Origin of the sequence: Duganella sp. S19_KUP01_CR8 (assembly GCF_036688705.1) — a bacterium.
GTDB lineage: Bacteria > Pseudomonadota > Gammaproteobacteria > Burkholderiales > Burkholderiaceae_D > Rugamonas.
The window spans coordinates 57,230-108,108 of sequence record NZ_JAQQPR010000024.1 but is presented as its reverse complement, the minus strand read 5'-3'; the positions used below and the strand labels follow the sequence as shown (position 1 = coordinate 108,108).

Annotated in this window: 42 protein-coding genes (1 of these 42 cut by a window edge); 16 read left to right on the top strand and 26 right to left on the bottom strand. The window is 64.9% G+C overall.

Translation table 11 applies throughout. The annotated features are described in order from the left end of the window. The 6 genes from V6M89_RS22470 to V6M89_RS22445 all read right to left on the bottom strand — a co-directional run. Window positions 1-1,105 (bottom strand): FkbM family methyltransferase (locus V6M89_RS22470; RefSeq protein WP_332855266.1); only part of this gene is annotated, 1,105 nt, incomplete at its 3' end. Further along, window positions 1,102-2,325, bottom strand: coding sequence for an ABC transporter ATP-binding protein (locus V6M89_RS22465; RefSeq protein WP_332855265.1), 1,224 nt, complete (start codon window positions 2,323-2,325; stop codon window positions 1,102-1,104). The genes V6M89_RS22465 and V6M89_RS22470, both read right to left, overlap by 4 nt. Next, the gene (locus V6M89_RS22460) at window positions 2,325-3,125 is read right to left on the bottom strand and encodes an ABC transporter permease (protein WP_332855264.1); all 801 of its coding nucleotides are present in this window, start codon (window positions 3,123-3,125) and stop codon (window positions 2,325-2,327) included. Before V6M89_RS22460 ends, V6M89_RS22465 begins: the two co-directional genes overlap by 1 nt. A gap of 226 nt (window positions 3,126-3,351) precedes the next feature. Then, window positions 3,352-4,149, bottom strand: a complete 798-nt coding sequence (locus V6M89_RS22455) for a PIG-L deacetylase family protein (RefSeq protein WP_332855263.1) — start codon at window positions 4,147-4,149, stop codon at window positions 3,352-3,354. Further along, window positions 4,139-5,011, bottom strand: coding sequence for a GNAT family N-acetyltransferase (locus V6M89_RS22450; protein ID WP_332855262.1), 873 nt, complete (start codon window positions 5,009-5,011; stop codon window positions 4,139-4,141). Before V6M89_RS22450 ends, V6M89_RS22455 begins: the two co-directional genes overlap by 11 nt. Continuing rightward, window positions 5,008-5,385, bottom strand: a complete 378-nt coding sequence (locus V6M89_RS22445; RefSeq protein ID WP_332855261.1) for a GtrA family protein — start codon at window positions 5,383-5,385, stop codon at window positions 5,008-5,010. The genes V6M89_RS22450 and V6M89_RS22445 overlap by 4 nt, the downstream gene beginning before the upstream one ends. A 432-nt stretch (window positions 5,386-5,817) precedes the next feature. Here V6M89_RS22445 and V6M89_RS22440 point away from each other — a divergent pair, with 432 nt between their 5' ends. Beyond that, a complete protein-coding gene (locus V6M89_RS22440) occupies window positions 5,818-6,114 on the top strand; it encodes a GIY-YIG nuclease family protein (protein ID WP_332855260.1) in 297 nt (98 codons plus the stop codon). Window positions 6,115-6,234: 120 nt separating this feature from the next. On the opposite strand, the gene V6M89_RS22435 is transcribed toward V6M89_RS22440, so the two are convergent. The 3 genes from V6M89_RS22435 to V6M89_RS22425 form a co-directional block, all read right to left on the bottom strand. Beyond that, entirely contained in the window at window positions 6,235-6,969 is a 735-nt protein-coding gene (locus V6M89_RS22435) for a Crp/Fnr family transcriptional regulator (RefSeq protein ID WP_332855259.1), read from the bottom strand. Between the two features lie 109 nt (window positions 6,970-7,078). Continuing rightward, entirely contained in the window at window positions 7,079-8,308 is a 1,230-nt protein-coding gene (locus tag V6M89_RS22430) for a tetratricopeptide repeat protein (RefSeq protein ID WP_332855258.1), read from the bottom strand. Next, on the bottom strand, window positions 8,305-10,242 hold the full coding sequence (locus V6M89_RS22425; protein WP_332855272.1) for a CHASE2 domain-containing protein: 1,938 nt from the start codon (window positions 10,240-10,242) through the stop codon (window positions 8,305-8,307). Before V6M89_RS22425 ends, V6M89_RS22430 begins: the two co-directional genes overlap by 4 nt. Before the next feature lie 209 nt (window positions 10,243-10,451). Between V6M89_RS22425 and V6M89_RS22420 the strand changes: the two genes are divergently transcribed. Continuing rightward, the gene (locus tag V6M89_RS22420; RefSeq protein ID WP_332855257.1) at window positions 10,452-11,834 is read left to right on the top strand and encodes a FecR family protein; all 1,383 of its coding nucleotides are present in this window, start codon (window positions 10,452-10,454) and stop codon (window positions 11,832-11,834) included. A gap of 323 nt (window positions 11,835-12,157) precedes the next feature. Here the strand turns inward: V6M89_RS22420 and V6M89_RS22415 are convergent, their stop codons facing one another. Next, window positions 12,158-12,619 carry a hypothetical protein gene (locus tag V6M89_RS22415; RefSeq protein ID WP_332855256.1) on the bottom strand — a complete coding sequence of 154 codons (462 nt, stop codon included), beginning with the start codon at window positions 12,617-12,619 and terminating at the stop codon, window positions 12,158-12,160. 60 nt (window positions 12,620-12,679) lie between these two features. Here V6M89_RS22415 and V6M89_RS22410 point away from each other — a divergent pair, with 60 nt between their 5' ends. The 5 genes from V6M89_RS22410 (at window position 12,680) to V6M89_RS22390 (ending at window position 20,773) form a co-directional block, all read left to right on the top strand. Beyond that, the gene (locus V6M89_RS22410) at window positions 12,680-15,700 is read left to right on the top strand and encodes a beta strand repeat-containing protein (protein ID WP_332855255.1); all 3,021 of its coding nucleotides are present in this window, start codon (window positions 12,680-12,682) and stop codon (window positions 15,698-15,700) included. A 347-nt stretch (window positions 15,701-16,047) separates the two neighbouring features. Next, window positions 16,048-17,853 (top strand): type I secretion system permease/ATPase, encoded by a 1,806-nt coding sequence (locus V6M89_RS22405; protein ID WP_332855254.1) that lies wholly within the window; start codon window positions 16,048-16,050, stop codon window positions 17,851-17,853. 13 nt (window positions 17,854-17,866) lie between these two features. Beyond that, window positions 17,867-19,216, top strand: a complete 1,350-nt coding sequence (locus V6M89_RS22400) for an HlyD family type I secretion periplasmic adaptor subunit (protein WP_332855253.1) — start codon at window positions 17,867-17,869, stop codon at window positions 19,214-19,216. Window positions 19,217-19,265: 49 nt separating this feature from the next. Next, window positions 19,266-20,561: a TolC family outer membrane protein gene (locus tag V6M89_RS22395; protein ID WP_332855252.1), complete on the top strand. Its 1,296-nt coding sequence runs from the start codon at window positions 19,266-19,268 to the stop codon at window positions 20,559-20,561. 5 nt (window positions 20,562-20,566) lie between these two features. Beyond that, window positions 20,567-20,773, top strand: a complete 207-nt coding sequence (locus V6M89_RS22390; RefSeq protein WP_332855251.1) for a hypothetical protein — start codon at window positions 20,567-20,569, stop codon at window positions 20,771-20,773. Between the two features lie 82 nt (window positions 20,774-20,855). On the opposite strand, the gene V6M89_RS22385 is transcribed toward V6M89_RS22390, so the two are convergent. Further along, complete coding sequence (locus V6M89_RS22385; RefSeq protein WP_332855250.1) at window positions 20,856-21,755, bottom strand: sulfurtransferase; 900 nt, start codon at window positions 21,753-21,755, stop codon at window positions 20,856-20,858. 137 nt (window positions 21,756-21,892) lie between these two features. Here V6M89_RS22385 and dnaE point away from each other — a divergent pair, with 137 nt between their 5' ends. After that, the gene (gene dnaE / locus V6M89_RS22380; protein ID WP_332855249.1) at window positions 21,893-25,438 is read left to right on the top strand and encodes a DNA polymerase III subunit alpha; all 3,546 of its coding nucleotides are present in this window, start codon (window positions 21,893-21,895) and stop codon (window positions 25,436-25,438) included. A gap of 100 nt (window positions 25,439-25,538) precedes the next feature. On the opposite strand, the gene V6M89_RS22375 is transcribed toward dnaE, so the two are convergent. Continuing rightward, on the bottom strand, window positions 25,539-25,772 hold the full coding sequence (locus tag V6M89_RS22375) for a DUF6139 family protein (RefSeq protein WP_332855248.1): 234 nt from the start codon (window positions 25,770-25,772) through the stop codon (window positions 25,539-25,541). A gap of 125 nt (window positions 25,773-25,897) precedes the next feature. Between V6M89_RS22375 and V6M89_RS22370 the strand changes: the two genes are divergently transcribed. Further along, on the top strand, window positions 25,898-26,728 hold the full coding sequence (locus V6M89_RS22370; protein ID WP_332855247.1) for a sterol desaturase family protein: 831 nt from the start codon (window positions 25,898-25,900) through the stop codon (window positions 26,726-26,728). Between the two features lie 4 nt (window positions 26,729-26,732). Here the strand turns inward: V6M89_RS22370 and V6M89_RS22365 are convergent, their stop codons facing one another. Further along, entirely contained in the window at window positions 26,733-27,707 is a 975-nt protein-coding gene (locus V6M89_RS22365; protein WP_332855246.1) for a VirK/YbjX family protein, read from the bottom strand. 338 nt (window positions 27,708-28,045) lie between these two features. Between V6M89_RS22365 and V6M89_RS22360 the strand changes: the two genes are divergently transcribed. Beyond that, a complete protein-coding gene (locus V6M89_RS22360) occupies window positions 28,046-29,686 on the top strand; it encodes a sensor histidine kinase (protein ID WP_332855245.1) in 1,641 nt (546 codons plus the stop codon). Then, a complete protein-coding gene (locus V6M89_RS22355; RefSeq protein ID WP_332855244.1) occupies window positions 29,676-30,278 on the top strand; it encodes a response regulator transcription factor in 603 nt (200 codons plus the stop codon). The genes V6M89_RS22360 and V6M89_RS22355 overlap by 11 nt, the downstream gene beginning before the upstream one ends. A gap of 86 nt (window positions 30,279-30,364) precedes the next feature. On the opposite strand, the gene V6M89_RS22350 is transcribed toward V6M89_RS22355, so the two are convergent. Next, entirely contained in the window at window positions 30,365-32,044 is a 1,680-nt protein-coding gene (locus V6M89_RS22350; protein WP_332855271.1) for a glycosyltransferase family 9 protein, read from the bottom strand. Window positions 32,045-32,849: 805 nt separating this feature from the next. Here V6M89_RS22350 and waaF point away from each other — a divergent pair. After that, window positions 32,850-33,848 carry a lipopolysaccharide heptosyltransferase II gene (gene waaF, locus V6M89_RS22345; RefSeq protein WP_442881993.1) on the top strand — a complete coding sequence of 333 codons (999 nt, stop codon included), beginning with the start codon at window positions 32,850-32,852 and terminating at the stop codon, window positions 33,846-33,848. 13 nt (window positions 33,849-33,861) lie between these two features. After that, window positions 33,862-35,373 carry a GGDEF domain-containing protein gene (locus V6M89_RS22340; protein ID WP_332855242.1) on the top strand — a complete coding sequence of 504 codons (1,512 nt, stop codon included), beginning with the start codon at window positions 33,862-33,864 and terminating at the stop codon, window positions 35,371-35,373. Here the strand turns inward: V6M89_RS22340 and V6M89_RS22335 are convergent. Both V6M89_RS22335 and V6M89_RS22330 read right to left on the bottom strand, forming a co-directional pair. Next, entirely contained in the window at window positions 35,370-36,080 is a 711-nt protein-coding gene (locus V6M89_RS22335; RefSeq protein ID WP_332855241.1) for a thioesterase, read from the bottom strand. The genes V6M89_RS22340 and V6M89_RS22335 overlap by 4 nt on opposite strands. A 16-nt stretch (window positions 36,081-36,096) precedes the next feature. Next, complete coding sequence (locus V6M89_RS22330; protein WP_332855240.1) at window positions 36,097-36,759, bottom strand: hypothetical protein; 663 nt, start codon at window positions 36,757-36,759, stop codon at window positions 36,097-36,099. A gap of 63 nt (window positions 36,760-36,822) precedes the next feature. Between V6M89_RS22330 and V6M89_RS22325 the strand changes: the two genes are divergently transcribed. Then, on the top strand, window positions 36,823-37,308 hold the full coding sequence (locus V6M89_RS22325; RefSeq protein ID WP_332855239.1) for a hypothetical protein: 486 nt from the start codon (window positions 36,823-36,825) through the stop codon (window positions 37,306-37,308). Window positions 37,309-37,319: 11 nt separating this feature from the next. On the opposite strand, the gene V6M89_RS22320 is transcribed toward V6M89_RS22325, so the two are convergent. The 10 genes from V6M89_RS22320 to V6M89_RS22275 all read right to left on the bottom strand — a co-directional run bounded on the left by V6M89_RS22320 (window position 37,320) and on the right by V6M89_RS22275 (window position 47,586). Continuing rightward, complete coding sequence (locus V6M89_RS22320) at window positions 37,320-39,281, bottom strand: S9 family peptidase (protein WP_332855238.1); 1,962 nt, start codon at window positions 39,279-39,281, stop codon at window positions 37,320-37,322. A gap of 47 nt (window positions 39,282-39,328) precedes the next feature. Next, complete coding sequence (gene rng / locus V6M89_RS22315; RefSeq protein WP_332855237.1) at window positions 39,329-40,795, bottom strand: ribonuclease G; 1,467 nt, start codon at window positions 40,793-40,795, stop codon at window positions 39,329-39,331. 130 nt (window positions 40,796-40,925) lie between these two features. Beyond that, window positions 40,926-41,546 (bottom strand): Maf family protein, encoded by a 621-nt coding sequence (locus V6M89_RS22310; RefSeq protein WP_332855236.1) that lies wholly within the window; start codon window positions 41,544-41,546, stop codon window positions 40,926-40,928. 114 nt (window positions 41,547-41,660) lie between these two features. Next, complete coding sequence (gene rlmH, locus V6M89_RS22305; RefSeq protein ID WP_008451768.1) at window positions 41,661-42,131, bottom strand: 23S rRNA (pseudouridine(1915)-N(3))-methyltransferase RlmH; 471 nt, start codon at window positions 42,129-42,131, stop codon at window positions 41,661-41,663. A gap of 20 nt (window positions 42,132-42,151) precedes the next feature. Continuing rightward, window positions 42,152-42,841 (bottom strand): ribosome silencing factor, encoded by a 690-nt coding sequence (gene rsfS / locus V6M89_RS22300; protein ID WP_116991463.1) that lies wholly within the window; start codon window positions 42,839-42,841, stop codon window positions 42,152-42,154. Then, a complete protein-coding gene (locus V6M89_RS22295) occupies window positions 42,842-43,501 on the bottom strand; it encodes a nicotinate-nucleotide adenylyltransferase (protein ID WP_332855270.1) in 660 nt (219 codons plus the stop codon). 2 nt (window positions 43,502-43,503) lie between these two features. Next, window positions 43,504-44,418, bottom strand: a complete 915-nt coding sequence (gene hemF / locus V6M89_RS22290; protein ID WP_332855235.1) for an oxygen-dependent coproporphyrinogen oxidase — start codon at window positions 44,416-44,418, stop codon at window positions 43,504-43,506. 6 nt (window positions 44,419-44,424) lie between these two features. Continuing rightward, window positions 44,425-45,693, bottom strand: coding sequence for a phosphoribosylamine--glycine ligase (gene purD / locus V6M89_RS22285; protein ID WP_332855234.1), 1,269 nt, complete (start codon window positions 45,691-45,693; stop codon window positions 44,425-44,427). Window positions 45,694-45,699: 6 nt separating this feature from the next. Beyond that, a complete protein-coding gene (locus tag V6M89_RS22280; RefSeq protein ID WP_332855233.1) occupies window positions 45,700-46,425 on the bottom strand; it encodes a YebC/PmpR family DNA-binding transcriptional regulator in 726 nt (241 codons plus the stop codon). A 51-nt stretch (window positions 46,426-46,476) separates the two neighbouring features. Beyond that, the gene (locus tag V6M89_RS22275; protein WP_332855232.1) at window positions 46,477-47,586 is read right to left on the bottom strand and encodes a glycosyltransferase family 9 protein; all 1,110 of its coding nucleotides are present in this window, start codon (window positions 47,584-47,586) and stop codon (window positions 46,477-46,479) included. 172 nt (window positions 47,587-47,758) lie between these two features. Here V6M89_RS22275 and V6M89_RS22270 point away from each other — a divergent pair, with 172 nt between their 5' ends. Then, complete coding sequence (locus tag V6M89_RS22270; RefSeq protein ID WP_332855231.1) at window positions 47,759-50,299, top strand: alkaline phosphatase D family protein; 2,541 nt, start codon at window positions 47,759-47,761, stop codon at window positions 50,297-50,299. Window positions 50,300-50,434: 135 nt separating this feature from the next. Continuing rightward, window positions 50,435-50,879, top strand: partial view of a DMT family transporter gene (locus V6M89_RS22265; protein WP_332855230.1) — the beginning only. 464 nt of this gene lie beyond the right edge of the window; only the first 445 of its 909 coding nucleotides appear in the window; the start codon lies at window positions 50,435-50,437; the stop codon falls past the right edge of the window.

The window sequence follows — 50,879 nt, the reverse complement described above, 5'->3', positions numbered from 1 at the left end:
CGGCCAGGCGCGGCAGGCTGTTGTCGCCGCGCCGCAGCACGGCGCGCAGCGGCGCGGTGAGGCGCCACGAGCTGCTGGCGTACACCGCGGTCAGGCGCTGCTCCAGCTGCTGGCCCCATTCGGCGTTCTGGTGCAGCGTGGTCTCGAGCTGGCGCGCGGCCGCTTCGGCCTGGCGCAGCTCGGCCTGCAGCTGCAGCACCTGGTCCTGGCGTTGCTGCAACTGGTGCGACAGCTGGCGCGCGCGTTCGGCGCCGCTGCGCTCGGTCTCGGCCAGCGTCTGCTGCAGTTCGGCGCCGCGCTGGACCGCGCGCTCCACGTCCTGCTCCAGCGCGCTGCTGCGGGCGTCGGCCTGGCGCGCCAGTTCCCAGGTGCGCTCGACCTGGCGGTCCAGGTCCTTGCCGCGGGCCCAGGCCTTGTCCAGGTGGTGGGTGATGAAATCGTCGAAGACGTTGGGCTGCAGGTGCAGGCGTTCGGCCAGCTCGGCGTGCTCGTCGGCGACGTAGTAGCGGTTCAGGCCGTCGAACCAGGCGTACTGGTAGCCGTGGCCGGTGACCAGCGCTTCCCAGGCTTCGTGGTTGCTGTCGCGGCTGTTGGGCATGATGGCTTCGACCACCACGATCCACGGCCGGCACAGCGTGAAGTCCATGCCGCGCAGCACGTCGCCCTCGAAGCCTTCGACGTCGATCTTGAGGAAGTGCACCTCGCCGTGCACATGCTCGCGGCAGATCTCGGCCAGGGTCAGCAGCGGCACGGTGTGCTCGACCACCTGGTGGCCGTGGGCGCGGTGGGCGGCGGCGACCTCGCTGTCGGTCGAGGCCCAGCCGTTGACGGCGGGGATGTCGAACAGCGTGATGCTGCCGCTGGCGGCGCCGGCCGCCACGTTCAGGTTGATGTCGCGCGGGCGCTGCGCGCGGAAGGCCGGGCCGTAGGACGGCATCGGCTCGACGTTGATGCCGGACCAGCCCTGGTCGTAGAAGGCCTTGGTGACCGAGTGCAGCTCGGGATCGTTGGCGCCGACGTCGATGTAGAAGCCGGCCGCCACGTCCTGCAGCGCGCGCCGCAGCAGCACGTCCTCGTAGTTCTGGGCGTAGGAAATAAAGCTCATGCGTGGGTGATCTCGATGGCGGGGTCCAGCCAGGCCGACCCTTCAAAATGGGGGCGCTGCATGTTCACCACGGTGAACACCAGCGCCAGGTCGCGCCACTCGTAGTTGTTGACCAGGTGGGTGGCGGTGCTGACGATGGCGGTGGCCACCGAGTAGCTGCCGGCGCCCAGGTTGGCGGCGAAGCTGAAGCTGTAGGTGACGCGCTGGCCGGCCTGCATGTCTTCCAGCGGCAGTTCCTTCAGGTGGGTGTTGGTGCCGTACATGGCCTGGCCGAGCCGGTCCTTGATCATATAGCCCAGCACCATGCGCGGGATGGCTTGATGCACCGCCACCGTGATGCGCAAGGTCACCTGCTGGCCGACGTCGACCACTTCGACCGCCTCGCCGGCGTCGTTCAGCAGCACGATCTCGGCCACGGTGGCCTCGCCGGTGCCGGAGGTCACCTGCAGCTTGCCGTCGTCGCGCTGGTTCAGGCGCAGCGTGCTGTTTTCGCGTTCGGCGATCATGGCGTTGTAGTAGTCCATGATTTCCTCCGGCTTGCCTTCGCGCGCCAGGCGGCCGGCGTCGAGCAGGATGGCGCGGTCGCACACCGACTGGATCGCCTGCTTGTCGTGCGACACCAGCAGCAGCGTGGTGCCGGCGCGGCGGTACTGGCGGATCCGCTCGAAGCTCTTGTGCTGGAAATAGGTGTCGCCCACCGACAGCGCCTCGTCGACGATCAGGATGTCCGGGCGGCGCGCGGTGGCGACCGCGAACGCCACGCGCATCTGCATGCCGCTCGAATACACGCGCACCGGCTGGTCGAGGTAGTCGCCGATCTCGGCGAAGGCTTCGATGTCGGGCATCAGCGTGGTGATCTCGTCGACCGTCAGGCCGATCAGCTGGCCGGCCATGTAGACGTTCTGGCGGCCGGTGAAGTCGGGGTGGAAGCCCATGCCCAGCTCCAGCAGCGCGGCCACGCTGCCCTGCATCGTGACGCTGCCGGTGCTGGGCTGGGTGGTGCCGGTGATCAGCTTGAGCAGGGTGCTCTTGCCGGCGCCGTTGATGCCGATCAGTCCGACCGCTTCGCCCGGCGCCACCTGGAAGCTGACGTCCTGCAGGATCCACTTGAGCTGGTGGCGCGGGCCGTTGAACGGCAGCATCCATTCGCCCAGCCGCGACCAGCGGTTGGGATAGAGTTTGTAGGCCTTGCCCAGGTTGCTAACAGTAATCGAGCCCATCAGAGTTCATCCACCATTTCGCCCGCGCGTTTGCGGAACAGTTGCAGGCCCAGCACGCACGCCAGCAGCGCCAGCACGGCGGCCGGCAGCAGCTCCATCCACTGCGGCGCCTGGCCGCTGACCAGGATGGTCTGGTAGGACTGGATCACGGCCGCCATCGGGTTCCACACCAGCAGGCCGCGCACTTCGGGCGGCAGGATGGTGGCGGGGTAGACGATGGGCGTGAACCAGAACCAGAACTGGATGAAGATCTGGAAGAACTGGCCGACGTCGCGGAAGAAGACGTTGAGCACGCCGAGCACCATGCCGACCCCGATCGCCAGCGCGACCTGGATCAGCAGCACCGGCAGCAGCGCCAGGAAGACCCAGCCCGGGAACTGGCCGGACGCCAGCAGGAACACGGTGAACAGGCCGAAGATGATGCCGAAGTTGACCAGCGCGTTGAGCACCACGATCAGCGGCAGGCAGATGCGCGGGAAGCTGATTTTCTTGAGCAGGTTGGCCTGTTCCAGGAACATGTTTTGCGCGCGCGAGGTGATCTCGGCGAACATGCCCCAGGTCAGCACGCCGGCGCACAGGTAGATGCTGTAGCCGTACTCGCTGGCGTTGCCCGGCAGGCGGTTCTTCATCACCTGGGAAAAGATCAGCGTGTACACCAGGATCATGGCCAGCGGACTGAGCACGGTCCAGGCGGCGCCCAGCATGGTGTTGCGGTATTTGGACTGGAATTCGCGCTTGACGCTGCCGAGCACGAAGCCGCGGTAGCGCCACAGCCCGTGGAGCATGGCGAGCGACATCATGCGGCCCGTGCGCGGCGCGGTGAATGAGGGAAGGGACGGCGAACTGGCATCATTTACTGGGGGCGGGCACGGAAATTACGAGACGGCGATTATACCGCACCCCTTGTTACGTAAGTAACATGTTACAGCTTGTCACACTGCGTTCCATCGTTCCCGCGCAAGCGGGAATCCATGCTGCGCTTGCGTTGATGCGGCTTATGGATTCCCGCCTGCGCGGGAATGACGGCTATCCGGCCGGCGGCGCGCTGTTGCGCAGGTAGCCGGCCATGTCGGCCTGCAGCTGTTCCCAGGTGTAGAAACGGCGATTTTCATAGTACAGCGGGCCGGGGTGCGGGCGCTGCGCCAGCCGCGCCGGCGTGGCCGCCTGCAGCGCCTGGCGTCCGTTCAGCAGGGCGTGCGCCAGCACGAACGGGAACAGCCCGATCCAGGTGATCCGCTGCGACGGGTAACACAGGCACAGGCGCAGATGGCGCAGGCGCGCCCTCCACGGCACGGGCGTGCTTTCCAGCGGGCCGTTGGCGGCCAGCGGCGACAGCACGCGGAACAGCGGACCGGGGCAGCGGTAGGCGTTGTACAGCGCGTACTGGCGCAGCAGCCGGCCCAGGCCCAGGCCGGCGGCGGCCTGCACCGCCAGGAAGTGCAGCGCGTCGTGGTCGTGGTGGCCGCCTTCCCAGGCCGGCGCGCACAGCAGGCGCAGCTCGGCGGCCGGGTCGGCCGACCACGTGGCCAGCCATTGCTCGATCCAGGCGCCGGCCGGCTGCAGCTGGCGCGGCAGGCTGGCGTCGACGATGGCCAGCGCGTCGCCGGCGAAGAGCATGTCGTCGTCCTGCACGCCGAGCCTCGCCAGCACCCGGCGCGACTCCTGGTTGCGCCGCTCGGCGCTGCCGTGCGCGCCGTGCGTCAGGTAGGCGCAGACCACCCGCCAGCCTTGGCGGCGGCAGTCTTCGATGGTCTGGAATACGCCGAACTCGTCGTCCTGGTGGGCGAACAGGAACAGCGCGACCGGCTGGCGTTCAGTAGGCATCGAAATCGAGGAAGGTGAAGTGGATGCGGGCCGGATCGAGCGCCGCCACGCGGCCCGACAGCGAGCGGTAGATCAGGTTCAGCGGCGACGGCCGCAGGCGCTGCGGGATGCTCGGATAGAAGGGGAAGCTGCGCTGGCTGTCCGGCAGCAGGCCCAGGTACAGGCGCAGCGGCGAGCGGCTGCCGGCGGCGGCCGACACCGGCTGGGCGGCGCCGCCCACGTCGGCCGGCAAGTCCAGTTCCAGCTCGGCGTAGGCGCGCGCCGGGCCCAGCGCGGCGGCGTCGAAGCGCCAGCGGCGGCGCTGGCGCTGCGCGTGCACCGGGTTGTCCGGGTTGGCGCAGCGCCAGGCCAGGCTGGCGGCGCTCCACAGGCGCTGGAACGACGGCGCCGGATCGCGCGCCGGCGCCGGCTGGCCGACCGGACCGAGGCCGACCCGCGCCTCCAGCGGGCGCACCAGCTGGAAGCCCAGCTTGCGGATGAAGCCGGGCGTGCTGTTGGCGTTGGCCACGCCGTAGACGCCGTCGTAGCCGGCGTCGCGGCCGGCGTCGAAGGTCTGCTGCGCCAGCTTGGTGAACAAGCCCTGGCCCTGGTAGGACGGATGGGTGGCGGTGTTGAGCGAGAGCAGCATGCGCGCCTCCACGCCTTCCAGCCGCACGCGCGCCGGCACGCAGACGTAGTGGGCGGCCAGGGTGTCGCCGTCCCAGGCGTCGTAGCCGACCGCCGGACCGTCCGGGTTGTCGGCGTACAGCCATTGCAGATAGGCCGGGGTGAACTTGGTGGCGCCGGGGAAGCAGGCGGCGAACAGGGCGCCGTAGCGCGCCAGGGCCTGCGCATCGGTGCGCAAGGGAGCGAATGTGATCATTTGAAGACCCAGTATTTACTCAAGAGATAACCGTTGACCGCCACCAGCGGCAGCGAGGCCAGCTTGCCCGCCAGCGCCCAGCCCAGCAGCGATTGCGCCAGCGCCACCAGCGCCACCGTGATCAGGTAGTTGGCCGCCACCACGCACAGGTAGCGGGCGACGGTGGTGCTGCTGCTGAGCTGCTTGAAGGTGACCTTGGCGTGGAACGCATAGTTGACCACCAGCCCGGCCACGAAGCCCGCCGAGGCGGCCGCGACCGGCGCGGCGCCGCCGCCGATCAGCAACTGCATCAGGCCGATGTCGATCAGCGCGCACAGCAGGCCGCCGGCGACGAACAGCAGGAACTGCGGTTGCAGCAGCGCCCGCTTAAGCATGGTGGCCCGGCGGCGAGGGCATGACGGCGGCGGAGGTGCGGATCGGCGAGGCTAGCGGCATGGCGGACAAAAGTGAGGGGTTGGCGCGCTGACGAACGGGCGCAGCGGCAGCGCCGGACGGCGATTATACCGCACACTATTGTTACGACAGTAACAGTTACAGCTTGTGACAACCGCGAAATGCTCCGTCGTTCCCGCGAAGGCGGGAATCCATACTGAGCTTCCCTGTGCGGCAGTTTATGGTGGAATGCCGGCATTCTATGAATTCCCGCCTGCGCGGGAATGACGTGCTAGTGGTGATTCCGTCATTCCCGCGAAGGCGGGAATCCATGCATTGCCTGAATTCCCTCCGTGGAACCTCACAACTGAGGTAGATCAGCCCCAGGTCAGCGCGGCTGAGAGACCATTTTTCTCCATGATCGGATGGAGAAAATGATGAGTAAAGAAAGCTATGTCTACATTCTCGCGAGTGCTCGCTACGGCACCTTGTATATCGGCGTGACATCAAATTTGATCCGGCGTGTGTGGCAACACCGCGAGGGTCTCGCAGAAGGCTTCACCAAGGAATATGGTGTTAAACGCCTGGTCTGGTACGAACAACATACCGAGATCCTGGCGGCAATCACACGGGAGAAGCAGATCAAGAAATGGCGCCGTGATTGGAAGATCGAGTTGATACAGAAATCCAACCCGATGTGGCGCGATTTGTTCGAGGATTTCACCGGATGAGCTAAGGACGTGTTCCCGCCATTCCCTCCATACTGAGCTGCCCTCTGAGGCGGGTTATGGTGGAACGCAGACATTCTATGGATTCCCGCCTGCGCGGGAATGACGATGAACTGCTTCTCGTCACTCGCCCTGGACCAGCTTTTGCAGCGCGTCCGGGTCCTTGATGAGCAGGCGGTGCGGCTCTTTCTGGACGATGCCCTGCTGGACCAGGGTCAGCAGCGCGCGGGTGACGGTCTCGCGGCTGGTGTTGATCATGTTGGCGATGTCCTGGTGGGTCGGCAGGTTTTCCACCACGGTGCCGTCCGGATTCTTTTTCTGCATCAGCACGATGTAGGAGTAGATCCGCTTGGCGGTGTTGTTGATGCTGAGCAGGGCGCGGAATTCCGAATCGCGCTGGATCTTCTGCGCCAGGTGGCGCAGCATCTGGCGCGCCACCGACGGCGAATGCGAGAACAGATTCATCGCCACCGGCGCCGGCAGGAAGGCCACCAGCACGTCGCTCATCGCCACCACCGAGGCCGAGCGGGTGGAGCTGTTGATCAGCGCGATCTCGCCGAAGAAGTCGCCCGGCACCAGCATGCGCAGGCCGATCGCGCGGCCGTCCTCGGTGACGTCGATCACCTGGAGCGAGCCCGACAGCAGGAACAGCAGGCCGTCGCCGCTGCCGCCCTTGTGCAACACCACCTCGCGCTTGGCGTACTGGCGGATGCGCATCTCCGGCTTGATGGCCAGCACTTCCTCGTCCGACAGCTCGGCCAGCAGCGGAATCTTGCGCAGATGGATCTGGATCTGGCGTTCTTCAGCTGGCGGCACGGCGGCAGGCGGAATGGCGGGGGGGGCGGTGTTTGACGTCATAGTGCGATTGTAACGTGTTCGGCGGGCTCGGTTGTGCCGTCATTCCCGCGCAAGCGGGAATCCATGCTGAATGGGGTCTATGGATTCCCGCTTTCGCGGGAACGACTGGTTACAGCCCCTGCCATTGCCAGCTCAATTGCAGCTGGCGGTCGTTGTACTGGAAGATAGAGATGTTTTCCTTGTTGCGCACCTGGCGCGCTTCCAGCTGCAGCGACTGGGTGTTGCTGAGCGGGTAGTTCAGCGTCAGCCGCAGCACCTGGGTGGTCTGGTCGCGCACCTGGTCGAGGAAGCCGGGCGAATAGGCCGAGCTGCTGCGCCAGTGCTGGGCGCTGTAGGCCAGCTCGCCGCTGGTCTCGCCGAACAGGCGGCGGCGCCACTGGGCGTTGGCGGCCCAGCCCTCGCGGTTGCCGCCGGGGCGGGCGCTGCCGGCGTGGTCGGCCAGGCGCGCCACGCTGGCGCTGGCGCTGTCGTCGTCGAGCCGGTAGTTGAACTGGCCGCGCAGTTCGGCCGTGTTGGAGTTGAAATTGCTCAGCGTCAGGTACTCGACATGGGTCAGGCCGGTCGTCAGGCTGAACTGCATGCTGCCGGGCAGCGGCAGCGGCGGGCCGAGGCGCGCCTGCACCTGGGTCTGGCGCTGGTAGAGCTGGCTGCCCAGGGTGATCAGGCCCACGGTGGCCGAGCCGTGCAGGGTCCAGCGGCCGAAGCGCCACGGGGTGTCGATGCCGGCAAACAGCGACGACGAGTTGTACAGGCCCAGGCGGTCGTAGCGGCGCGCCTGGAATTGCAGGTAGCCGGTGCTGCCGTTGGGCGTGAGGTCGCTCAGGTAGTCGGCGGTGAGCGCCGTGTATTGGTCGTGCTGGGGCAGGAATTCGGGCGTCAGCGGCAGCTCCACCGGCACCCCGGACGGGTTGGCTGTGTAGCTGCCGACGCTGGAGCCCTGGTTGACGTTCTGGTCGACGCCGCGGCCGAAGCTGAACGCGGTCTGGGCGTGCGGCCGCCAGTGGGCGCAGCCGGCGCTGCGCGCCTCGCTGATCAGCTCGACGATGCCGGGCGGCGGGTTGAAGCGCTGGCGGATGGTGTTGAACAGCCGTTCGGCCTCGTCGGCGTGGCCCAGCGCGCACTGGATCAGCGCCAGGTCCAGCCAGGCGCCGGCGTGCAGCGGCTCCTGCTCGATCACCCGCATCAGGGTTTCGCTGGCGTCGTTCTTGCGGCCTTCGGAGATCGATTGCAGCGCCTGGCGGTACAGCTGCTGGTTTTCCTCGGCGTCGCCCTGGGCCAGCGCGGCCGGCGCCAGCGCCAGCAGCGCGGTCGCGGTCAGCGCGCGCAGCAGCGACTTCAAGAGCGTACCTCGGCAGCCGGTGTGCTGCGCGGTGCGGCGGGGGCGGGAACTGTGACGGTCATGGCTGCTTCAAATGTATAAAGTATCGTGGGCTTTTCCTTGCCCCGTAATAAACGTTCGCCCAGGCGCAGGAACTGGTGGCGGCGCGCCCGCGCCACGGTGCCGGCGCCGATGATCACATCGTAGGGATAGTCGCGCGCCGCCTGCTCCAGGCGCGAGGCGGTGTTGACGCTGTCGCCCACCGCCGTATAGATGCTGCGGAAGGCGGTGCCGAAATCGCCGGCCATCGCCAGGCCGCTGTCGATGCCGATGCGGACCCGCAGCGGCGGCCGTCCCCGGGCCTGTTGCTTTTGGCTAAGTAATTGCACGCGCCGCACAATAGCATGCGCGGCGTCTAATGCCAAATCCGCATGTTGTAAATTTGGTAACGGCGCGCCCCAGAACGCCACCAGGCCGTCGCCGGTGTACTTGTCCAGCGTGCCGTGGGTGGCGATCACCGGACCGGTCAGGCATTCGAGGAAGTCGCGCGTCAGCTTGGCGGCCTCGTCCACCGGCAGCGATTCGACCTGGGTGGTGTAGCCCTCCATGTCGGCGATCAGGGTGGTGACGTCGAGCTGGCGCGGCGCCAGCGGATCCTTCAGGTCGCTGCGCAGCAGCTCGGCCACGACCGCCGGCGCCACGTACTGGCGCAGCGTGTCGAGCAGGTGGCGCGAGCGCTGCTGGGTCAGCTGCCACTGGTAGGGCACGGCGAACGCCAGCAGGAACAGCAGGCTGGCCAGCGGCGCGGTCGGCGAGAAATCGGCGTCGTGCAGGCTGACGCCGAAGGCCACCAGCAGCCACAGGCCGCTGCCGACCGCCAGCAGCGCCACATTGCGGGCGGCCGACAGGCGCGGGAAGGTGTAGCTGGCCAGGCTGGCCATCAGCAGCGCCCAGCCGCAGGCGATCCAGCGGCCCGGCCACGGCGTCGGGGTGTTGCCGTCGCGCCGGTCGAGCAGGGTCGACAGCATGGCCGCCTGCACCCCGAGGCCGGGACGGTTGGCGGCCAGCGGCGTGGTGACGCGGTCGGACAGGGTCAGCGACGAGGAGCCGACCAGCACCAGGCGGCCGCTGGCGCTGGCCGGATCGATGCGGCGTTGCAGGATGTCGGCCGCGCCGACCACGGTGTAGGCGGTCCAGTCGCGGCGGTAGGAGACGCGCGCGCCGGCGGCGTCGGCGCCGGGCGCCAGCGCCGGGCCGCCGCCGCAGCAATTGACCAGCGCCAGGCTCAGCGCCGGGTAGGTCTGGCCGTTGTAGCGGGTCAGCAGCGGCACCCGGCGCAGCGCGCCGTCGTTGTCCGGGATGAAGCCGATGTTGCCCACATGGCGGGCGGCGCGCGCCAGCTGGGCGTGGTTGGCCAGGTAGCCGGTGGCCGCCGCCGCCGGGCTGCCCGACGGCGTGGCGCCGCCCAGCACGCCTTCGTGCAGCAGGTCGGGCCGGGTCTGGCTGTAGTCGAGCGCCTGGGCCAGCACCAGCGGGGCGTTGGCCGCCAGCAGCGCCAGCCGCAGGTCGTCGCCCGCCGCGCCCGGCTTGGGCAGCAGGATGTCGAGCGCGACGCCGCGCGACTGGTAGTCGGTCAGCAGGATTTCCACCAGGTCGGCAATCCGGCCGCTGCCCCAGGGCCAGGGGCCGATCGAGGCCAGGCTGGCTTCGTCGATGTCGACCACCAGCACGCGCGGTTCCTCGGCGTTGGTGGTTTGCAGGCGGATGTAGCGGTCGCGCAGCCATTCGTCGGCCAGGTAGCCGCCGCCGGCGGGGGCCAGCCATTCGGCGCCGGCGGTGATCAGCACCGCCAGCAACGGCAGCAGCCAGCGCAGGTGCCGGGACGAGGGCAGCCGACGGGGCACGAGGCGGGGCAGGGACTGGGACAGGGCGCGCAGGGCCGGGAAAATGGTCATCAAGGGCGTTACGGCGGCCGGGTTCGTCGGAGAGGGCTGGGAGACGGAGGGGTAAGTGTTCAGGGTACAACGCTTTACCGGCAGCGGCAAATGCTTTTGCTACAAAGTGTAACGTTTGGAGCTTGCAACAAGCGTTGCAGTAGAATGTGACGTTCATCACGGAAAGTTCCGTCAGACCAAGGATAATCCGGGTTGTACCGAGGAGAAATATGATGCGCAAACTTTTATTCTTAGCCGGCGCCATGCTGCTGGCCCACGCCGCCCAGGCCGCCCAGGCAGGGAAAATCATATTTGTCGCCGGTGCCGCCAAGATCGCCGCCAACGCGGCAGTACTGGACGCCCCGGTGGGCGAGGGCGAGTTGCTCAGTACCGGCGCCGACGGCTACATCTATATCAAGACCATCGATAATGGCTTGTTCATCCTGCGCCCGAACACCCAGGCGCGCATCGCCAGCTACCATGTGGACGCCGCCAATCCGGTCAACACCCGCATCAAGCTGGAATTGATCAGCGGCGTGGCGCGCAGCCAGTCCGGCCAGGCCGTCAAGCTGGCGCGCCAGAATTTCCGCTTCAACACGCCAGTGGCCGCCATCGGCGTGCGCGGCACCGACTTCACCGTGTTTACCGACGCCGACACCTCGCGCGTGACCGTATTATCTGGTGGCATCACCATGAGCGGCTTTGCCGGCGCCTGCCGGCCGGAAGGCAGCGGACCGTGCGAAGGCAATGCCGCGCGCGAGCTGAGCGCCGCGCAAAAAGGCCAGTTGTTGCAAGTACAACGTGGTCAGGGTGCGCCGCAGTTGCTGCAAGGTAATAACTCGCTGGCGCCGGACGTGGTGGCGCCGCCGCGCATGGATGAGCCGGGCAAGACCGCCAGCGGCGGTTCGGCCTCGACGATCGAGCCCAGCCTGGATCCGAAAAAGGATTTGACGCTGAAGTTGGAAAAAGCCAACCAGGACGCGCAGGCGGCCGCCAACGTGCCGGGCAAGACCACCGACACCGGCGAATTGAAGCCGCCCTATCTGGAAGTGACGCCGACCCCGCCGGTGACCGTGCCGGTGACGCCTGCCGAGCCGGTGGTGACGCTGCCGCCCAAGGAAGTGAGCTGGGGCCGCTGGACCGCGATTGCCGGTTCCGCCGCCACGAGCACGTTGAGCAAGGCCGGCATGGAGCGCATCGGCGCGACGGAAGACTTTGTATTGTTCCGCAGCCGTAGCGGTACGACCTTCGCCACGCCGGCCCAGGGATCGGTGGCGTTTGCCATGGCAGGCAGCGAGGCCTATGTGCGCGACACCTCGACCCAGGAAAAAACCGCGGCGACGCTATCGAATGGCGTATTGTCCTTCGATTTTGGCAAAGCGACGTTTGCCACCAAGTTCGACGTGACCACCGCGGCCTCCGAGACTTTTAAAATGGGATCGAGTGGCAAGGTGCAGGCTGACGGTATATTTTCGAGCACTAATTTAGCCAGTCCCGGAGCCAATATGTCGGTGACCGGCGCAATCGGCAGTATGACCAACGCCACATATATATTCCAGGGCGCGCCCGACGCCAGGCATCTGGTCAATGGCGTTACCAGCTGGAGCCGATAAGCACAGCCGCCACGACCCGCAACCCGCCTTGGACAGGCGGGTTTTTTTTGTGCCGGGTAAGCGTAAAAAACGCATTTGTTAATTAATCTTTTATTAGCAGTGCCAATTCATTTGAGGCGCGGAGTTGGTATGTTTTGCAAACATTTGATTTATCCACACGGTTCTTACATAATGGCCGCGCGAATAAATGAATGTCGCAGAAATGCTAAAAAAGTGGAGGTAATTGAGGTTTGATGTGATGCCCATCACATTCTCCCCCAGCTATCCTCTGCCATGATTCGGTCACGCTGTCTTGCGGTTCGCAGGTTGCGTCGCCGAAGCGCTTAATCTTTTAAACCTAGGAGTTCTAAATGGCTACAAATACCGCCCTGATTCAACAACTGTACGTCGCATACTACAACCGTCCTGCAGATGTTGGTGGTCTGGCATTCTGGGTAGGCAAACTGGATGCTGGCGTTTCCATTGATGCAATCAGCAAAGCCTTCAACACCGCGCCTGAGTACACCAATATGTACGCTGGCAAGAACGCCGACGCAATCGTAGACACCGTCTACATGAACCTGTTCGGCCGTCACGCTGAACAAGGTGGCCTGAACTTCTGGTCGCCAAAAGTCGCCGCTGGTCTGGCAGGCACCCCAGGTGGCATCACCACCGCCGACCTGGTTAAATTCATCGGCGCCGGCGCTATCGACGCAGACGGCAACCCAAATGCTGACGGTATCGCTCTGGCCAACAAAGCCACCGCCGCTGCTGCTTTCACCGACGAACTGAGCCTGCCAGGCCACGAAGCGGAACGTCTGGGCTACGCATCGAACAACCAAGCTGGCCGTGACTACGTCGCGACCGTGACCGACGACGCATCGCTGGCAACCGCTATCGCCGCCGTCGCTACCGCTACCGCAGCTGCTGTACCACCACCAGTAGTGACCAACGTCACCCTGACCACCGGCATCGACAGTGGCGCGACCTTCATCGGTGGTGCGGGCTCCGACATCTTCAACGCTCCAGTCATTACCGGTGCTGACACCCTGTCGTCGCTGGATTCGATCAACGGCGGCGCCGGCAACGACGTGCTGAACGTTGTGACCGTAGGCACCACCCTTGCTGCAGGCGTGACCGTCGCCAACATCGAAACGATCAACCTGAGCACCGCTGGTGCGATCACCGTTGCGAACATCGCTGGCTGGACTGGCGCGACCACCCTGAACGTCGCTGCTGGCGGCAACATCGCTGGTGTAGTTGCTGCTGCAACCACCGACATCAACGTTGCTAACGGCCTGGCTGGCGTTGCAGTGGACGGCGGCAAAAACGTCACCATCACCAACGGCACCGCAGGTAACATCAACGTTGGCGCGACCACCGGCGCTGCTGGCAACGTCGTTGCAACCAACAACTTCGCTAGCGGCACCGTCACCGTTAAAGGTGCAGCTGCTGAAACCGCTACCTCGACCGGCGGCGCAATGACCTTCGTCAACGGTACCTCGATCAGCGCAACCGCTGCTGGCGCCGTGAGCCTGGCTGACCGTACCACCCACTCGGACACCGCTGCTGCCGCTAACGCCGCGAACGTCAAGGCCCTGGCCGATACCGACACCGTTGGTAAAGCTAAAGTTGCCGCTGCTACCAAAGTGACCAACCAAGCCACCCTGGCAACCGCCATCGCCGCAGCAACCAACGTCGCCGCCGATGCAAGCACCGCGCTGTCGATCCAACTGGCAACCACCACCGCGTTCCACGCTGGCGCGATCACCGCTGCTGACAAGATCGCTATCGACGCAGCCTTCGGTGGCTCGCTGGCAACCAGCGTTGCTGCTGCCCGTACCGCCGCTCAAGCTGTGCTGACCCCGCTGCAGACCGCTTCGACCGCTGCCAGCGCTGCAGCTGTTTCGGCCGACGCAACCAACGACGCGCTGGCTGCTGCTGCTAACGCTGCTGCTGCTGCTGTTGTTACCGCCGACGGCACCAAGGCGACTTCGGTTGAAGCCGCTACCGTGAGCGCGATCACCAACACCGCGCTGGCTTCCGTGACGATCAACGGCAACTACGGTACTTCCGGCACCATCACGAACAACACCGTGACCGACGCCTCGACCCTGAGCAACGTGCTGACCACCGTAACCCTGAACAACGCCGCTGGTGCAACCCTGACCGGCGCCGCGCTGACCAAGGTTGTTGTGAACGACGGCGAGAACGATGTCACCATCGTCAACAGCACCGTTGGCCACACCCAGAACGTCACCCTGAACAACGTTATCGCTGGCACCATCACCGATACCGCTGCTACCACCCTGAACCTGGTTACCTCGGGCGCATCGGGTAGCGAAGCCACCGTGACCATGGCTGCTGCCACCACCGTTAATATCTCCGGTACCGGCATGTACTTCGACGGCCAGACCTTCGCTGCTGCTGCAGTGATCACCGCCACCGGCGGCGATGTCACCATCGGCGTTCTGCAAGGCCAGACCTACACCGGCGGCGCCGGCGTAGACACCGTCACCCTGAACAACGGCGCGGCTCAGACCAAAGCTGTTAGCGGTGGCGCTGGTACGGCTGACAAAATCATCCTGAAAAACGCAACCGACTTCGGCACCGCAGCCGCAGCCGCCAAGATCACCAACTTCGAAATTCTGGAGCTGGGTTCGGGCGTAGGCGCTGACGTTACCGTGTTCACCGGTTCGACCTTCACCAGCTTGGTGCTGGACGGCGGCGCGCAGACCCTGACCGGCCTGAACGCTACCCAAGCTGGCCACATCACTGTTGCTGCTACCGGCACCCTGGATCTGGGCGTAACCGGCGCGGCTACCGTTGGTCAACTGGACACCGTTGCCCTGACCATCAGCGATGGCCTGTCGTCGACCAGCACCGTCACCCTGGCCTCGCCAACCCTGGCTGGTGTTGAAACGCTGACCATCGCTGCCACCGACAACATCGTGATCGGCGCACTGACCAACGCTACCGCGCTGACCAGCGTGAAAGTTACCGGTACTGGTACCGTGAGCATCACCTCGGGCGCTACCGCACTGAACGTCAACACCGTGATCGATGCATCGGCTGATAACGCCACCACCGTTCTGAACTTCGTAGCCGGCACCGGCAACGGCGTTTCCCTGAAAGCTGGTAACGGCAACAACACCCTGACCGGTACCGACATCGCTGCCAAAGGCAACGCCATCGTTTCCGGCAACGGTAACAGCACCATCACCGGCGGCCAGGCTAACGACGTTATCACCGTCGGCAATGGTAACAACACCGTGCACGGCGCCGCTGGCGGCAACACGATCGTTGTTGGTAACGGCGACAACTCGGTTGACAACATCGGTTCGGCAGCTGCTAACACCATCACCGCTGGCAACGGCTGGAACGTGATCAAAGGCGGTTCGGCTGCTGATACGATCACCGTCGGCACCGGCGGCAACCTGATCACCGGCGGCGCTGGTGCGGACACGATCACCTTCGGCACCCACGTTGCTGGCGTGATCGACGGCGTGAAACTGGTTGCTACCGGCGATACCCTGTCGGCTGCTACCACCGCTGCTCTGGCTACCGCTGTTGCTACCTCGGCTGCTGGCGCCGATATCGTCACCGGCATGCACGCTGGCGACACCATCGACGTAGCGACCGTGTTGAATACCTACACCGGCGCGCTGGGCACCACGATCGCTTCGGCTTCGGGTACCACCGCTGCTCTGGTTCTGGGTAACTACGACACCACTTCGCACGCATTCACCGTCAGCGCCACCGGTGCTGACTCGATGTTCGTGTACGACGTTGACGGCGCTGGCGCTGGCACCATCGTAGAAGCTGTTGTTCTGGTTGGCTTCCACGGCACCGCTACGGCTGCTGCTGGTATCATCACCCTGGCCTAATAGCCCGGTTGTAATAAAATGCGGGTCCGGCCTCCGGGCTGGATCCGCAGAAACGCCCGATGCCTGCATCGGGCGTTTTTTTATGCCCTCCCGCTGTCGGCGGCTATACTGCACTTTGCCCCGAAGTTTCTTGATGATCTGCAAAAACTCACGCAATTTTCCGGATTTTTTGTGGTAGCCACATGGAATTTGTGATGCAGGTCACATTTTTATCGTGTTTTCGGCGATAATGTCTCGTCTCGCCCGCTTGTGGCGATTGTTATCGATTCCAACCTTTGTCGACGCGTTTCAGGCAGCGGATTGTCCGCTACGCCATGAGCCCCGCCGAAACGCCGTGCAGGCATATCATGAAAAACAAATTACAGAAAACTAAAAACGAAATTGAGCAGGTATTGCTCACCTTCAAACGTAGCTTTGTCACGGTCGGTGTGTTCAGCGCCATCAGCAACCTGATGATGCTGGTGCCTTCGCTGTACATGCTGCAGGTTTACGACCGTGTGCTCGGCAGCCGCAACGAAATCACGCTGCTGATGCTGACGTTGATGATGCTAGGCGCATACGTGTTCATGAGCGCCCTCGATCTGATCCGCAGCTTTGTACTGGTGCGTCTCGGCGCCCGCTTCGATATGCAGCTCAACAAGCGTGTCTACACCGCGGCCTTCGAGCAGAATCTGAAACAGAGTGGCGCCAACGCGGGCCAGGCGCTCAACGACCTGACCAACGTGCGTCAGTTCCTGACTGGTAACGCCTTGTTTGCGTTCTTCGATGCGCCTTGGTTCCCCTTTTATCTCGTCGTGATCTTCTTGTTTGAACCGTCGCTCGGCTTGTTCGCCCTGGGCGGGACGATCGTGCTGATCATCTGCGCTTACGTCAATGAGCGCGTTTCGCACAAGCCGCTGGCCGAGGCCAATGCCATGGCGATCGCCGCTGGCACGCTGGCCACGAACAACTTGCGCAATGCCGAGGTGATCGAATCGATGGGCATGCTGCCCAACCTGATGGGCCGCTGGATGAAGCTGCATAGCCGCTTCCTGCGCTTGCAGGCGGATGCGAGTGAAAAAGCCGGCATGGTCGGTGCTGTCACCAAATTCTTCCAGACCGCGCTGCAATCGCTGGTGCTGGGCTTCGGCGCTCTGCTGGTGCTGGAAAATAAAATTTCCCCGGGCATGATGATTGCCGCTTCGATCCTGGTTGGGCGCGCGATGCAGCCGGTACAGCAGGTCATCGCAGTTTGGAAATCTTTCAGTTCGACCCGTAGTGCTTACGAACGATTGTCTTTGCTGCTGGAAAATAACCCGGTGCGCGAAGCCGGTATGCCCCTGCCTGCACCGACAGGCATGTTGAGCGTGGAGCAGGTGACCGCCGGTCCGCCGCACAGCAAAGTGCCATTTCTGAAAGGGATCAACTTTGCCATTGGCGCCGGCGATGTGTTGGGTGTCATTGGCCCCAGTGGTTCGGGTAAATCGACGCTGGCGCGCTTGCTGGTCGGCGTCTGGCCATCGATGATGGGCAAGGTTCGCCTCGACAGCGCCGATATCTTCCAATGGAATAAGGCGGAACTGGGACCTCACATCGGCTACCTGCCGCAGGATATTGAATTGTTCGCCGGTAGCGTCAGCGAAAATATCGCCCGCTTTGGTGACATCGACCCGGAGAAAGTCGTCTTGGCGGCCAAGCGCGCCGGCATCCACGAGTTGATTTTGCATTTCCCCGACGGTTACGACACCCGCCTCGGCGATGGTGGCGCCGGCCTGTCCGGCGGCCAACGCCAGCGCCTCGGCCTGGCGCGCGCCATGTATGGCGACCCGTCGGTGTTGGTGCTGGATGAACCGAATTCCAATCTGGACGATGTCGGCGAAGCCGCGTTGCTGGCGGCGATCAATGATTTGCGCGCCCGCGGCAAGACTATCGTGCTGATTACCCATCGCACCAGCATTATCGGCGCCACCACTAAACTGCTGTTGTTGCGCGATGGCGCTGTCAGTATGTTCGGACCGAGTAATGACGTGTTGATCGCCTTGCAGGAAGCTAACAAACGGCAGGCACTGGCCGCCCAGCCGGGCGCGCCAGCGGCGCCGGCGCAACAAGCAGCGCAGCAGGCGCCATCCCAGGCTGCGGCCCCGGTCGCGCCTGCGGCAACGGAACAGGAGTAATACGATGAATGTCATGAAAAAAACAGAGCCCGTCTCGGACGTTATCAGCCATGACGTTACGCCTTTGACGGTCGATACCGATCCGGCAGGCTATGCGCGCATGGGCTGGATCATGGTGCTGGTAATGTTCGTTGGCTTCCTGCTGTGGGCCTTCTGGGCGCCGCTGGACAAAGGTTCGCCGATGTCCGGCACGGTGGTGAAGGAGTCCAACCGCAAGACCATCCAGTACCTGCAAGGTGGTACGGTGCAGGATATCCTGGTCAAGGATGGCGACGTGGTCAAGGCCGGCCAGGTCCTGGTGCGGATGAACGCGATTCCGGCGAAAGCCGCGCTGGATATCACGCGCGCCCAGTACATTGGCGCGCGCGCCACCGAAGCACGCCTGCAAGCCGAGCTGGCCGGCCAGAAGTCGGTCGGCATGCCGCCTGCGCTGAAGGAATATCAGGATGACCCGCGCACCGCCGCCGTCATGGCGCTGCAAAATCAGCTGTTGTTGTCGCGTCAGAGTGCATTGCAAAGCGAGCTGGGGGCGATGGACGAAGGGATGGGCGGATTGAGGGCTCAGATCAGCAGCGTGCAAGAGTCGCGCGAAAGCCGAAAGGCACAGCAGGCGACCTTGAAGGAGCAGCTCGACAATATGAACGATCTGGTCAAGGATGGTTATGTTGCCCGTAACCGTTATCTGGAAATTCAGCGCAGCTATCAGCAGGTGACCGGTTCGATCGCCGAGGATGGCGGCAGTATCGCGCGCGCGCAGCGCCAGATCAGCGAAACGCAGATGCGCAAGGCGCAGCGCGCCAGTGAGTATCAAAAGGAAGTACGCTCCCTGCTGGCTGATACTAACAAGGAAGCTGAATCGCTGCGTGGACGGATCGATGGCCAGAACTACGACTTGCAGGCGGTCGACATCAAATCGCCGGTGGACGGCGTGGTGACGGGATCGAGTCTGTTTACGCGCGGCGGCGTGGTCGGCTCCAATATCAAGATCATGGAAATCGTGCCGAGCGACGACGCCTATGTGGTGGAGGGACAGCTGCCGGTCAACTTGATCGATAAAGTCCATGTCGGCCTGCCGGTGGAAATGAGTTTCGCGGCGTTCAACGCCAACCGCACGCCGCATATTCCGGGCGAAGTTATCCAGGTCGCAGCGGATCGGACTGTGGATGAACGTACGGGCAACGCCTACTACAAGGTGCGGGCACGGGTTACGCCGGCGGGCGCGAAAATAATCGACGCCAAGAAACTGGTGGTGGTCTCCGGTATGCCGGTGGAAGTGTTCGTCAAAACCGGCGAGCGTACGATGATCAGCTATCTGTTCAAGCCGATATTCGACCGTGCAAAAACTTCGCTGACGGAGGATTAACGTGGCCCATTTCGCTAACCATAGGCGCGCAGCCCTTGTCGCGGCTGCGGTGGCTGGCACACTGCTGTCCAGCTCGCCGGCATCCGCACTGGGCTTGATCGAGGCCTACCAGGCGGCGCTCAAGAATGACCCGACGTATCGCTCGGCATACTATGCGGGCGAGGCCGGCAAGGAAAACCGGCTGCTCGGCCGTTCCAACCTGTTGCCGACGCTGTCGGGCAGCTACAGCGCCAGCCAGAACCGCACGACGGTTACTGATCCGCTGGGCTCAGTGCCGCGCGACTACATCAGTCGCAGCGCCACCATCCAATTGCGCCAGGCCTTGTTCAACCTGGATGGATACGCACGCTATAAGCAGGGCGCGGCGCAGAGCGATTATGCGGCGGCGCAGTTCGAAAGCCAGCAGCAGGAAGTGATCTCGCGCGTGGTCAACGCGTATCTGGACGTGCTGTACAAGAGCGACCTGCTAGCCTTGGTCAGGGTGGAGCGCGAGGTCTATGTCGAGCAGGTCAAGGTCAACCAACGCTTGTTCGAAAAAGGCGAGGGCACCCGCACCGATATGCTGGAAAGCCAGGCGCGGCTGGATGCGTCCGAGGCCTCGGTACTGGAGACCCAGGACGCCTTGAACAATTCACGCACCACGCTGGCGGCCGTGATCGGTGGCGATGTGGGCGAACTGGACAAGCTGACGCCTGAATTCGAAACACGCCCGCCCGACACGGTCAGCTTCGAAGCGTGGAAGGCCGTCGCGGTCGAGCGCAACCCGGATATCAAGACGCTGGTGTCGGGTGTCGAGATCGCCAGGCAGGAAGTGCGCAAGGCATATGCCGGCCACCTGCCACGCGTCGATTTTGTCGCCAGCTACACCAAAAGCTCGGCTGATACGATCCAGACTTATGCCCAGGACAATATCATTCGCAGTCTGGGCGTGCAGGTCAACATTCCCTTGTACGCAGGGGGCTCGGTGAATGCCCAGGCGCGCCAGGCGGTGGCCAATCAGGAGAAGGCCAAGGCGGACTTGCAGGGGCAGAGGGACAAGGTGCTGACCGAATTGCGCAAGGACTACGATTCGTTGATGAGCAATGTGGCGCGCATCGCGGCCCTGAAAAAATCGGTGGCCTCGTCCGAGCTGCTGATCAAGGCCACGCAGCAAAGCGTCAAGGGCGGCGTGCGCATCAACCTCGACGTGCTCAATGCCACGCAGCAGTTGTACACCAATAAACGCGACCTGGCCCAGGCGCGCTACAACTATCTGCTCAACACCTTGCGCATGCGTTCGGCCGCCGGCACGCTGTCGGAAGCCGATGTGCGCGAGATCGCTCCCTACTTCAGGCCCGCCTCGTAATGAGCATGATGGACGACGAACTGGAGGTCACGGTCAATGGCGTCAGTTATGCCGTCAAGGACCTGAGCGAGGAGGCGCAGAGCCAGGTCACCAATCTGCAATTCGTCGATGCGCAGATCGCCGACCTGAACGCCAAGCTGGCGGTCTACCAGACCGCCCGCAACGCCTACCAGTCGGCATTGCAGTTGCTGCTGCCGGTCACCAAACAGTAAGCGTTGCAAAGCAAAAGCCCCCATCCGCCTGAGCATGCTCAGTGCGGACGGGGGCTTTTTACATCCGCGCTGCTGGCGTGGCTCAGGCAGCCTTGTCCTTGCCGTAGCAATGCGGGCAGGATTTCTCGTACACGTATTCCGGCGCCAGCTGCTGGCGCGGCGTCACCACCGAACGGCAGACGAAGCATTGCACGGTCTCGGTCGGTTCCAGTTTCGGATTGAGCGCGGTACGGTAGTCGAACACGAAGCAGTCGCCGGTGTAGTGGGCGCCGCCGACTTCCTCGAAGTACTTGAGGATGCCGCCTTCGAGCTGGTAGACGTTGTCGTAGCCGATGTTCTGCATGTGGATCGCGGCTTTCTCGCAGCGGATGCCGCCGGTGCAGAAGGTGACCACGGTCTTGCCGGCGAAGTCGTCCTTGTGGGCGGCGATCACTTCCGGGAACTCGGTGAATTTCTTGATGCGGTAGTCGACCGTGTGGTCGAAGGTGCCGACGTCGACCTCGAAATCGTTGCGGGTGTCGACCATGACCACCGGCCGGCCGTTGTCGTCGACGCCGCTGTCCAGCCAGCGCTTGAGCGTGTGGGCTTCGACGAAGGGCGCGCGGCCTTCTTCCGGCTTGATCAGCGGCATGCGCATGGTGATGATTTCTTTTTTGATCTTGACCAGCATGCGCTTGTGCGACTGCTCGACCGAATAGCTTTCCTTCACTTCCAGGTCGGCGAAGCGGGCGTCGCCGCGGACCCAGGCCAGGAACTCGTCGATATGGCTGCGCGGACCGGACAGGAACATATTGATGCCTTCCGGCGTCAACAGGATGGTGCCTTTCAGCGCCAGGCGCTGGCAGATGTCCTGGTACAGCGGGCGCATCGCTTCGGTGTCGTCGAAGGTGACGAACTTGTAGGCGGCGATGTTGACGTGAGCGGCAGCGGCAGCGATGGCGGCGGCATGCGCTTCAGCTTGTAAAGCAGTATTAGCGTGCATGGTGGATAAGATCGAAAATTGTGAAGAGCCGACATTATACGCGCTTTTTATGCCCAAAAAACAGGCAGTGAAAGGATTATCGCACCCGGCCGCCGCACGGTAAAATAGCTGGTTATTGAACCAGCATTGAGCGGCGTATGAACATGGTAGCAAACGAACAAGAAGTGGCGGCACCGGCAGCGGCTCTCCCGGCGGGACCGGATTTCGTCCATCTGCGGGTGCACTCGGAATACTCCATCGTCGACGGCCTGGTGCGCATCGACGACCTGGTCGCCAGCGCCGCCAAGGACAAGCAGGCGGCGCTGGCCGTCACCGACCTGTCCAATATGTTCGGCATGGTCAAGTTCTACAAGGCCGCGCGCGGCAAGGGCATCAAGCCGGTGGTGGGCGTCGACGTCTGGATCACCAACGACGACAACCGCGACAAGCCGCATCGCCTGATGCTGTTCGCCAAGAACCACATGGGCTACCTGCAGCTGTGCGAACTGCTGTCGCAAGCCTGGCTGACCAACCAGTACAAGGGCCGCGCCGAGATCCGCACCGAGTGGCTGGCCGAACGCACCGCCAAGACCTACGCGCTGCTGCCCGACGTCAGTCCGGCCAACGGCCTGATCGCGTTGTCCGGCGCGCACTTCGGCGACGTCGGCATGGCGATTGAAAACGGCAACCCGGCGCTGGCCGAACAAAACGCGCAAAAGTGGGCCGGGATCTTCCCCGGCCACTTCTATATCGAGATCCAGCGCGCCGGCCAGGCCAACCAGGAAGCCCAGGTGCGCCACGCGGTGGCGCTGGCCGCCAAGCTGGGCCTGCCCGTGGTGGCCACCCATCCGGTGATGTTTATCCGCAAGGACGAGTTCATCGCGCACGAGGCGCGCACCTGTATCGCCGAAGGCGAAATGCTGGCCAATAACAAGCGGGTGCGCCGCTTCAACGAGCAGATGCGCTTCATGTCGCAGGCCGAGATGCGCGAGCTGTTCCACGACCTGCCGGCCGCGCTGCAAAACTCGGTGGAGATCGCCAAGCGCTGCAACCTGACGCTGACCCTGGGCAAGCCGCAGCTGCCGAACTTCCCGACGCCGGGCATGACCATCGACGAATTCCTGCGCGCGGAAACCAAGAAGGGCCTGGAGGAGCGCCTGGAGCAGCTGTATCCGGATCCGGTCAAGCGCGAGGCGCAACGCGCGCGCTACGAGGAGCGGCTGGAGTTCGAGAACAACACCATCATCAACATGAAGTTCCCGGGCTACTTCCTGATCGTGGCGGAGTTTATCCAGTGGGGCAAGAACAACGACGTGCCGATCGGCCCGGGCCGGGGTTCGGGCGCGGGTTCGCTGGTGGCGTACGCGCTGAAGATCACCGACCTGGATCCGCTGAAGTACAACCTGCTGTTCGAACGTTTCCTCAATCCCGAACGCGTTTCGATGCCCGACTTCGACATCGACTTCTGCCAGGAAAAACGCGACCTCGTGATCCAGCACGTCAAGGACCTGTACGGCCGCGACGCGGTGTCGCAGATCGCCACCTTCGGCACCATGGCGGCCAAGGGCGCGATCCGCGACGTCGGCCGCGTGATGGACTTCGGCTACAACTTCTGCGACGGCGTCTCCAAGCTGATTCCGTTCAAGCCGGGCAAGCCGGTGTCGATCGCCGAGGCGATCGAGGAAGAGCCGATGCTCAAGGAGCGCCAGCAGAACGAGGAAGAAGTGGCGCAGCTGCTGGACCTGGCGCAACAGGTCGAAGGCATCACCCGTAACATCGGCATGCACGCCGGTGGCGTGCTGATCGCGCCGGGCAAGCTGACCGACTTCTGCCCGCTGTACACGCAGGGCGGCGACGGCGGCGTGGTGTCGCAGTACGACAAGGACGACGTCGAAGCCGTCGGCCTGGTCAAGTTCGACTTCTTGGGCCTGACCACCTTGACCATCCTCGATCGCGCGGTGCGCTACATCAAGATGCTCGATCCCAAGGAGGCCGAGTTCGACCTGGCGCGCCTGCCGCTGAACGACCGTCCTTCGTACGAGCTGCTGACCAAGGCCAAGACCGTGGCCGTGTTCCAGCTGGAGTCGCGCGGCATGCAGGGCATGTTGAAAGACGCCCGTCCCGACCGCTTTGAAGACATTATCGCGCTGGTGGCGCTGTACCGTCCGGGCCCGATGGACCTGATCCCGGACTTCTGCAAGCGCAAGCACGGCGAAAAATTCGACTATCCCGATCCGCGCACCGAATCGATTCTGTCCGAAACCTACGGCATCATGGTGTACCAGGAGCAGGTGATGCAGATGGCGCAGATCGTCGGCGGCTACTCGCTGGGCGGCGCCGACATGTTGCGCCGGGCGATGGGTAAGAAGAAGGCCGAGGAAATGGCCGAGCACCGCGAGATCTTCCGCGCCGGCGCCGCCAAGGACGGCCTGTCCGCGCAGAAGGCCGACGAGATCTTCGACTTGATGGAAAAGTTCGCGGGCTACGGCTTCAACAAGTCGCACGCCGCCGCCTACGCGCTGCTGTCCTACCACACGGCCTATTTGAAGGCCCACCATCCGGCCGCGTTCATGGCGGCCAATATGTCGCTGGCGATGGAGGACACCGAGAAGGTCAAGATCCTGGTCGAGGATTCGATCGATATCTGCGGCCTGACCATCCTGCCGCCGGACATCAACAAGTCCGACTTCCGCTTCATGCCGGACGGTCCGCCGCCTTCGGTGACCGGCAAGAAGGTCACACAGATCCGCTACGGCCTGGGCGCCTGCAAGGGCGCCGGCCAGAACGCGATCGAGGCCATCATCGCCGCGCGCACCGCCGGCGGCCCGTTCACCAGCCTGTTTGATTTCTGCAAGCGGGTCGACAAGAAGCAGATCAACCGCCGCACCATCGAATCGCTGATACGCGCGGGCGCCTTCGATTGCCTGAACATCGACCGCGCCATCCTGCTGGCCACGGTCAGCTTCGCGATGGAATGCGCGGACCAGGAGGCCAAGGCGGCCAACCAGGTCAGCCTGTTCGGCGGCGACGATTCCGACCTGGTGGCACCGCCCGAATACGTCAAGGCGGCGCCGTTCACCGACCGCCAGAAGCTGGCCGAGGAAAAGATCGCGCTGGGCTTCTACCTGTCGGGCCACATGTTCGACTCGTTCGCGCCGGAAGCGCGCCGCTTCGCCCGCACCAAGCTGGCCGAGCTGGAGCCGTCGCGCGAGCCGCGCATGTTGTGCGGCGTGATCACCGGCATCCGCCCGCAGATGACGCAGCGCGGCAAGATCCTGATCGTCACCTTGGACGACAAGACGGCGGTGGTCGAGGTCACCGTGTATTCGGAAGTGTTCGAAGAGAACAAGCGCATGTTCAAGGACGACGAGTTCCTGGCCGTGGTCGGCAAGGTGTCGGAAGACCGCTTCTCCGGCGGCCTGCGCATCTCGGCCGAGAAGGTGTTCGACATCGTGACGGCGCGCGTCAACTACGGCAAGCAGCTGGCCATGGCGCTGCCGACCTCGGTGGACGTGCGCAAGATGGCCGAAGTGCTGGCGCCGCACCGCCACGCGGACGGCTTGCCGGTGTCGGCGCGCATCACGCCGCAGGGCGTCGGCTGCGTGCTGCAGCTGGGCGAAGCGTGGCGCGTGGCGCCGTCGGACGAACTGCAGCTGGCGCTCCAGCAGGTGCTGGGCGCCAAGGACGTCGCGATCGAGTACTAGCGTCACTCCCGCGAAAGCGGGAGCCCATAGAACGTTGGCTCAGTATGGAGGGAATTCAGGCAGTGCCTGGATTCCCGCGTGCGCGGGAATGACGCTGGCGCTACAGCTGGCCGTCGAGGCTGGTGATGGCATACCCCTTGGCGCCTATCTGCTCCAGGGGGTGGACGATGTGGTAGCGGGACAGGTCGTCGAGGCCGTCGTCGACTTCGACGTGGCTGGCCTCGGGATGCCAGTCGGTGTTGGTGGCTTCCTCGGGGATGGGTTTGCCCTCCGGCACAGCCAGGTAGCTGTGTTTGCCTTTTGCTTCATCTCGGTAATAAATATCCACACGCATGGTATTTCTCCTTGGACGAAAAACCCATGGTACCGGAATTTGACGCCGGCATCACCATGTAGTCGCAATCGGACCGGGCGGATTGATTATAATGGCAAGTCCCGATAGCGCCGCAGCCTCATTCTATGTTCAATTATTTCATGCAGATCATCCACGGTATGGCCGATTACGGCTGGCGCATTTTTTACGCCTCGATGATCTTCTTTGTCGCGGAAATGGCGTTCGGCCGCAACCGCTACAGCCTGCGCTCGCGCCTCAACGCGGCGCTGTACTGGCTGGTCTACATCACCATCACGGTGTCGTTCTACGTGCTGTTCGGCCGGATCTGGGGCAGCCTGGGCGTCAAGCCGCTGCTGTCGCTGGACTTGAACCGCCTGTTCAGCGGCGGCGGCCAGTGGTTGACGGTGGCGGGCTGGATCGTCATGCCGGTGATCGCCGCCATCATCGGCGAGTTCTTCTATTACTGGTTCCACCGCCTGCAGCACAAGAGCGCCTTCCTGTGGGCCTTCCACAGCGAACACCACGCCTTGCGCGAGATGAGCGCATGGAACAGCAACCATCACTTCACCGAAGAGATCTTCCGGGTGCCGTTCGTGCTGATACCGATCAGTTTGCTGATCCAGGTGGATGTGGGCGTGGTGCCGGCGCTGGTGGGGCTCATCATCGGCCTGCAGGGCCAGTTCGAGCATTCGCATACCAAGCTCAACCTTGGACCGCTGCGCTACGTGGTGGCCGACAACCGTTTCCACCGCATCCATCACTCGGTGGAGCTGCACCACTACGACAAGAATTTCGGCTCGTTCACTTCGATCTGGGACAGCGTGTTCGGCACCGCCCATTTCCCGGCCAAGGATGAGTGGCCGGACACCGGCATCGATGCCCACGACGAGGCCAAGACCCTGTCCGAGTATCTGTTCCGGCCGTTCCGCAAACTGCGCGGCAAGAGCGCCGCCTAGCCGTTCAAGCCAGGGCGTATTCGTCGTCGTCGTGGAGGATGGCCGGCTGGGTGCTGTAGTTCTGGCCCAGCGGCGTCGGCACCGCTTCGAAGCGCGGCGCGCTCAGGCCGGCGCGGATGGCGGCGCTGATGTCGATCAGCGTCTCATGGCGCTTGCGCGCTTCCGAGCGCTTCTTCGAGGCGATCGCCGCCAGGTCCGGCGGCGCGATGGCTTCGCACGGCAGGCGCCAATCGCCGTCGGCGCGGCGGCTGGCGTCCAGCTCCTGCCACAGCGTGTCGTAATCGGCGTGCACCTTGCCCTGGCGGGAGGCGCCGCAGACCACGCGGTTGGCGTTGCTGACCAGGCGCAGTTCGACGCAGCCGTAGTCGTGGCCGATCTGGCTCAGCAGCTTGACCATCATATTCTTCGGCCGCAGGCCGTGCAGTTCGCGGGTGGCGTCCTTGATCACCTGCAGGCCCTGCGCGCTTTTCGAGCCCTGCATGCAGCCTATCCCCAGCACCATGCCGCGCACTCCCAGCAGGAAGGAAAACGCGCAGCTGTAGACCAGCACGCCGTCCTGTTTCAGTTGCAGCACCAGTTCGCCTTCACGCTCCATCGGCTCGATGGCGCGCAATTCGAGCTGGTAGCGCAGGCCCGACTTGCCCTCGACGCTGCCCAGCACCACGCCGCCGCGCGCGGCGTGCACCGTCAGCGGGCCAAGGCCCTGGCGGAAGATGAAGCGGTAGTGCTGCTGCAGCAGGTCGACGCGCTGGGCGCAGTTCATGGTGTTGCTCAGGTAGGGACGGTAAATCTTGTACAGCAGGCGCGGGCGGGCCTTGACCAGGTCCATGAACAGCGGATGGGAGTTGAGCAGCTGCAGCCAGCCGCCGGTGGCCTGGCGGTGCAGCAAGGCGCGCAGCGACAGCTTGAACGATTCGCGTAGCTGCTTCAGGCCGCTGAAGCCGGCCGCGCCGGAGCGGAGGGTGATTAACTGCGACATCTGACGTCTCTCATGTAAAACGGGCTGCAAGGGATGTATGGCGGCAGCTGCACGGGAGACATCGTTCACGACCGACGGGGTAGGGGCGGCACGGCTACTTTAGTGTCTTCTCGTCAATGGGGAGTGCCATTACGACATGTGGGCATCGTAAATCCAGTGTAACGTATTGTAAATTGGGGTAAAGGCTTACGCTTTTCCCTTAATAATTGCTGCTTCGAAAAAGTAATTGTTGTATAGAGGGGAAAGCGCGGAAATAAGGGGAACGCGTAGTTGCGAAAAGCAATGCGCGATGAATTCTGGCAATGCATAATGCTACATAACGATACAAAGCGTCCCGTATGTCTCCCTCCCGTCCGCGTTACCTGGAATTTCCCGTTTTCATAGCGCTGTACCTGCTATTCGACTGGGCGACCTATATCGACCCCTTGTATGGCTTGAACATCACGCCGTGGAATCCCGATCCGGCGCTGGGCCTGGTGTTCTGGCTGCGGCACGGCTGGCGCGCGGCGCTGCCGTGGTTGGCGGCGCTGGTGGGCGGCGAGTTGCTGGTGCGCGGCATGCCGGCCGGCTGGACGGTCAGCGTGCTGAGTTCGCTGTGGCTGACCGCCGGCTACGGCCTGCTGGGCGCGGCGCTGCGGCGCCAGTTCGGCGACGGCGGCGTGTTCGACAGCCGCGACCGCTTGTTCCAGTGGGTGCTGATCGTGGTGGTCGGCACCATGATCAACGATGTCGGCTATATCTCGCTGTTGTCGGCGGCCGGGCTGATCCCGGCGGGGCAGTGGGGCGAGGCGGTGCTGCGCTTCGGCATCGGCGACATGGTCGGGGTGTTGGTGTCGATGCCGCTGATCTGGATGCTGGCCAGCCCGGGCGACCGCGAACGCTTGCGGGCGACGGTGTGGCGGGCCGAGACGCTGGCTTATCTGGCGTTGGCGATCGGCGTGCTGTACATGGTGTTCGGCACCATCGCCACCTCGGAGTTCAAGCATTTTTATTTCCTGTTCCTGCCGGTGATCTGGGCGGCGTTCCGCCAGGGGCTGTTCGGCACGGCGCTGATGGTGTTTGCGCTGCAGGCGGGCATAGGCGCGCTGGTCAAATGGAACAACGCGGTCAATGTTGCCGTGCACGAATTGCAGATGCTGGACGCGGTGCTGGCGCTGGTGGGCTTTTCGATCGGCATCGCGGTCGACGAGCTGCGCAAGGTCGCCAGCGAGCTCAAACAGACGATGCGGCTGGCGGCGGCCGGCGAAATGGCGGCCGCGCTGGCGCATGAATTGAACCAGCCGCTGACGGCGCTGGGCGCCTACGGCAAGGCGTGCGAATATTTGCTGGAGCGGGGCGAGAGCGGCGACGTGCTGAAGGGCGCGATCCAGCGCATGATCGCCGAATCGGGCCGGGCCGCCGACGTGGTGCGGCGGCTGCGCGATTTCTTCCGCACCGGCGCGATGAAGCTGGAGCCGGTCGACGCCGGGCAGCTGGTGTCGGGCATCAGCCAGCAGTTCTTCGCCCAGATGCGCGAGCACGGCGTCGAGCTGGTGGTGGGCGAGATCCCGCCGCTGGCGATCCTGGCCGACCGCCTGCAGCTGGAGCTGGTGCTGCGCAACCTGCTGGCCAACGCGCTGGAGGCGGTGCAGGAGCAGCCGCCCGGCGCGCGCCGCATCACCTTGTCGGGCCAGCGGCTGGACGGCAAGCGCAAGGGCAAGGGTAAGAGTCATCAGAGCGGCTGCCTGCAGCTGTCGGTGGAGGATAGCGGCAAGGGCGTGTCGGCGGCGCTGGCGGCGCGCCTGTTCGAGCCGTTTGTGTCGTCCAAGGCCAGCGGCCTGGGACTGGGGCTGGTGCTGAGCCGCGCCATCATGGAGGCGCACGGCGGATCGCTGTGGGCCGAGGTGGGCGAGCATGGAATTTTCAGGATGGCGCTGCCGTTGGCGCGCCCGGGGCAGGATAAAGAGCAGGACGGAGAGCAGGTGAGCTATGCAGCATGATTTAACCGTATTCATCGTCGACGACGACCCGTCGGTGCGCGACGCGCTGGGCCTGTTGCTGGGCGTGCGCGGCTACCGCACCGCGATGTTCGCCAGCGGCGAAGCTTTCCTGCAATCCTGGCAGCCGGCCTGGCGCGGCTGCATGCTGATCGACATCCGCATGTCCGGCATGGACGGCCTGAGCCTGCAATTGGAATTGATACGGCGCGGCTGGGGCTTGCCGGTGATCATCATGAGCGGCCACGGCGACGTCAGCATGGCGCGCGCGGCGTTCAAGGCCGACGCCGTGGACTTCCTGGAGAAACCCTTCGACGACGTCAAGCTGATCGCCGCCATCGACGAGGCGCTGGCGCGCGCGCGCAGCGTGCACAGCGAGGAGCAGCGGCGCAGCCGCAGCGTCAGCCTGCTGAGCGAGCTGACGCCGCGCGAGCGGGAGGTGATGCAACTCGTGGTCACGGGCCGCCACAACCGCGAGATCGGGCCGGCGCTGGGCATCAGCGTGCGCACGGTGGAAGTGCACAAGGCGCGGCTGATGGCCAAGCTGGGGGTCGACAACGTCGCCGACCTGGTGCGGATAACCATGCAGGACTGAAATCAGTCATTCCCGCGCAGGCGGGAATCCATGCTGAGCTGGCGACGGACAAGGTGCATGGATCCCCGCCTGCGCGGGGATGACGATCAGGCCGGTACCAGCGCCTCGGCGCGCCACGATTCCACTACTTCCAACACCTGCTCCGGCGTGATCGCCAGCATGCAGGTGCAGCGCGCCGCGTCTTCGCAATGGCCGCAGGCCAGCGGCGTGCACAAGCTGCGCGCGCGCGGACCCAGCGCGCCCCAGCGCACGATGTCGATCGGCTTCAGCGGCGGGAACAGGCCCAGCGCCGGCCGTCCCAGCGCGGACGCCAGGTGCAGCGGCCCGGTGCCGCTGGCGATCAGGCCGTCGCAACCGCCGATCAGGGCGGTGAAGCCGTCCAGGTCCAGGCGGCCGCACAGATTCTCCACATTCGGCAAGGCCAGCAACTCCGGCGCCTGTTGCGCCAGCAGTTCGCCCTCGGCCGCGCTGCCGGTCACCAGCACGCGCACGCCGTCGGCCTTGCCCAGCAGGCGGGCCAGCGCCGTGTAGTGTTGCAGCGGCCACTCGCGGCCGTTGCCGTTGGACTTGGGATGCAGGATCAGCTTGAAGCCGGGAGCGGCCAGCACGGCGTCGGCGGCCGGATGGCGCGGCGTGTCCAGGCCGTACATGGTCTTCAACTGTTCCAGCGGCGGTTCCACGTCCACGCCCAGCGGCAGCAGCAGCTTGAAGTTCAGCTGCGCTTCATGCAGCGGCGAATTGGCGCGGCTGAAGGTCGCCAGGCGGTTGCAGTGGTACCAGTGGTGGATGCGGTGGCTGCTGCCGATGCGGCGCTGGATGCCGGAGCGGCGCGCCGCCGCCGCCAGCGTGCGCTGCGGGAAGGTGAAGATCATGGTGTCGCAGCCGCTCTGCGCCAGGCCGTGCGCCCAGTCGTCGCCCAGTTCCTCCAGGGTCAGCACCTGGTCGACGTGGCGGCACTGCGCCACCACGGCGGCGGCGTAGCGGCGGCACAGGAACACCACCTCGACCTGCGGATACAGCTGCTTCAGGTAGCCCGCCAGCGGCAAGGTCAGCACCACGTCGCCGATGTTGTCGGTGCGGGCGATCAGGATGCGGCGCGGCACCGGCGCCGGGTACTGCGCGGCCAGGCACATGCCGACCAGGCTGCACACCATCATCACGTAAAACACTTTCGGCATCATCAGCCAGAACATCACGTCGGTCAGGCCGAAGGCGAAGAAGGCCACCACCACCACCAGGCCGGCCAGCGCCAGCGGATGCTGGCCCTGGTCCGGACGGCGCAGCTGGCCGGCGAAGAAGCACAGCGGCGCGATATACATCGTCAGCAGCAGGCTGAAGTCGAGCAGGCCGCCGGTGGCCAGGCAGTTCAGCATGTCGTTGTGGCTGCTGCTGTAGAGCAGCGCCGCCGACTGCTGCAAGCGGCCCTGGGCCGCCAGCGCGTGCAGCGCGACGTCGAATTGTTCGCGGCCCACGCCCAGCCATGGATGTTCGGTGAACATCATCCACGAAGCCTTCCACAGCTCCAGGCGGATGCCGACCGAGGTGTTGGCGTCGCCCTGCACCAGATAGTTGTTGATGTCGGCAAACGCCTGGGCGATGCGCACCGCCACGCCGGTGGCCGGCACGGCGAACGCCAGCACCACCAGCGCCAGCAGCACCGCGCCGGCCACCAGCAGGCGGCGGCCGTACAGCCGCGCGCCGTAGCGGACCACCGGGATCAGCACCAGCGGCAGCGCCAGCCAGCCGCCGCGCGAGGCCGACAGCATCGAGGCCAGCAGGCCGCACAGCAGGCCGGCCACCGGCAGCCAGGAGAAGCGGGTGTTGCGCAGGTCGGTCAGGCCGCACAGCGACATCAGGCCGCAGGCCAGCGCCAGGTCGCCGAAGGTGATTTCGTGATGGGTGAAGCCGATCGCCCGCTCCAGGCCGCCGAACGTGACCTGGTACAGCGCGACCAGCGCCGACAGCACGGCGGCAAAGCCCAGGCCCAGCCAGAAATGGCGGGCGCGCGGACGCAGGTAGTACATCACGCCGATGCAGCTGAGGCCAAACAGCAGGCGCGACGGCCCGTCCAAGGTGTGCAGGCTCTGGCGGTCCAGCAGCAGGCGCAGCAGCGAAACCAGGAAATAGCCGCCGAAGGCCATCACCACGCCGCCGATGTCGCTCCAGTGGCGGCGGTACAGCGCCAGCATCAGCGGGGCGCGGCGGAACAGCAGCAGCAGGATCAGCAGCTGGACCAGGCCGAGGCCGACCTTGCTCGACAGCGCCAGCGCCGGCAGCAGGAAGATCATCGTGGAGGAAAGCGGTCCGCCATATTCGGTTTGCGGCGTCGAGGAGCTGGCTGGATTCATGGTCACGCGGGGAGGGCCTTGCGGCCGTAGCGAAAAGGCCGATTATAGCAGCGTCGGCGGGGCGGTCGCGGCTTGTCGCTGGGGCCGCGATGGGCGATAATCGAGCCGGCATCGGCCACCCGGCCTGACGAAGAAAGACTCCGTGTTATCAGATAAAAACGTCACCGCCGGGAGCGCGCCGCGCACCCTGGTTATTTCCCCCAACTGGATCGGCGACGCCGTCATGGCCCAGCCCTTGTTGCAGCTGCTGCGCGCGGCCCATCCGGAGCGGCCGATCGACGTGCTGGCGCCGCCGGCGGTGTCTCCGGTGTGGCGGCAGATGGCCGAGGTCGACCAGGTGCTGGAAACCCCGTTCCGCCACGGCGCGCTGCAACTGAAGGAGCGCTGGAAATATGCGCGCCTGCTGCGCCAGCGCGGCTACGCCGACGCCTATGTGCTGCCCAACACCATCAAGTACGCGCTGATCCCCTGGCTGGCCGGCATCCAGCGCCGGGTCGGCTACAAGGGCGAGAGCCGGCACGGCCTGATCAATGTGATGCACCACGACGAAACGCCGCCGCGGCCGATGGTGGCGTTCTACGCCGCGCTGGCGACGGCGCCGCTGGCGCTGCAGGATGCGGCCCGCCGCGCCGCCTTGCCGAAGCCGCGCATGGCGGTCGGCGCCGAACAGATCGCCGCGGTGCTGCGGCGCCACGGCCTCGATCCGGCGCGGCCGCTGCTGGCGTTCGCGCCGGGCGCCGAATTCGGCGGCGCCAAGCGCTGGCCGGCGGCGCATTTCGCCGGCCTGGCGCAAGCCATCCTGGCGCGCGACGGCGCCAGCCAGATCGTCTTGCTCGGTTCGCCGAAGGACCAGCCGGCCTGCGCCGAGGTGGCGAACGGCGTGGCGGCCGGCGTGGCGGGCGGCGCCATGTTCAACCTGGCCGGCTCGACCAGTCTGGCCGAGGCCATCGCCCTGATCGCCGCCAGCGCCGCCGTGGTCGCCAACGATTCCGGCCTGCTGCACATCGCCTCGGCGCTGAACCGGCCGGTGGTGGCGCTGTACGGGCCCACCGATCCCGACCACGCGCCGCCGTTTTCCGAGCTGGCGGCGGCGCTGTCGCTGCGGCTGGCGTGCGCGCCGTGCAAGCAGCGCGAGTGCCCGCTGGGCCACCAGGATTGCATGGTCAAGCTGACGCCGGACCTGGTGTGGCGCAGCCTGCAGCCCATGCTGCCGGCGGGCTGAGCCATGCGGCCCCATGTTTAAACGCTATACGATCACGTTCTGGGCCACGCTGTTTGTCGGCGTGGTCTGCCTGTCGCTGGTGGCGGTCGACGTCTGGCGCAGCCTGATCGCGCGCGACGCCCAGCTGCTGGAGATGGAGCGCCTGACCTCGAACGTGGCGCGCGCCATGGCGCAGCACGCCGACGACACCATCAAGGCCGCCGACACCTCGCTGGCCGACCTGGCCGAGCGCATCGAGACCGACGGCGTGGGCGAGCCGCAGCTGCAGCGGGTGCGCCGGCAGATGCTGACGCACGTGACCAACCTGCCGCAGCTGGCCGGCCTGTTCATCTACGGCGCATCGGGCGAGTGGCTGGTCAATTCGCCGGCCGTGCTGGGCCCTTCGCTCAACAACGCCGACCGCGAATACTTTGTGTACCACCGCACCCACGCCGGGCGCGGGCCGCACGTCGGCGCGCCGGTGATCAGCCGCAGCAGCGGCAAGTGGATCATCCCGGTGTCGCGCCGCCTGAACAAGGCCGACGGCAGCTTCGCCGGCGTGGCGCTGGCCACGCTGGACATCGACTACTTCCGCCGCTTCTACCAGAGCTTCGACATCGGCGCGCGCGGCGCGGTGGCGCTGATCTCCAGCCAGGGCGTGCTGATGCTACGCCAGCCGTTCGACGACAACCGGGTCGGCATCGACCTGCGCGACACGCCGCTGTTCCAAGCCTACCGCGCCCACCCCAACGGCCACGGCCTGTTCGCCTCGTCCAACGACGCCGAAGTCCGCTACAACAACTACCGGGCGCTGGAGCACTATCCGCTGTTCGTGACGGCCGCGCTGTCGCAGGAAGAGATGCTGGAGCACTGGCGCCACGACAGCTTCATGCGTTCGATCGGCGTGATCGTGCTGGCCGCGCTGCTGGGCTTTTTCGGCAAGCGGCTGGTGGCCCAGATCAATTTGCGGGTGCAGGCCCAGGCCGAGCTGTTGCAGGCGCGCGACGCGCTGGAAGGCGCCAACCGCACGCTGGAGCGGCTGGCGATGCAGGACGGCCTGACCGGGCTGGCCAACCGCCGCCAGCTCGACGTCACGCTGGGCAATGAGTTCAGCCGCGCCATGCGCCATGCCGACACGCTGGCCTTCGTGATGATCGACGTCGACTACTTCAAGCAGTACAACGACCTGTACGGCCACGGCGCCGGCGACGATTGCCTGCGCGCCGTGAGCAAGCTGATACGCGCGTTGACGCCCAAGCGCGCCGGCGACGTGGTGGCGCGCTACGGCGGCGAGGAAATCGCCATCCTGCTGCCGAACACCGAGCTCGATGGCGCGCAGGCGGTGGCCGAGCGCATCCGGCTGGCGATCGAGGAAATGCAGACCGCGCATCGCGGCAGCCCGTTCGGCGTGGTGACCATCAGCGCCGGCGTGGCGGCGATGGCGCCGCAGCGGGGCGACAGTTCCGGCCAGCTGGCGGCGGCGGCCGACAAGGCGCTGTATGCGGCCAAGTCGGCCGGCCGCAACCAGGTCGGCGTGGCCGCCTAGCGCACCGCCAGCTGGCGCAGCGCGGCGATGGCCACCGGCGGCGAGACCACGTGGGCGCCGTCGAATTCCGCATAGCGCACGTCATAGCCTTCGCCGGCCAGGCGCACGGCGATGGCCTTGCCCCTTTCCACCGACAGCACCTGGTCGCCCTTGCCGTGGGCGATGAACACGCGCGGCATGCCGCTGCGCCGCAGCGGCGCCATGAAGCCGGGCGAGAACGCCAGGATGTCGGAAAACAGTTCGCCGTTCATCAGGCCGACCGACAGCGCATACGAGGCGCCGTCGGAAAAGCCGCCGAGGGTGACGGCGTCGGCATCGACCAGGTAGCGCTGCATGGTCCACACCAGCAGGCGGTCGATGAAGGCCAGGTCCGGGCCGTAGCCGCCGCGCAGCACATCCCAGCTGGTCGACAGCGCTTCCGGCATCAGCAGCAGCGAGCCGTGCAGGGCGGCGTGCGCCAGCGCGATGGCGTCGCCGCCGCCGTGCTGGCCGCCGGCGCCGTGCAGCAGCACCAGCAGCGGCAGCGGCGTGGCGCCGTCGTGCGGCGGCACATGCAGGCGCGCGTGGCGATGGTTGGCGAAGCCCAGCCGGTGGCTGCCGGGCGGCAGCGGCAAGGGCAGGGCGGTGGCTTGCTGCCGCAGCAGCGCGGGACGGGCGTGCAGCCGCCCGTCACTGTAGGGCGCGGGCTGGTGGTCGGCGCCGGTCATGCGGTCTCACAAGTGCCTATTTGCGCACATAGGTGGTCAGCTCCCAGCTGTCGCGGTTGAAGATGCGGCCATTCCAGTCGGTGTCCCGGTAGTCGAGCTTGACGAAGTTGTTCACCTCGGGCGCGAACCACAGCGTCTCGGTCAGCTGGCCGCTGCCGCCCGGGCTGTTGGGTTCCTCGCCGTTGTACATCGCCTCCACCTCCAGTTTCAGCGCGTCGAACTCGCCGGCCGGCACGGTGATCTTTTCCCAGTTTAGCACCTTGCCCTTGATGCGGTAGCGCCAGTGCTTGCCGGACTTGGGGTTGTCGGCGGTGGCGTTGGTGGTCCATTCCTTGCCGGGCGCCAGCGGAAAGGCGTAGCGCGCGAACGAGGGCGCGAAGTGCATGGCGCCGCGGTCGATGGGGTTCATCTCGGCGCTGAACAGCTGTTTGGTCAGCAGGGCGCCGCTGGCGGCGCGCTTGATGTCCACGTGCACGCCGGCGGCGTCGACGCCGGTCACTTCGAGGCGGTTGACGTTGCCCTTGGCGCCCTTCCAGACGTCGGTGTACTGGTAGGTCCAGGAGTCGCCGACGGCGGGCAGGGGCGCCGCCACCGGGGCGTGATCGTCCGCCAGCGCCGGTGTGGACTGCTGTCCCGCCAGGGCCAAACCCAGTGCCGCCAAGATATGCCGTGTAGTCATGCCGCCTCCGATAGTGTGATTGGTATTATAATTATGCTATCACATTGGGTCCGAGGTAAAGCAATGACTGTCGTCCGGATTTTCGCCAGTATCGCCCTGCTGGGCGCCACCACCGTCGCCCACGGCGGCGAGGCTGCGGCCAGGCTGCATGCGCTGAACGACGCCGAGCTGCGCGGCGTGTCGACGCCGATCCCGGCGCCCGCGCCGCGCCTGCCGGCGCGCTCGCTGAACCGCAGCTTGTTCCCCCTGCACGGGCTGTTCGGCGGCGCGGCCGACGGCAAGGCCGCCGGGATGGGGGCTGTGTTGTTTCCATTGCTGGGTGCGCTGAACGCCGATGTCACGGCCAGGGATGTCGCCTACGGTCCCAACGGCAATGTGCCGCGCATGAACGCGGACGGCTCGATCAACCTGGCGCTGCCGGCGACGATCGGCGAACTCGACCTGCAAAACATCCGCACCGGCGTCAACGACAACAGCAACTTCGGTTCGGTGCAGATCAGGGGCATAGACCTGAGCCGCACCGTGATCAGCGTGACGCCGACCAAGTAGCGTTCCGCTGCTTACTTGGCGGGCATGGACGGGCCGATATTCCGTCCCAGGAAGGCTTCGATGTGCTTCCACAGGTCGATGCGGTTGGCCTGGGTTTTCCAGTCGCTCACGCTGGGCGAATAGGTCAGCCATTCCACGCCGGGATTGGTGGCGCTGAGCTTTTCGTAAAACTTGAGGCCGTCGGAGAACCGCACGCGCTGGTCTTCCTTGCCGTAGGCGAGCAGCACCGGCTGGTGTATGCGCGCCGCGTTCTGCAGTGGCGAAACCTCGTTGAACTGTGCCGCGTCCAGCTTTGGATCGCCCACCATGGCGCGCAGCTCGGTCGTGGCGCGCGTGGCGGCCAGGCCATCCCAATCGTTCTTGAACATGATGCCGATATCGGTGATGCCGGACCAGCTGATGCCGCATTTGAATACCTGCGGATCGCGGATCAGTCCCATCATCGCCGCATAGCCACCGTAGCCCGAGCCCGCGATGCAGACGCGCGCCGGATCGGTATAACCCTGCTGCACCGACCATTTGACTACATCGGCAATGTCGTCCTGGATGGCGCGTCCCCATTGCTTGGCGCCGGCCTCCCGATGGGTGCGGCCAAAGCCGTCGACGCCACGCGGATCAGGGCGCAGCACAAGATAGCCACGCGACGCCAGGAACTGCACTTCGTCGTTCCAGCCCCAGGAGCCATTGCGCGACCACTGCTTTTCGCCCATCAACACGACGGTCGGCAGCATCTTCTTCGGCCCCGCTTCCGGCACCGTGACGTAGGCCGGTATCTGCATGCCGTCGCGTGCCGGATAACGGATCATCCTGGTTTCCGCCATGCGCATGATGTCGAGGTCGGGATGGGTTGCGCCCAGCTTCAGCAGCTTCTTGCTCTCGCGGTTGTAGAGCAGGTAGATGTTGCTTTGCACATCCGAGTAGCTGTTGATGACCACGAAAGGCGTTGTATTGTGATCGCCGTAGGAGAGATTGTTGACCCTGCCGGGCAACAACGCATCGACGTCGGCCTGCAGCGCCTTCATGTCCTTGTCGAACCACACCGTGGTTTCGGTCTCCAGCTTGAGCCGGTAACCCAGCAGCCGTTTTTCGTCCACCAGGAAGCGACCGTCGGTGTCGAAACCCGGCGCCTTGATGACCGGCTCGGGAATGATGGCATTTTTTTTCAGATCGTAGCGATAGACGGCCGATTCGTTGGCGCCGTTGTAGGCGCGTATGTACAGCGTGCCGTCAACGAACAGCAGAGGATCGAAAGCCTCCGGGCTTACCGGGCTAAAGGCGGCGATCTGGCGCCAGTCGTCGCCGTCTTTGTAAAACACGACGTTTTCGTCCTTGCGCCTCGCTACGGCGATACGCGGATCGCCGTCGGCGTCGATCAGCCAGTGGAAGGTTTTGGCGGGGGCCCGCATGGGGGTGCGGGAGTCGGTGCGGGTGTTGAGGAGGACCAGTTCTTCCCGGTCCTCCCAGCGCGCCATCGCGAACATGGCTTCCTGCTTGCGCGGGGAGAAACCATGCGCCCCCGCGCCGGCCAGCGTGCCGTTGTTGGAGAAATCGGTATCGGCGAAGGAGCGTGGCGCCTTGATGGTGCGTGTCAGCGGGGAAAAATCGCCGCCGTCGCGGTCGACCGCATACAGGCCCGGTTCGCCGATGCCGCCGCTGTGATCGACGTTGATGACCGAGAAGGCCAGGCGCTTGTCGCTCAGCCAATAGAAGTTCTCGATATCGGCGTTGCCGTAGTTGGCCACGACTTTCTGCTCGCGCGTGTCGGTGTTGAGGATGACCAGTATGTTGCGGCCATTGGACGACTGCGTGCGCATCGCAACGAAATGACCATCGGGGGAGAGGCTGGCGCCCGACATCACGGGCCTTTTGAAGAAGCCCTCGATCTGAACGGGAGCGGGTTCCGCAGCCACCGCCTGGCTGGCGGCGAGCGAACAGACGATGAGTGCGGCGGCGTACCTGCAAGTTAAGGTCATTATTAAAACCATAAGTTTTAAAATGACAATAGTAGCAGAAATGACTTTTACATCAAAATCACGTCGTACTGCTCCTGATGGTAGGCGGTTTCCACCTGCAGCGAGATCTTCTTGCCGATGAAGTCGCCCAGCATCGCCAGGTGCTGCGATTCCTCCTCCAGGAACATGTCCACCACTTCCTGCGAGGCGAGGATGCGGAATTCGCGCGGGTTGAACTGCTTGGCTTCGCGCAGCAGTTCGCGCAGGATTTCGTAGCAGATGGTGCGCGAGGTCTTGACCTGGCCCTTGCCGCTGCACGCCGGGCACGGCTCGCACAGGATGTGCGCCAGCGATTCGCGGGTGCGCTTGCGCGTCATCTCCACCAGCCCCAGCGCCGAGAAGCCCGACACGGACACCTTGGTGCGGTCGCGCGACAGCGTCTTCTTCAACTCCTGCAGCACGGCGTTGCGGTGCTCGGTGTTTTCCATGTCGATGAAGTCGAGGATGATGATGCCGCCCAGGTTGCGCAGCCGCAGCTGGCGGGCGATCGCGTGCGCCGCTTCCAGGTTGGTCTTGAAGATGGTGTCGGCAAAATTGCGGCCGCCGACGAAGCCGCCGGTGTTGACGTCGATGGTGGTCATCGCCTCGGTCTGGTCGACGATCAGGTAGCCGCCGGACTTCAGGTCCACGCGCCGGCCGAGCGCGCGCAGGATCTCTTCCTCCACGCCGTACAGGTCGAACAGCGGCCGCTCGCCGGTGTAGTGCTGCAGGCGCGGCAGCACGCCCGGCGTGTAGGCCTGGCCGAATTCCTGCAGGCCCAGGTAGTTCTCGCGCGAGTCGACCTGGATGGTGGCGGTGTCGTCGTGGACGAAGTCGCGCAGCACGCGCTGGGCCAGGCTCAAGTCCTGGTGCAGCAGGGTGGTGGCCGGCCTGGTCTTGGCGCCCAACAGGATCGCGCCCCAGGTCTTGCGCAGGTATTCGACGTCGGCCGCGATGTCGGAGTCGGACGCGTCTTCGGCCTGCGTGCGCACGATGTAGCCGCCTTTTTCCTCGGCCGGCAGCAGGCTTTGCAGCCGCACGCGCAGCGCTTCGCGCTCCGATTCCTTTTCGATTTTCTGCGAGATGCCGATGTGGGCGTCCTGCGGCAGGTAGACCAGCATGCGGCCGGCGATCGAGATCTGGGTCGACAGGCGCGCGCCCTTGGTGCCGATCGGGTCCTTGATCACCTGCACCGTCAGCACCTGGCCGTCGAACAGGATCTTCTCGATCGGCGTCGGCGCCGCGTTCTGGCCGCCGTCGTGCGGACGGGCTTCCCAGATGTCGGCCACGTGCAGGAAGGCCGCGCGTTCCAGGCCGATGTCGATGAAGGCCGACTGCATGCCGGGCAGCACCCGCACGACCTTGCCGGAGTAGACATTCCCGGCCAGGCCGCGCGTGAGCGTGCGTTCGATGTGCAGCTCTTGCACGGCGCCCTGCAAGATGAGGGCGACCCGGGTTTCCTGCGGGGTGATGTTGATCAGGATGTCTTCGTTCATTTGTCTCTGCGGTCTCGAGTGCCGTTGTGGTGGGACGATCATACACGGCGCCCGGTGGACCGGCAAATCAACCCGTACGGCAGCGGCAGGGGGTCTGACCCCGTACGGGGTCAGACCCCGGCGTGCGGGGTCAGGGTAGCGGCAAACCCGCCTGCCGCAGCAGCTGTGCGGTCTCGTACAGCGGCAGGCCCATGATGCCGGAATGGCTGCCGGTGATGTGTTCGATGAACTGCGCGGCCGGGCCCTGGATGCCGTAGCCGCCGGCCTTGTCGTAGGGTTCCGAGGTGGCGCAGTAGGCGGCGATGGCGGCCGGCGACAGCACGCCGAAGCGCACGTCCGACACTTGGGTGATCTGGCCGGCGAAATCGGCCGAGTGCACGGCGATCGCGGTCAGCACCTGGTGGGTGCGGCCGGACAGCTGTTGCAGCATGGCGATGGCTTCGTTGGGCGTGGCCGGCTTGCCGAGGATGGCGCCGTCGATGGTGACGGTGGTGTCGGCCGCCAGCACGGCGCGCGGCGCCATGCGGCGCTTGACCACCAGGTCGGCCGCAAACGCAGCCTTCTCGCGCGCCACGCGGGACACGTAGTCCAGTGCGGCCTCGCCGGGATGCACGTCCTCGGTGACGTCGGGGCCGCGCGGACCGTCGCTGCGCAGCAGCAGCAACTCAAAATCGATGCCCACCTGGCGCAGCAGTTCGCGCCGGCGCGGGCTCTTGGAAGCGAGATAAATCTTTTTGTCGACCGGTTTCATATCTAATAATTATAAGGTCGTTAGAAAAGGGGCGCAGCTAGGCGTGGCGCCGAAGGCAGTACAGCAGGTACGACGAGGCGCCAACAACGACGCTGCGCTCCTTTTATAACGGCCTTAAACGCGGTGATACGGGTGGTTCTGGGTAATCGACCATGCACGGTACAGCTGTTCCGCCAGCATTACACGTACCATACCATGCGGCAGCGTCATACTGGAAATGCGTATCAAGCCTTCGGCGCGGGCCTTCAGCTCCGGATCGAGGCCGTCGGCGCCGCCGATCAGGAAAGCCGTGTCGCGGCCGTCCTGCTGCCAGGCTTCCAGCTGCTGCGACAGGCCGACCGAAGTCAGGTCCTTGCCGCGTTCGTCGAGCGCAATGATGCGGACGGATTTGGGCAGCGCCGCCTCGATGCGCTCGCGTTCGAGCGCCATCGCGGTGGCGGCGGTCTTGCTGCCCGAACGGTCGACCGGCTTGATTTCCTTCAGCACGATCTTCAGTTCAGGCGGCATGCGCTTCGCGTATTCGGCGAAGCCCGTTTCTATCCAGGCCGGCATCTTGTGACCGACCGCAGCGATGATCAGCTGCATGCGCAGTTACCCATACAGCGTTACTCTTCGACTTTTTTGATACGCTTGATGACGGTCTTGACCGGCGCTTCGTCGGCCTTAGGCTTGGCGACCTTGCGCTTAGGCGGCAGGGCCTTCAGCACTTCGGCGGCGGCGACGGCGGACTTGGTCTTGCCGACCTTGATGGTCTTGCCGGCTGGCACAGCGGCGGCTTTCTTGGCGGCCGGCTTTTTCGCGGCGGCGGCCGGTTTGGCGGCTGCGGCTTTGCGGGCCGGGGTTTTCTTTTCGATCACCGGCTTGACGTCGACCGCGGCTTTGCCGGCGGCCATGTGGCTGCTGACTTTCTTCGGTGCGTCGGCGGCTTCGCCTTCGGCGGTGGACTTGCGCTTGGCGGCGCCGACCTTGACCGGCTTGTCGCCCCACAGCTCTTCCAGGCGGTAGTAGGCGCGGATCGGCGCCTGCATGATGTGGACGATCATGTCGCCCAGGTCGACCAGCACCCATTCACCGGTGTCCTCGCCTTCCATGCCGTAGACGTCGCCGCCGGCGGCCTTGACCTTGTCGCGCACCGAGGCGGCCAGCGCCTTGGTCTGGCGGTTGGAGGTACCGGAGGCGATGGCGATCCGGTCGAACAAGCTGGTCAGGTGGGTGGTATCGAACAGGGCGATATCTTGGGCCTTGACGTCTTCGAGGGCGTCAACAACGAGGGATTGCAGTTTTTTGATGTCCATTTAGCTTTTGTATAGATTATGTTGTTCAATATAGTCTAGCACTAGCGGCGGGATAAGCGAGTTTGCGCTTTCCCCCCGTTGTAATGCCGCACGTATTTCGGTGGCGGAGATATCCACCGCGAAGTCTTGTGCCAGATAAGTCAGACCGTGCGGCGTGTTGCGGATTTGTTCAGGCGACCCCAGACGGCGGGAAAACGCCTCGGCCACTGCCGGCGGAAGGCCGGCGGTGGCCAGGTTAAAGCCGGGGCGGGCGGCTACGCAGATATGGGCGTAGTCGAACAGCGCCTGCCATTCATGCCAGGTATCGAGCCGTTGCAGCTGGTCGGCGCCCATCAGGAAAGCGATGGAGGCCGACGGGCCCAGCTCGGCGCGCACCTGGCGCAGCGTGTCGATCGTGTAGGTGGCCAGTCCCTGTTCGCCGCGTTCGATTTCCTGCAGGTCGACCACGACGTCGTATGCGGAACCGGCAAAGGCCAGCGCCACCATTTCGGCGCGCTGGCGCGGCGTCGCCTTCAGGGTGGACTTCTGCCATGGCAGGCCGGCGGGGATCACGCGCAACTGGTCTACTTGCAGCAGCTGCGCAAAGTGCGCGCCTAGTGCGACGTGACCATGATGCACCGGATCGTAGCTGCCTCCCAGCAGTGCGACGCGGCAGGCCATCGTCACGCGGCGAGCCAGTCGCGATGCGGCAGGAAATCGCTGTACAGCGCCGCTTCCGGCGTGCCGGCCTCGGGCTCCCAGCGATAGCGCCATTTGACGATGGGCGGCATCGACATCAGGATCGCCTCGGTGCGTCCGCCCGATTGCAGGCCGAACAGCGTGCCGCGGTCGAACACCAGGTTGAACTCGACGTAACGTCCGCGGCGATAAGCCTGGAAGTCGCGCTCGCGCTCGCCGTACGGCGTGTCCTTGCGGCGTTCCAGGATGGGCTGGTAGGCCTTGAGGAAAGCGTCGCCGACGCTTTGCATCATGGCGAAACTCTGCTCGAAGCCCGCTTCGTTGTAGTCATCGAAGAAGACGCCGCCGACGCCGCGCGCTTCCTGGCGGTGTTTCAGGTAAAAATACTCGTCGCACCATTTCTTGAAGCGCGGGTGCAGCCCGGCGCCAAACGGTTGCAGCGCATCGGCGCAGGCCTGGTGGAAGTGTTTTACGTCTTCCTTGTCGCCATAGTAGGGCGTCAGGTCCATGCCGCCGCCGAACCACCACGCCGGTTCGCCGTCGGCGGTGGTCGTGGTGAAGAAGCGCACGTTCATGTGCACCGTCGGCGCATACGGATTGCGGGGATGGATCACCAGCGACACGCCCATCGCTTCCCACGGCTGGCCGCCGAGGTCGGGGCGGTGCGCCGACGCCGATGGCGGCAGCTTGGCGCCCATCACGTGCGAGAAGTTGACGCCGCCACGCTCGATGACGTTGCCTTCCTCGATCAGGCGCGAAATACCGCCACCACCCTCGGGCCGGTCCCACGCGTCGCGCAGGAAAGGCTTGCCGTCGACGGCCTCCAGCGCCTGCACGATACGATCTTGCAGGCCCAGCAGGTAGGCCTTGACGGCGGAAGGGTTCGGAAAGGACGACATCTTATCCTAATGCTTGAGGCCGCGCCAGCCGATATCGCGGCGGCACTGCATGCCGTCGAACGAAATCTGGTCGACCACTTCGTAAGCCTGCTTCTGGGCGATCTTGATGCTGTCGCCCAGGCCGACCACGCACAGCACGCGGCCGCCGGTCACTTGCAGCTGGCCGGCCACGTCGGCGGTGCCGGCGTGGAAGGTCACCGATTCCGGCGTTTCGGCCGGGATGCCGTCGATCGCGGCGCCTTTCAGCGGCGCGTCCGGGTAGCCGGCCGCTGCCAGCACGACGCCGACGGCGGTGCGGCGGTCCCATTCCAGTTCGACCTGGTCCAGGGTGCCGTTGACGGCGTGTTCCATCACCGTCACCAAGTCGGTCTTCAGGCGCGACATGATCGGTTGCGTCTCAGGATCGCCCATGCGGCAGTTGAATTCCAGGGTGCGCGGATTGCCCTGGGCGTCGATCATCAGGCCGGCGTACAGGAAACCGGTGAAGACGATGCCGTCCTTCGCCATGCCGGCGATGGTAGGGTTGATGATCTCGCGCATCACGCGGGCGTGCATGGCCGGCGTGACGATAGGCGCGGGCGAATACGCGCCCATGCCGCCGGTGTTCGGGCCTTCGTCGTTGTCCTTGAGGCGCTTGTGGTCCTGGCTGGTGGCCAGCGGCAGGATGTTCTTGCCGTCGCACATGACGATGAAGCTGGCTTCTTCGCCGGCCAGGAATTCCTCGATGACGATGCGGGCGCCGGCGTCGCCGAAGCGGTTATCGGCCAGCATGTCGTCGACTGCCTGATGCGCTTCTTCCAGCGACATCGCCACCACCACGCCTTTGCCGGCGGCCAGGCCGTCGGCCTTGATGACGATCGGTGCGCCGTTGGCGTCGATATAGGCGTGCGCTTGCGCGACGTCCGAGAAGGTCTGGTACTTGGCGGTCGGGATGCCGTGGCGCTGCATGAAGGCCTTGGCGAAGTCTTTCGACGACTCCAGCTGGGCCGCTTCCTTGGTCGGGCCGAACACTTTCAGGCCGCGCGCGCGGAACAGGTTGACGATGCCGCCGGCCAGCGGAGTCTCGGGACCGACCACGGTCAGGCCGATGTGCTCCTGCTCGACGAAGGTCGCCAGTTCATGCAGGTCCGTGATGTTGACGTTGACCAGGCGCGAATCGCGCGCGGTACCGCCGTTGCCGGGAGCGACATACACCATCTGGATACGTTCCGATTGCGCCAATTTCCAAGCCAGCGCATGTTCACGGCCGCCGGAGCCGACTACCAATATTTTCATAAATCCTCAGTCTTCGATCAGCGTGTTGGAATAGACTTCCTGGACATCGTCCAGCGCTTCCAACGCGTCCAGCAGTTTTTGCATCTTGACGGCGTTATCGCCGGTGAATACGGTTTCGGTGGCCGGCTTCATGATGATCTCGGCCACTTCGGCCTTGAAGCCCGCCGCTTCCAGCGCATCCTTGACCGCCGCGAAGTCGTGCGGGCCGCACAGCACTTCGAAGCCGCCTTCGTCGTCGGCCACCACGTCTTCGGCGCCGGCTTCCAGCGCCACTTCCATCAGCGCGTCTTCATTGGTGCCCGGGGCGAACAGGAACTGGCCGCAGTGCTTGAACATGAAGGCCACCGAGCCTTCGTTGCCCATGTTGCCGCCGTTTTTGTTGAAGGCGTTGCGCACTTCAGCCACGGTGCGCACGCGGTTGTCGGTCATGCAGTCGACGATGACGGCCGCGCCGCCGATGCCGTAGCCTTCGTAGCGTACCTCTTCGTAGGCCGCGCCGTCCTCGCCGCCGGTGCCGCGGGTGATCGCGCGCTGCACGTTATCCTTGGGCATATTGGCGTCGGCGGCCTTGTCCACGGCCAGGCGCAGGCGCGGGTTGGAGGTCAGGTCGCCGCCGCCCATGCGCGCAGCCACGGTGATTTCCTTGATGAGACGGGTCCAGATCTTGCCACGTTTAGCATCGGTTGCTGCTTTTTTGTGCTTGATATTGGCCCATTTGCTGTGTCCAGCCATGTTCGGTCTTCCTTCGGCGGTATGTCATTGGTGTGCGGTGAGGGCGGTATTCTAGCATAGGGGCCAACTCAAAACCTTTTCCATCACCTCTGGCAACTCGATTTTCGTCACCCACGCGTCCATCTCCTTGACCAGGATCACGGCGCTGTTTTCCTGGTCGATCGGCACCCATTCCGGATTGTTTTGACGCATCAGGGCGATCACCGGCACGTGCACGGCGTTCGCCAGGTGCATCACGGCGGTCTCGACGGTGACGATCAGGCTGCACAGGCTGAGGATGGCGGGCAGCTGGAAGAAGTTGTCCACCGCGGAGAAAAGATGCGTATCAGGCAAGGCTGCATTTTTGTAAATCTCGCGCGCGGCCGGCAAGTCTTCCGGCACAACGTTGACCACAAAGCCAGCCTCGCGCCATTGCGGATGGCTGCGCATTTCTCGGATCAGCTCGAACGCGCGCTCCAGCGGCCAGCAGCGCTCCGGGCCCTTGGAATAGGTGTTGATGAAGACCACCTGCGAGGTCAGCCCCCAAGTGGCCAGCTGCTCGCGCGCATAAGCCGTCCACTGGTCCGGGATGTGGATCACCGGGTAGCGGTCCAGCTTGGGGATGTCGAGGCCGAAGGCCTTCGAGAACCATTGGGCGTAGATGTCGCTCACGTGCGGCACGTCGCGCTCCTGCGATTCGTACAGCGGAATGGTGGCGTTGAATTTCAGGATGCTGAGCTTTTTGGACAGCTCGAAGAAGCGGTATTTCTGCTTGGTCAGGCCGATGATGAAGCCGCGCGGGCTGATTTCGCGCGTCAGCCTGGCATAGCGGTGGCAAGCCATGTGGGTCAGCGAGGCCACGATAGGATAGTCCTCGCGCCGCGCCTCGGCGATCGATTGCGCATGCAGGGCGGGGCTGTAGTTCTGGTCGTAAGTCTTGTCGATGTAGGGGCTGGCGGCCAGCCAGTCGTACAGCGAGTAGTTCTTCAGGTGCGGCCAGTCCTCGGGATTGGCGGAGCGCCGGCGCTCGTCCACCCACAGATGGATCTCCAAGTGCGGATGGGCGCGCTTCAAGGCGCGGAAGCACATTTGCATGTAAGTGAAGTCGCCGATCGCCATGTGGGTGACGATCAGGATTTTTTTTGCCTGGGCAAGCAGCGGCGGGGGTATCAATTGTTTCATTAGTAGAGCTTGCCAGTAATTATCGGTGCTGTACAGGTGTAAGAAAGTCAAATTTTGTTAAGGCAGTAGAAGAATGTTGCTGCTAGAGGCGGTCCTCCAATTTTTGTAGAGAAACGGTCATATCTTGCTGCTACTATTTATTTTTTCACATTATAAAAAAAGCGGAGCAGACATGGATAGAAGGCAGTTTTTGAAGTACGGCAGCTTTATTACGGTTTCGGTCGCCTCCGGCGCCGGCCTGGTTGCCTGTGGCGGTAGCAGCTCCGCAGCCGCCGATGGCGCCACCGATCTGCCGTTGGCCAGCGGCGCCTGGAAGTTCCCGCAGAGCGTAGCCTCCGGCGATCCGCGCAGCGACAGCATCATGCTGTGGACCCGCAGCGTGCCGGCCTCGGCCGACGGCGTGGCGCCCGCGCCGAGCGCCTCGGACAGCGCGATCCGCCTGGTGATGACCGCCGCCGACAACAACGCCGCCCTGGGCAGCAGCACGGCGCTCAGCGGCGCCACCGTGGTCGACATCAAGCTGCCGTTGCAGTCGCAATACGACAATACCGTGCGCCACAAGGTGACCGGCCTGAATCCCAACACCGTGTACTACTACCAGTTCGTCGCCGGCGACACGCGCTCCAACGTCGGCCGCTGCAAGACCGCGCCGGCCGCCGACGCCGACGTCTCGCAACTGCAGTTCGCCTACATGACTTGCCAGGACTGGAGCGTCAACCACTGGGGCGCGATGAGCAGCATCGTTGGCGAAAACCTGGACTTCATCGTCCACCTGGGCGACTACATCTACGAGACCGTGGGCGAGGACTTCCAGCTGGGCGCGGTGGAATCGCGCCACGACGCGCTGAAGCTGCCGGACGGCGCCTTCAAGAGCGGCACCTCGGGCGCCAAGTACGCCACCACGCTGGCCGACTACCGCTACCTGTACAAGAAGTACCGCACCGATGCGCGCCTGCAGGCGCTGCACGAGCGCTTCGCCTTCATCGCCATCTGGGACGACCACGAGTTCTCGGACGACGCCTGGCAGGATGCGCAGACCTACGACGGCACCTTCAGCACCACCGACGGCTCGGACCTGCACCAGACCGGCCGCCGCCGCAACGCCAACCAGGCCTGGTTCGAATACATGCCGGCCGACGTCAACCTCGACACCGCCACCACCAGCTTCCAGAACATCAAGATCTACCGCGACTTCCAGTTCGGCAAGCTGATGCAGCTGGTGATGACCGACGAGCGCCTGTACCGCAACGACCACGTGATTCCGGAATCGGCGGTCAATCCGGCCACCGGCCTGCCGCTGGGCCGCATCGGCTCGCGCTACCTGGCGCCGCAGGACGTGTACAACACCGTGGAAGCGCAGAAGATGGCCGGCGCCACCTCCATCGGCCTGGCCTCGCCGCTGGACACCGTGTCGATCCTGGGCTCGACCCAGCGCCAGTGGTGGATGGACAAGATGAAGGCCGCCACCTCGACCTGGAAACTGTGGGGCAATGAAGTATCGTTGCTGCGCATGGGCCTGAACGGCGTGGACGCCATCGCCACCTTGCTGGCGCTGAACGCGGTGCCGACCATCGCGGCATCGATCGGCAGCACGGCGGCGGTGCCTGCGGTCGGCGGCAAGATCCCGCTGGCGGCGGCCATCGTCGCCGCGGCCACCGCCGGTGCGTCGCCTGCTTTGGCGCAGGCTGGCGGCACGGCGGCCTTCGTCAGCTTCGCCACCGGCGGCACGACGGCGGCGCAGGGCGCGGCCGCTGCTGCGGCGGGCCTGAGCGCGGCGCAGGTGGCGATTACGGTCGCCACCATGAACGCGGTCATCGACAGCAATCGCGGCGTGCTGCCGGCGACCCCGGCGCAGCAGATCGCGGTCGGCGCGCAGACCATCGCCTTCGGCTACATCAAGCCGGACATCCAGGCCAAGAAGATCGACTCGCCGTTCGTGGCGGCGTCGGGCAAGAAGGCGGCGCTGGCGCCGTTCTTCGCGCGCTTCCTGCTCAACTGCGACCAGTGGGACGGCTATAACAGCGAGCGCAAGGCGCTGATGGCGCACCTGAAGACCAACAGCATCAGCAACGTGGTGGCGATCACCGGCGACATCCACGCCTTCTTCGCCGGCACCGTCAACGACGACTTCGACGCCACCGGCGGCGGCACGCCGGTGATGGTGGACCTGGTGTCGGCCGGTATCAGCTCGGACTCGTTCTTCAGCTACCTGCGCGACGCGGCGACGGCGCTGGGCGACATCGCCGCGCTGGTGTCGTACCCGCTGGCGATTCCGGTCACCGGCCTGGGCACCCTGAGCATCGCGATCAACATGCTGGACTACACCATGGGCAAGGCCACGCCGACCGTGGCCAGCCTGCTGGAGCAGATCCGCGTGCAGGTACGCGGCGCGTTGGGGGCGAAGGGCTTGCCGGAGGCGCAGCTGGACCCGACCACCAGTGCGGTGCTGGCGGGCCTGCAGGCGAGCAGCGACTTCAGCGTCTCGCTGCTGGCGCTGGCGCAGCAGTTGTCCGGCCTGGGCAACAACCCGTGGATCAAGCATCTGAACACCGATGCGCAGGGCTACACGCTGGTCACGCTCACGCCGGGCAAGCTGGTGGCGCAGTTCAAGCAGGTCAACAAGCTGGTAGGCGGCAACGCGCCGACCAGCGTGGTGGCCCGCACGACCACCGCCACCGTGGCGGCCGGTTCGGCCGCCGTCGCCATCAGCTAAGCTGCTTCGTCGCTCCCGCGAAAGCGGGAGCCCATACGGCGCGCGATCGGACGCTGTGCATGGATTCCCGCCTACGCGGGAATGACGGGGAGGGGCTCGTCAGCAGCTTCGTCCGTTTGCCCGTACAATTCCGGTATGGACAAAAGCATCACGGACAGCGCGCCGGCGCGTGCCGCCTATCTGGGTGGCCTGGGTATCGCCATCGGCGGGGCGGTTCTTTTCTCGACCAAGGCGGTGGTGGCCAAGCTGCTGTACCGTTATCAGATCGACGCCGTCACGCTGATCGCCTTCCGCATGATCTTCTCGCTGCCGGTGTTCGCCGCCGTCGCGCTGTGGAAGATGCGCACCGAAGCGCCGCTGTCCAACGCCGACCGCTGGCGCATTGTCGGCCTCGGCCTGGTCGGCTACTACCTCTCCAGTTTCCTCGACTTCCTCGGCCTGCAATACATCTCGGTCGGCCTCGAACGGCTGATCCTGTTCCTGACGCCGACCTTCGTGCTGCTGATCTCCTCCACTGTGCTCAAGCAGCACATCAGCCGCAGGCAGTGGCTGGCGCTGCTGACCTCCTACTGCGGCATCG

Bases quoted from the DNA above. Each gene is read 5' to 3' on its own strand.
- V6M89_RS22280 (WP_332855233.1), bottom strand. From the start codon at position 46,425: ATGGCTGGACACAGCAAATGGGCCAATATCAAGCACAAAAAAGCAGCA.
- V6M89_RS22335 (WP_332855241.1), bottom strand. From the start codon at position 36,080: ATGACCGGCGCCGACCACCAGCCCGCGCCCTACAGTGACGGGCGGCTG.
- V6M89_RS22460 (WP_332855264.1), bottom strand. From the start codon at position 3,125: ATGATGTCGCTCGCCATGCTCCACGGGCTGTGGCGCTACCGCGGCTTC.
- V6M89_RS22340 (WP_332855242.1), top strand. From the start codon at position 33,862: ATGTTTAAACGCTATACGATCACGTTCTGGGCCACGCTGTTTGTCGGC.
- V6M89_RS22405 (WP_332855254.1), top strand. From the start codon at position 16,048: ATGAAAAACAAATTACAGAAAACTAAAAACGAAATTGAGCAGGTATTG.
- V6M89_RS22355 (WP_332855244.1), top strand. From the start codon at position 29,676: ATGCAGCATGATTTAACCGTATTCATCGTCGACGACGACCCGTCGGTG.
- hemF (WP_332855235.1), bottom strand. From the start codon at position 44,418: ATGTCGTCCTTTCCGAACCCTTCCGCCGTCAAGGCCTACCTGCTGGGC.
- rsfS (WP_116991463.1), bottom strand. From the start codon at position 42,841: ATGGACATCAAAAAACTGCAATCCCTCGTTGTTGACGCCCTCGAAGAC.
- V6M89_RS22295 (WP_332855270.1), bottom strand. From the start codon at position 43,501: ATGGCCTGCCGCGTCGCACTGCTGGGAGGCAGCTACGATCCGGTGCAT.
- V6M89_RS22310 (WP_332855236.1), bottom strand. From the start codon at position 41,546: ATGAAACCGGTCGACAAAAAGATTTATCTCGCTTCCAAGAGCCCGCGC.
- purD (WP_332855234.1), bottom strand. From the start codon at position 45,693: ATGAAAATATTGGTAGTCGGCTCCGGCGGCCGTGAACATGCGCTGGCT.
- dnaE (WP_332855249.1), top strand. From the start codon at position 21,893: ATGAACATGGTAGCAAACGAACAAGAAGTGGCGGCACCGGCAGCGGCT.
- V6M89_RS22330 (WP_332855240.1), bottom strand. From the start codon at position 36,759: ATGACTACACGGCATATCTTGGCGGCACTGGGTTTGGCCCTGGCGGGA.
- V6M89_RS22445 (WP_332855261.1), bottom strand. From the start codon at position 5,385: ATGCTTAAGCGGGCGCTGCTGCAACCGCAGTTCCTGCTGTTCGTCGCC.
- V6M89_RS22420 (WP_332855257.1), top strand. From the start codon at position 10,452: ATGATGCGCAAACTTTTATTCTTAGCCGGCGCCATGCTGCTGGCCCAC.
- V6M89_RS22325 (WP_332855239.1), top strand. From the start codon at position 36,823: ATGACTGTCGTCCGGATTTTCGCCAGTATCGCCCTGCTGGGCGCCACC.
- V6M89_RS22375 (WP_332855248.1), bottom strand. From the start codon at position 25,772: ATGCGTGTGGATATTTATTACCGAGATGAAGCAAAAGGCAAACACAGC.
- V6M89_RS22360 (WP_332855245.1), top strand. From the start codon at position 28,046: ATGTCTCCCTCCCGTCCGCGTTACCTGGAATTTCCCGTTTTCATAGCG.
- V6M89_RS22425 (WP_332855272.1), bottom strand. From the start codon at position 10,242: ATGACCATTTTCCCGGCCCTGCGCGCCCTGTCCCAGTCCCTGCCCCGC.
- V6M89_RS22270 (WP_332855231.1), top strand. From the start codon at position 47,759: ATGGATAGAAGGCAGTTTTTGAAGTACGGCAGCTTTATTACGGTTTCG.
- V6M89_RS22350 (WP_332855271.1), bottom strand. From the start codon at position 32,044: ATGCTGTCGGCCTCGCGCGGCGGCTGGCTGGCGCTGCCGCTGGTGCTG.
- V6M89_RS22275 (WP_332855232.1), bottom strand. From the start codon at position 47,586: ATGAAACAATTGATACCCCCGCCGCTGCTTGCCCAGGCAAAAAAAATC.
- V6M89_RS22370 (WP_332855247.1), top strand. From the start codon at position 25,898: ATGTTCAATTATTTCATGCAGATCATCCACGGTATGGCCGATTACGGC.
- rlmH (WP_008451768.1), bottom strand. From the start codon at position 42,131: ATGCAGCTGATCATCGCTGCGGTCGGTCACAAGATGCCGGCCTGGATA.
- V6M89_RS22400 (WP_332855253.1), top strand. From the start codon at position 17,867: ATGAAAAAAACAGAGCCCGTCTCGGACGTTATCAGCCATGACGTTACG.
- V6M89_RS22455 (WP_332855263.1), bottom strand. From the start codon at position 4,149: ATGCCTACTGAACGCCAGCCGGTCGCGCTGTTCCTGTTCGCCCACCAG.
- V6M89_RS22385 (WP_332855250.1), bottom strand. From the start codon at position 21,755: ATGCACGCTAATACTGCTTTACAAGCTGAAGCGCATGCCGCCGCCATC.
- waaF (WP_442881993.1), top strand. From the start codon at position 32,850: ATGGCCCAGCCCTTGTTGCAGCTGCTGCGCGCGGCCCATCCGGAGCGG.
- V6M89_RS22450 (WP_332855262.1), bottom strand. From the start codon at position 5,011: ATGATCACATTCGCTCCCTTGCGCACCGATGCGCAGGCCCTGGCGCGC.
- rng (WP_332855237.1), bottom strand. From the start codon at position 40,795: ATGAACGAAGACATCCTGATCAACATCACCCCGCAGGAAACCCGGGTC.
- V6M89_RS22465 (WP_332855265.1), bottom strand. From the start codon at position 2,325: ATGGGCTCGATTACTGTTAGCAACCTGGGCAAGGCCTACAAACTCTAT.
- V6M89_RS22390 (WP_332855251.1), top strand. From the start codon at position 20,567: ATGATGGACGACGAACTGGAGGTCACGGTCAATGGCGTCAGTTATGCC.
- V6M89_RS22320 (WP_332855238.1), bottom strand. From the start codon at position 39,281: ATGACCTTAACTTGCAGGTACGCCGCCGCACTCATCGTCTGTTCGCTC.
- V6M89_RS22435 (WP_332855259.1), bottom strand. From the start codon at position 6,969: ATGACGTCAAACACCGCCCCCCCCGCCATTCCGCCTGCCGCCGTGCCG.
- V6M89_RS22365 (WP_332855246.1), bottom strand. From the start codon at position 27,707: ATGTCGCAGTTAATCACCCTCCGCTCCGGCGCGGCCGGCTTCAGCGGC.
- V6M89_RS22440 (WP_332855260.1), top strand. From the start codon at position 5,818: ATGATGAGTAAAGAAAGCTATGTCTACATTCTCGCGAGTGCTCGCTAC.